Genomic DNA, 57,671 nt, shown 5'->3' with positions numbered 1-57,671 from the left:
TAAACTCAACAGCAATGAGGGGACGCTGGGCTTGCTGATGCGTGACGCTACTCTCTATAAGAATCTGACTACTACGGTGGCAGATGCGGACTCTCTGGTTAGAGACCTCAAGGCTCATCCGAAACGCTATGTTCACTTCTCAGTTTTCGGCAAAAAAGACAAATAATTATCTTTCTAATTTTTATTTTGTCTAAATAGTTATGAGGAGCGTGGAGTTTTTTCAACAAAGTATGGAACTCCCTGATATTAATCGCTTTCGGAGCTGAAACAAATAAAGAACCGCACACTGGATACCCCGTGTGCAGTTTTTGTTAAATCGCTGATAGACAGGGTTTTGAAATTTTACAAGATGAAGAATTGATAAATTCATCATAAGGAATTCTAACTCCCCATAATTAAGCAAGTTACGTGATGTTGTCAAAAAATCGTGTAAACTGGTCGATTTGCATATATCAAAAAAAAGTACGAACTTTGCAATCGAAAACGAAAACTATATTCTTTAACAAGGTTGGTTTTATTAATTAAATAAGTATAACGCCGCATGGAAAAAACTCCAAAGGCGCTTTGGGGCGACTGCCTTCATCTGATCAGGGAGAACGTCACGGAGCAGCAATATAAAACATGGTTTGCGTCCATCGTATTCGAGAAATACGATGAGGAGAAGCAGACTCTTCTCATACAGGTGCCCAGTCGCTACGTGTATGAGTATTTGGAGCAATACTATGTGACCTTATTAAGTAAGGTGTTATGCCGTTGCTTCGGTAAGAACGTCCAGCTCAACTATCGTATTGTGGTGGATAAGGCCCATAAGCTGACTGTAGAGGAAGAGGGCAGTGAGCCTGTCAATATCGAGCGTCCTCAGGAGACGACTCGTGGTAACAAGGCTCCTACGACACTGGATGCCGCTGTCCCACAGGACCTGAATCCCCAGTTGGATATCCATAAGACTTTCCAGACCTTCATCGAGGGTGATAGCAATAAGTTGCCCCGTACGGTAGGACTCACCATTGCGGAGCATCCGGGAAAGTCAACTTTCAACCCATTCTTCGTGTTCGGTCCTTCTGGTTGTGGTAAGACGCATCTTATCAACGCCATTGGTGTGAGGTGTAAGGAAATGTATCCGCAGAAGCGTGTGTTGTATGTCTCAGCACGTCTCTTCCAGGTACAGTTCGCTGATGCTACCCGCCAGAATACTGTCAATGACTTCATCCATTTCTATCAGACCATTGATGTCCTGATAGTAGATGATATTCAGGAATGGGCGACAGCACCGAGGACGCTGGACACCTTCTTCCATATCTTCAACCATCTGTTCCGTAATGGTAAACAGATCATCCTTGCCAGCGACCGTCCTCCTGTGGATCTGCAAGGTATGAAGGATCGTCTGTTGACACGCTTTGCCTGTGGACTGATCGCTGAGTTGGAGAAGCCTAACGTACAGTTGTGTGTGGATATCCTCCATGCCAAGTGCAGGCGTGACGGTCTGAAGATTCCAGAGGATGTCATCCAGTTTATCGCGGAGACTGCCAATGGTTCTGTCCGTGACCTGGAGGGCGTCGTCAACTCACTGATGGCATACTCTATTGTTTATAACAGCAATGTCGATATGCGTCTGGCTGAGCGTGTCATCAAGCGTGCCGTGAAAGTGGACAACAAACCGCTGACAGTGGATGATATCCTGGAGCGTGTCTGTGACCATTATAATGTATCCCAGCAGAATGTCTTCAGCAAGTCTCGCAAGCGTGACTATGTCATCGTCCGTCAGGTTTCGATGTATCTCGCTCAGAAGTACACGAAGATGCCAGCCTCCCGTATCGGACAACTGATAGGTGGTCGTGATCACTCGACAGTGATCCACAGCTGTTCCGCCATCGAGCAGCGACTGAAAGTCGACAAGTCGTTCTCCTCCGAGTTAAGTAGTATTGAGAATTCTTTTAAGATAAAGAAAAAGTGAATAATGAAATAAAAGGACAGCGTGAGGCTGTCCTTTTATTTTTCATTGCAGGATGATACCCCCGTTAGGTTGTATCACTACTTTAGCCTGTCCTTTCTTATCCACTGTCAGCGTCTTGAGTTCCGCATACCCCTCCGCATTGTCCGTGTAGTAGCTGATGGTCTGTCCCGTCAGCATCGGCAACTGAAGGGTCAGTTTCTTTGCTTCTTTCTCCGCATTCAGACCAGCGATATACCATTGGTTGCCATGACGACGGGCGAGAACAACAAATTTGCCAGGGTATCCGTCAATATAGCGTGTCTCATCCCATGTGGTGGGTAGCGACTTCATCAGATCCAGCTCTGCCTGAGGCAGTTCCTGCAGGTTGTTAGGTTGTATTGCCATACACTGGACAGAAGTCTGGACGGTAATCGCACAGGCAATCTCAAACATGTCCGTCGTCTTACGACTGTGACGACTCTTGTTGTCCTTACTCATAAAACGGTTCATGATAGTACCTCCCCAGTCCATTGAGCCAACGGTATTACGACAGAATGGATGTAATGTGAGGTCGAAGGGCTCACGGATAGCGGCATTCGGGTCGAAGAACACATTCTCAGAGGCGAGAACAGCCTCGCTTGCCACATAGTTGGGATACATCTTCTCCCATCCGCGAGGCAGCGTACAACCATGGAAGATACACTGCAGCCCGTAGTGGTTGGCATCGCTGAGGATATCCTCATAAAGTTGCATCGTCTGTTGCTTGTCACCTCCGAAGAAGTCAACCTTGATACCCTTCACGCCAATGCTCTTCATCCATGCCATCTCACGATGACGGTTGATGCTAGTGTTCATTCCATTGAAAGGACCTTGTGGCGCATCATTCTCATACCCATTGGAGTTATACCACAGCAGCAGACTCACTCCCTTCGACTGGGCGTATCTTGATAGTTCTGCAACTTTCTCTCGTCCGATGTTCGTATCCCACCAGGCATCCACGAGGCAATACTCATAGCCCATCTTTGCTGCCAAGTCGATGAAGGTCACCTGGTCATCGTAGTTACAACTCTGATCCTGCCAGATGAGCCAGCTCCACGTATAGCGACCTGGCTTGTAATCCTGTGAGGGTGCATAGAGTGGGGATAGGGGGTCGAAGGGAATGGTCGTCTCGACAATAGGTCCCAGGTCTTTACCAATGGTGATGGTGCGCCAAGGAGTACTGCCTGGCAGGGGGATACCTGCTGAGGTCGTTCCGATTCCATTGTTCTCACCCTTCATGGGATACTCGATGGTATAGCCGTCCTCTTTGTCATAATCACTCAGATGAGAGCCCACGAAAGCAGAGGTGACACCCGTCTCACTGATGAGAACCCAGCCTTTGTCACCTGCATGGAAGAGGGCAGGGAACACATAGCCATGACCATAGAACGACTTCTGAGCCATGGGTGCGTCATTCGAGTAGACCTCTTCATAGCTAGGCTTCGTACGAGCAAAGCCAATCATAGGGTGACTTTGTGGGGAGATGAAAGTCGTTGTACCCTCTGGCAGACGGAAGGAGGTCTTCTCCTCTTTGACGACCGCACTTCTGGTCTCATTGTCTTCCTGTCGCTGGATGGTGTACTGGAAGGCAATGTCATTGTTCTTGACGAGGAAGGTTATTATCATCTGATGCTTCTGGGTGTTAGCCACTGTGATGTCAAGACGGTTAGCCTTGAAGTCGACATGTGAGGTCTTGGAGCGTGAGAGATCGTACGATTGCTCTATCACTCCTTCTTTCGATCCCACGAAAGAAAGGTCTTTTGTGAAGTCGCCGACGTTAGTCTCGATTCCGAGTCGTGACTTTTGCAGCATCTCGACACCGTCATATTGAACAGTATATGTCGCTTTACCGTTCTCTACTTTCACCTCTACGACCATTTTGCCGTCTGGTGAGCTTACTTTCCTGCTTTCCGCCATCATCATCAGTGGACAGCATGCTAATAGTAATAATAGTCTTGTTCTCATCATTTTAACCTATTGATTTTGTAAAGAGGGCGCGCCTCTTGAGACACACCCTCTTTCTATTTCTACATAAGACGTTGCTTACAGCAAGTTATCCTTCTCGATATCCTTGAAGTACTTGTAGGTAGCAACCTTCAGTTCGTCAGTGGCAGGCTCGTCGGCGACGATGATGCCATGCTGGTGCATCTGGAGTGCGGAGATGGTCCACTCATGGGTGACGGCACCCTCGATGGCAGCCTTCAGGGCACGAGCCTTATGGTGTCCGTTGACGAGAATCATCACCTCCTTGGCGTCCATCACCGTACCTACACCAACGGTGAGGGCAAGCTTGGGCACCTTGTTCACGTCATTGTCGAAGAAACGAGAATTGGCGATGATGGTGTCTGTGGTCAGTGTCTTCACACGGGTGCGGCTGGTCAGACTTGAATACGGCTCGTTGAAGGCGATATGTCCGTCAGGACCGATACCTCCGATGAAGAGGTCGATGCCACCAGCCTCCTTGATCATCTCCTCATAATGTGCACACTCAGCAGCGAGGTCCTTGGCATTACCGTTGAGGATATGGATGTTCTCCTTAGGGCAGTTGATGTGGTCGAACAGGTTGCGAGCCATGAAAGAGTGGTAACTCTCAGGGTGGTCCTCAGGCAGATTGACATACTCGTCCATATTGAACGTCAGCACGTTCTTGAAGGACACACGACCCTCCTTGTTAGCCTTTACCAAACAAGCATACATGCCCTCAGGTGAAGAACCGGTAGGAAGGCCCAATACAAATGGTTTCTCCTTGGTGGGCTGGAAAGCGTTGATACGCTCAATAACGTGTTCTGCAGCCCATTGCGACATTTTCTGATAGTCAGCTTCAATAATTACTCTCATAAGATTATAAATTAAGTTGTGTCTATTTGTGGCGACAAAGATAATAAAAATCTGATAAAATAAGTATGTAATATGTAATTTTTTTGTACCTTTGCCACATATTTATATAAAGGTATGAAAGAATTCGTAATATCTGAGGTCAAAGCCGAGACGGCTGTGCTGGTGGGACTGATTACCCAGGAGCAGGACGAGGCGAAGACCAAGGAATATCTCGATGAGTTGGAGTTTCTTGCCGATACCGCTGGTGCTGTGACAGTCAAACGTTTCACGCAGAAGGTACAGGGTCCTAGTCAGGTGACTTATGTGGGTAAGGGAAAGCTCGAAGAGATCAAACAATATATCAAAGAATGCGAAGATGCTTACGAAGAGTGGCTTGATGCTGGCTCACCCCTTCCTTTGGAGGGGCAGGGGGAAACTCCTCAACCGGTAGGTATGGTCATCTTCGATGACGAGCTAAGTGCTAAGCAGATCCGTAATATCGAGGCTGAGTTGAAAGTAAAGATTCTCGACCGAACCTCGTTGATCCTCGATATCTTTGCCATGCGTGCCCAGACAGCCGAGGCAAAGACACAAGTCGAGTTGGCACAGTATCGTTATATGCTCCCCCGTCTGCAACGACTGTGGACCCACTTGGAGCGTCAGGGCGGTGGTTCTGGCTCTGGTGGCGGAAAAGGCTCGGTAGGTCTTCGCGGACCTGGTGAGACCCAGTTGGAGATGGACCGTCGTATCATCCTCCATCGTATCACCTTACTGAAAGAACGCCTTTTGGAGATTGACAAGCAGAAGACGACGCAGCGTAAGAACCGTGGTCGCTTGATTCGTGTCGCCCTCGTGGGATATACCAATGTGGGTAAGTCGACGATGATGAACCTGCTTGCCAAAAGTGATGTCTTTGCGGAGAACAAACTCTTCGCCACCCTTGACACTACCGTACGTAAGATGGTCATCGACAACTTGCCCTTCCTCCTTGCCGATACTGTTGGATTTATCCGCAAGCTGCCCTCTGACCTGGTGGAGTCGTTTAAGTCGACCCTTGATGAAGTGAGGGAGGCAGACCTGCTGGTGCATGTGGTAGATATCTCACATCCTGATTTCGAGGAACAGATCAAGGTGGTGGAGAAGACCCTTGCTGACCTCGGCTGTGCCGACAAACCCTCGATGTTGGTATTCAATAAGATAGATGCCTATAAGTGGACCCCACAGGACGAGGATGACCTCACGGCACCAACCAAGGAGAATATCTCTCTTGACGAGTTGAAGAAGACATGGATGGCGAAGATGAGAGGAGAGAGAAGTGAGGAGAGGGGAGAGTGGAGCGACTGTCTCTTTATCTCCGCTAAGAAGAAAGAGAATATCGACGAGTTGCGCGAGATACTTTATAACAGGGTACGTGAGCTCCACGTACAGAAATATCCGTATAACGACTTTCTGTATACAGTAGAAGAATAACTTACACAACACATATATACTTATGAGAGATTACAGACAACTGACACAAGAGGAAATTGAAGTGCTCGAGCGTAACAGCTGCTGGGCAGAGGACTGGGACCGAGTAATGGTGGCGGATACGTTTAAGCCCTATGGGTTCCATCGTGTAGTATTCTATGGCGATATCCGTTTGGGCTCCTTCGACAAACAGGTGGAGGTGACCAAAGGTTTCACCAAGCATGCGGGTATCAATGATGCTACCCTGCGTAACGTGACAGTGGGAAACGACTGTCTGATAGAGAAGATCGGTAACTTCATCAATAACTATACCATTGGTGATGACTGCTATATCTCCAATATCTGTACACTGGAGACGACGGAGGGTGCCACCTATGGAGAGGGACATGTCGTCTCTGTACTCAACGAGATGGGAGATGGTAACGTCATCCTTTTCCATGACCTCAACTCACAACTGGCTGCCTTGATGGTGAAGCATTTCAGGGACAAGAGTCTGCGCGACAACATCACTCGTTTGGTGAATGAGGAGATCCGTTTCACGTTGCCAGAGCGCGGCACCATCGGAAACGGGGTGAAGATCATCAATACCAAGGAGATTACCAATACCGTCATCAAGGACGACTGTGAGGTGAATGGGGCAGCTCGACTGAGCGACTGTACCATCATGTCGTCGAAGGATGCCTCTGTATATATCGGAACGGGTGTTATCTGTGAGAACTCTATTATCTCGAATGGTTGTTCTATCACAAACTCTGTGAAGATGCAGGACTGTTTCGTAGGGGAGGCTTGTCAGATCACCAATGGTTTCACGGCAGAGGCGAGTGTGTTCTTCGCCAACTCGTTCATGGCGAATGGTGAGGCTTGTGCTGCCTTCTGCGGACCATTCTCCGCCTCCCACCACAAGTCAAGTCTGCTGATAGGTGGCGAGTACTCGTTCTATAATGCTGGTTCGAACACCAACTTCTCGAATCATGCCTATAAGATGGGACCGATGCACTATGGTGTGCTGGAGCGTGGCTCTAAGACCGCAAGTGGCGCCTATGTGCTGATGCCTGCGAAGATCGGTGCTTTCTCTGTCTGCTTCGGCAAACTGATGAACCATCCCGATATGCGCTGTCTGCCCTTTGCCTATCTGATGGCATATGGGGAGACGATGTATATCGTCCCTGGTCGTAACATCACAACGGTAGGACTCTATCGTGACATCAAGAAATGGCCTAAACGTGACCGTCGTGCTCCTTCCAGCAGGAAGAGTATCATCAACTTCGACTGGCTCTCTCCCTTCACAGTGGGAGAGATCGTGCAGGGTAAGAAAATCCTGGAGGCTTTGCGTCTGGCTGGTGGTGATAACGTGTCATCTTATAATTACCATGAGTATATCATCAATGCGTCATCCTTGCGGAAAGGTATCAAATACTATGACATCGCCCTGCGTATCTATATGGGTGCTGTCTTGAAGCGTGCCGTCAAGGGTGGGTTCTTGGGTAAGCCTGCCTCTACCATTGGAGAGGGCGACTGGAACGACTTGTCTGGATTGTTACTGCCTGCCTCAGAGGAGCAGCGACTGATAGACGACATCAAGAGTGGCAATATCGAGAGTATCAAGGATATCCTGAACCGCTTCAGGGAGATTGACAGCCACTATCGGGAGTACCAGTGGACATGGACCTATCGGATGATTCTTGACTACTATGGTCTGGAGGAATTGACAGAACCTGCCATGCAGCGGATCCGTGAGGATTACGTCCGTGCCCGTCGTGCCTGGATTGCCGAGATCCGCAAGGATGCGGAAAAGGAGTTCGCTATGGGTGACGTGGAGCAGGATGTATTCGACGACTTCATCTCGAAGCTCGATCATGAAATAGACTATGAGGAATAGTTGAGATATAAAAAATGAAAGATTGAAATAATGATGAAACTGAAACTCATTCTAACAAGTTGTCTTATTGTGCTCGGGATGAATGCACAGGCAAGGGACTATCAGTATCAGACCGTCAATGGTGATCTGACTAAGACACGTATCTATACCTTGGACAATGGTCTGAAGGTATATCTGAGTGTTAACAAGGAGAAACCGCGCATCCAGACGTATATTGCCGTGCGTACTGGTTCAAAGAACGACCCAGCGGAGACGACGGGTCTTGCCCATTACCTGGAACATCTGATGTTCAAAGGTACCAAACAGTTTGGTACGAATAATCCTGTTGCTGAGGCTCCGTTGTTAGATGAGATTACCCAGCGCTATGAGGTATATCGCAAACTGACGGATCCTGAGCAGCGTAGGCAGGCGTATCATGAGATAGACAGTGTAAGCCAGCTCGCCGCCCAGTATTTCATTCCCAACGAGTATGACAAGCTGATGGCGGCGATTGGTGCCCAGGGTACGAATGCCTTCACGAGTAATGATGTGACATGTTATACAGAGGACATCCCCTCCAACGAGATAGAGAACTGGGCGAAGATACAGGCGGACCGCTTCCAGAACATGGTGATCCGTGGTTTCCATACAGAGCTGGAGGCTGTCTATGAGGAGTATAACATCTACTTGAGTGACGATGGTGACAAGGTATGGAAGGCAATGGGGGAGAAACTGACTCCCACGCATCCCTATGGTACCCAGACTACGATAGGTACGCAGGAACATCTGAAGAACCCCTCTATCGTCAATATTAAGAACTACTTCAATAAGTGGTATGTCCCTAATAATGTAGCCATCTGCATGGCAGGTGACTTCGACCCTGACAAGACGGTTGCTGTGATCGATCAGTATTTTGGCAACTGGAAACCAGCTTCTGATGTCAGCCAACCTGTCTTTCCAGAGCAAAAATCTTTGACGGCTTCTGTCGATACGACTGTTATCGGACAACAGGCAGAGGAGGTATGGGTAGGATGGCTAGGTAAGAAAGCCTCTGATTTGCAGTGTGACACTTTAGGGGTGATAGAGGAGATGCTGTCCAATGGCAAGGCGGGAATTTTCGACCTGGGACTGAATCAGTCGATGAAAGTACAGGTGGCACAGGCAGGTATGATGCCGATGCAGGATTACTCCTTGTTTTTCCTCGTGGGAATGCCGAAGCCGGGACAGTCTCTGGAGGAGGTGAGAAACCTCATGATTGAGGAGATTGACAAGATGAAGAAAGGAAACTTCTCGGATGACCTGATACCCTCTGTTATCAATAACAGGAAGCTGACGTGGCAGAAAGGACTTGACAATAACCTTTGGAGGGTCCGCCTGCAAATGGGAGCTTTCATTAATGGTATCTCCTGGGAACAGGAAGTGGGAGAACTCGACAGAGTCTCTAAGATGACCAAACAGCAGATGACGGACTTTGCCAACCGCTTCTTCACGGATGGCTATGTTACGATCTTCAAGGCACAGGGTGTCGACTCTACACAGAAGAAGATCGACAAACCCGCTATCACACCGATCCCTGCCAACCGTGATATGGTCAGTCAGTTCGTGAAGGATATCCAGAACTCAAAGGTGGAACCTATCCAACCAGTCTTTGTGGATTTCAAGAAGGATATCACTCTGACGGAGACGAAGAAGAAACTCCCTGTCATCTATAAGCAGAATAAGGATAATGATCTCTTCACCTTAGTGTTCCGCTATGAGTTCGGTCATCAGGATGACAACCGCTACAGTGTTGCCACGGATTATCTCGACTATGTGGGTACGGACCAGTTGAGTGCCGCTGATATCAAACAGCAGTTCTATCAACTTGCTTGTAACTATTCCATCCATTCTAATGCGGATTGTGTGAATGTCACACTGAGCGGTCTCTCGGAGAATATGCAGCCAGCCCTTCAGTTGTTGGAGAAGGTGTTACACCATGCCAAGGCAGACAAGACATCCTATGACCAGTTTATAGACCTGACACTGAAGGCTCGTGATGACAGGAAAAAAGACCAGCGTACCTGCTTCGACTATCTGTATCACTATGGAGTCTATGGGTCTCATAATATCCGTCGTGACGACATGACAGAGAAACAGTTACGTGAGACTGACCCGCAGCAGTTGCTCGACCTGTTGAAGAACCTCAGCACTTTGGAGCACCGCGTACTCTATTATGGTCCTCTCTCCGAAAAGGCACTCTCTGACATGATTACCAAGGAGCACCAAACTCCCAAGGCACTGTTGCCTGTTCCTAAGGGCAAACCCTTCACAGCCGAACAGACTCCGAAGGATGAGATATGGATTGCTCCCTATGACGCGAAGAATATCTATATGCGTATGTTCCATAATGAAGGACGTGCCTTCCGTCTGGACGAGGCAGCCACGATTACCATATTCAACGAGTATTATGGTGGTGGCATGAACGGTATCGTGTTCCAGGAGATGCGTGAGGCTCGCGGTCTCGCCTATAATGCCTCTGCCCGTTATTTCCGTCCTGAGAGGAAAGGACAGAGTGAGTTCTTCTTTACCCATATCATTACCCAGAATGACAAGATGATGGACTGCGTCAACCATTTCCATTGTATCTTGGATACCATTCCACAGAGTGAGGCAGCTTTCCAGATTGCCAAGGAGGCTGTCATCAAACAGATGGCAAGTCAGCGTACGACGAAGTTTAATACTATCAGTCGTTACCTCACGATGCAGAAACTGGGTTATGACTATGATATTAATGAGAAGATATTCCGTGACCTGAAGGACGTGACGTTACAGGATATTGTCCGTTTCGAACAGCAACAGATAGCACGCAAGCCCTATCGTTACCTCTTGTTGGGTGACGAGAAGGAACTGGATATGAAGTCGCTGGAGAGGATTGCTCCCGTAAAGCGGCTTACCTTAGAGGAAATTTTTGGATATTAATAACTAAATAAATACGATTATGGCACAACCAGTAGCATTCAAGTATGCCCCGATGTTTCAGGTGGGCAAAGACGACACGGAGTACAGACTCCTCTCAAAAGAGGGAGTGACAACCGCTGAGTTTGAGGGAAAGGAAATCGTGAAAGTCTCTAAGGAGGCTCTCACCTTATTGGCACAACAGGCTTTCCATGATGTGGAGTTCATGTTGCGCCGTGAGCATAACCTGCAGGTGGCTCAGATCCTCAAAGACCCTGAGGCTTCAGAGAATGATAAGTATGTCGCCCTGCAGTTCCTGCGTAATGCGGAGGTCGCCGCCAAGGGTATCCTGCCCTTCTGTCAGGATACGGGTACCGCTATCATTCATGGTGAGAAGGGTCAGCAGATATGGACCGGTTTTGAGGATGAGGAGGCACTGAGTCTTGGTGTGTTCAATACCTTTACCCAAGATAACCTGCGCTACTCACAGAACGCACCGCTGAACATGTATGACGAGGTGAACACCCGTTGCAACCTCCCTGCCCAGATTGACATCGAGGCAACAGAGGGTGCAGAGTACAAGTTTGTGATGGTGGCAAAAGGTGGCGGCTCTGCCAACAAGACCTATTTCTATCCGATGACGAAGGCAACTATCCAGAACGAGGGCACACTCATTCCTTTCCTCGTAGAGAAGATGAAGTCATTGGGTACGGCAGCATGTCCTCCGTATCACATCGCTTTCGTTATTGGCGGTACCTCTGCGGAGAAGAACCTGCTGACGGTGAAGCTCGCCTCTATCAAATACTATGACAACCTGCCGACGACAGGTGATGAGACAGGTCGTGCCTTCCGTGATATCGACTTGGAGGAGAAACTGATTGCTGAGGCTCATAAGATTGGACTGGGCGCTCAGTTCGGTGGTAAGTACCTGGCTCACGATATCCGTGTCATCCGCTTGCCTCGTCATGGTGCTTCTTGTCCTATCGGTATGGGCGTGTCCTGCTCTGCCGACAGAAATATCAAGGCAAAGATCAACCGTGAGGGTATCTGGCTCGAGAAGATGGACGCTAACCCCACAGAGTTGATTCCTGAGGAGTTGCGTCGTCCGGGTGAGGGTGGTAAAGGTATCGAGATCGATCTCAACGAGGGTATCGATGCTGTTCGCAAGGAACTGTCAAAGTATCCTGTCTCTACCCGTGTCAACCTGAAAGGTACCATCATTGTGGCTCGTGACATCGCTCATGCTAAACTGAAGGCCCGTCTGGATGCTGGTGAGGGTATGCCGGAGTACTTTAAGAAATATCCTGTACTCTATGCTGGACCTGCCAAGACACCAAAGGGTTATCCTTGCGGATCGATGGGACCAACCACGGCTAACCGTATGGATCCCTACGTAGACGAGTTCCAGTCTGTAGGCGCTTCTCTCGTGATGATTGCCAAGGGTAACCGTAGCGATGTGGTGACAGAGGCTTGTAAGAAACATGGTGGTTTCTACCTCGGTACTATCGGCGGTGTCGCTGCAGTACTCTCTCAGAGTTCTATCAAGAGTATTGAGTGTGTAGAGTATCCTGAGCTGGGTATGGAGGCTGTGTGGAAGATTGACGTAGAGGACTTCCCCGCCTTCATTCTTGTTGACGACAAGGGTAATGACTTCTTCAAGCAGTTGAAGCCTTGGTGCCCGAATGCCAAATAAATAAAAGATGAAAATTAGACTTATCGGAATATTATTATGGTTCTTCTTCCCTCTGTGCATGATGGCACAGGGGGATGAGTTCCAGATTATAAAAGGCGACTGTCTGCCTTCGGCTTCTGCTGAAGGAGTCTCTCATCGTGCCTCTCGACGCCTTCCCGCCTACCAGAATGACTGGGACCCGTCAAAGACTTATCACCAACTGGTTATCCTATTTTCTTTTGCTGATGCGGACTTCACGAGGGATGATCCGAAGGAGTATTATGAGAGGCTTTTCAACGAACCGGGTTATAATGAGGGACACGGACCAGGTTGTATGTCAGACTATTTCCGTACCCAGTCCAATGGTTTCCTCAATCTCCAGTGTGATGTCTATGGACCATATAAGGTGCCTATCAAGGCATGCCCTATAGAGAATCCTGATGAGAAGACAAGAAATTATGGGTCCCAAGCTATGATGGAAGCGACGAATCGTTTCCTGGAGGATCATCCGGAGATTGATTTCTCACCATATGACTGGAATGGTGACGGCAAGATCGAACAGGTCGTCTTTGTCTATGCGGGTACTCCCGGCAATGTCAGGTCGTCGCTTGGTCATATCTGGCCTAACACCTCGTCTTTCTCAGCCCTTACGACACCTGATGGGAAAAAGATCTCCAACTATTCGGCAAGTGCTGAATATTGGGGAATAAAGCAAGATCTAACCGTCGTCTATTGTGGCATCGGTACCATCTGTCATGAGTATTCTCATTGTTTAGGATTACCAGACATTTATCCTGTAGGTTCTCCATCTCTTAATCTTCCTTATGCTTCCGTTGACGAGTGGGACTTGATGGATGGTGGTAACTTCGTGGAGTGGGGGTGGTGCCCGCCCAGTTACTCTCCTTTGGAGAAAATGTTGTTAGGATGGCAGACACCTATAGAGCTGACGGAGGCGACGACGATCATTGATCTGAAACCTGTCTCAGAGGGGGGTGCCGCCTATCAGATTAAGCATACCGACAACGAGTATTTACTGCTGGAGAACCGCCAATGGACAGGATGGGACACTGGTATACCAGGAAAAGGACTAGTGATTTATCATGTGAACTATAATGAGAGTGCATGGCGTAATAACACCGTGAACTCGTTCAATTCCGAAGACGATTTTCGATATAAGCTATTCCATGCCGATAATAAGACTTTTGCGACATGGGAGGCAGAGCTGGGGACAAAATCCAATTATGTTAATCCGGACAGGATGAATAAGCTTCACTTGAGTACATCGTCCTATCCTTATGGGGATAACAAGGAACTGACCAATACGTCTACACCTGCTGCCCTGATGAAAACAAAGAATCCGGCTGGTGAGAACCTGTTGTCGAAGCCTATCACTAATATCCAGATGACGAACGAGGGATTGGTATCCTTTGATTTCATGGGAGGTACGACAGGGATTGAAGAATTGAAGAAAGGAAGAAAGGAAGAAAGGAAGATGGAGGGTGCCTGGTATGACCTCAGTGGTCAACGGCCTGTTTCCAACTCTCCACAGAAAAAAGGTGTGTATATCTTCCGTGAGAAAGATGGAACGACTTATAAAGTGATGATTAATGCGAAATAAAAAAAAGTATACTTCTTTTATTGCTATTGGTTGTTACTATGACAATCCCGGCAGTGGGACAGGAACGGTTGCATTGCTCTCAAGACCGTCACCCGAAACATGTGACGATGCGAAGTAGTCGTGCCAGTGAGCATACGATGTCTCGTCGTATGGAGTATTTAGGCGAGAAGCATCAACTGCTGTTTCTGGTAGATTTCAGCGATTTGTATTTCCAGGATGCTGATCCTGCGGCCTTATGGAAGAAGGTCTTCAACCAAAAGAACTTTCAGGAGCCTCCTTTCCATGGTTCTGTCCATGACTATTTCTATGAACAGAGTTTCGAACAGTTTGACTTGGTGTTCGATGTGTATTATGTGCACATGGACAAGAATCATGCGGAGTACCGTAGTGGAGATATCGATTTTTATGATGATACCCGTTCCGGGTTACTCCTGACAGAGATCCTGGATATCAAGAAAGAGGAGATCCCCGACTGGTCCATCTATGACTGGGACGATGATGGATATATCAACCAAATCGTAATCCTGTTTGCGGGAAAGGGACAGAATGACGGAGGTGACGAGACGACTATCTGGTCACATCAGTGGTGGCTCAGTGTCCAGTCAGAAGCTCCTTATTACAGAGAGTGGGGACATCCGTATCCTGTGTCCAGCGGAGGCAAGGAGTTCAAGGTAGACAGCTATGGTATCTTCCCGGAATTGACTAGAGAGGGCACCTATGGCACCTTCGGCTCGTTTTGCCATGAGTATAGTCATTGTCTGGGTCTGCCAGATTTTTATTATGGAACAAATATCGATATCGTTGGGAGGTGGGATATCATGGATCTTGGAAACTATAACGAAGGAGGGTTTTGTCCCCCGTGTTACAGTGCCCATGAGCGGATGCATCTGGGATGGCTTGACCCTATAGAGCTAACAGAGACGACGACAATCACGGATATGGAGTCGATCAGTCATGGTAAGAAAGAGGCGTATCTGATTCGTAACGACGGGTACTCCAACGAATATTACATCGTGGAGAACCGTCAGCAGACAGGATGGGATAGTTCGTTGCCTGGCAGCGGTATCGTCATCTTCCATATTGACTATGATGAGGATATATGGAAGTATGGTTCTCCCAACACTAAAGATCGGACGATGTACTCGATTATTCCTGCCAATACCCAAACGAGTGTGTCATATGCTTCTGGATGGGCTTATCCCTATCAGAATAACAATATGTTGACGAACGAAAGTACTCCTGCCGCCACGTTGTTCCATGAGAATACTGATGGCACGCTATTCATGAATAAGTCGTTGACCGATATGACAGTGACTAATGGACTTGCTTCGTTCCAGTTTAAGAATAACGTGACAGGCATTTGGGAACAGAAAGTTCTCAGCCAGCCGAAGATTCTCTATGACTACGGTCCTATATATATAATAAGGAACGCGCAAGGAGAAATCAAAAAGGTGATGAAACACTAAGTTTCATCACCTTTTTCATCTTTCATTTAATTCCTAAATACCAGTCCGTCTCCGAACTCATCAATGATAATCGGCTTTGAACGGTCTACCTCGTCGGCAAGAATCTTACGCGATAGGTCGTTGAGCACCAGGTGCTGGATGGCACGCTTCACAGGACGGGCACCGAAGTCGGGGTCGTAACCCTCTTGGGCAAGGAACTTGACGGCAGTATCTGTAATCTGCAACCGGATGCCCTGTTGCTCCAGCATGTCTGTCACCTTCTTCATCTGTAAGCGTACCACATCGGCTATCTGCTCCTGTGTCAGTTGCTGGAAGGTGATAATCTCGTCAATACGATTCAGGAACTCCGGACGCATCGTCATCCTCAGTTGCTCACGGGTGGCATTGGATGTCATGATGATGATGGTGTTCTTGAAATTCGCGGTCCGTCCCTTGTTGTCCGTCAGTCGTCCGTCATCCAGTACTTGCAACAGGATGTTGAAGACATCAGGATGTGCTTTCTCTATCTCATCGAAGAGGACGACGGAGTAGGGCTTACGGCGTACAGCCTCGGTCAGCTGACCTCCCTCGTCATAGCCTACGTATCCCGGAGGTGCACCAATCAACCGGCTGACGGTATGTTTCTCCTGATACTCGCTCATATCGATACGGGTCATCATCGTCTCGTCATTGAAGAGATACTCGGCAAGAGCCTTGGCAAGTTCTGTCTTACCGACACCTGTCGTGCCGAGGAAGATAAACGAGGCGATAGGACGCTTCGGGTCTTGCAGACCGGCACGGCTGCGTCGTACGGCATCACTGACTGCAACGATAGCCTCATCTTGTCCGATGACTCGTTTGTGCAGCTCTTCCTCCAGATGCAACAGCTTCTCACGCTCGCTCTGCATCATTCGGGTGACGGGGATGCCTGTCCAACGGCTGACGACCTCTGCGATATCATCGGCAGTGACTTCCTCACGCACCATAGCATTACCATCCTGTGCGTTGGCGAGTTGCTGTTGGATATTCTTGATATCATCCTCTAAAGCCTTGAGCTTGGAGTAGCGTATCTCAGCGACTTTACCATAGTCGCCTTCACGCTCAGCACGTTCTGCCTCATATTTCAGTTGCTCCATCTCCTGCTTGTCCTGCTGGATCTTATTGACCAACTGGCGTTCGCCTTCCCACTTGGCGCGGTACTGTTGCTCTTGCTCGCGCAGTTCTGCGATGTCCTTATCGAGTTGGGCGATCTTAGGCTCGTCGCCTTCACGTTTGATTGCCTCACGCTCAATTTCCAACTGGGCAAGCTTACGGGTAATCTCATCCAGTTCCTCTGGCACACTGTCACGCTCCATACGTAGCTTGGCGGCAGCCTCATCCATCAGGTCGATCGCCTTGTCAGGAAGGAAACGCTCGGAGATATAACGCTCGGAGAGCTGGACGGCGGCGATACAGGCATCATCCTGGATACGTACCTTATGGTGGTTCTCGTAACGCTCCTTCAGTCCACGCAGGATGGAGATGGCACTCAACTCGTCCGGCTCATCCACCATGACCGTCTGGAAACGACGCTCCAACGCCTTGTCTTTCTCGAAGTATTTCTGGTACTCGTTGAGGGTGGTGGCACCAATGGAGCGCAGCTCACCACGAGCCAGTGCCGGTTTCAGGATGTTGGCGGCATCCATCGCACCCTCCCCGCCACCGGCTCCTACCAGTGTGTGGATCTCATCGATGAAGAGGATGATGCGTCCCTCGCTCTTCGTCACCTCGTTGATGACAGACTTCAGACGCTCCTCAAACTCACCTTTGTATTTCGCACCAGCCACCAAGGCTCCCATGTCGAGGGAGAAGAGTTGCTTGTCTTTCAGGTTCTCTGGTACGTCACCACGAACGATACGCTGGGCGAGTCCCTCCACGATGGCAGTCTTACCCGTACCAGGCTCACCTATTAATATAGGATTGTTCTTCGTACGACGGGAGAGGATCTGCAGCACGCGACGGATCTCGTCATCTCGTCCGATGACAGGGTCCAGCTTACCCTGACGGGCAAGGTCCACGAGGTTCTTGGCGTATTTCTCCAACGACTGGTAGTTGTCGTCAGCCGACTGCGACTGCACTTTCTGTCCTTGTCGCAACTCATTGATGGCGGCACGCAGGTCTTTCTCCGTGATACCGGCATCTTTCATGATGCGTCCTGCGGTGGCACCATCCGTCAGCAAAGCGAGTAAGATAGGCTCCACGCTCACGAACTCGTCACCCATCTTCTGGGCGTAGTCCTGTGCTTTGAGCAATACCTTATTGCTGTCGCCCGACAAATAAGGCTCGCCACCCTGCACACGGGGCAGGTGTTGCAGCTCCTGTCCAACGAGCATCTCTATCTGCTGACCGTTGACGCCGAGTTTCTGAAACAGAAAGTTCACGACATCCTTTGCCTTTGCCGTCACACCAGCCAGCAAGTGTGTCGGCTCTATGGTCTGTTGACCATTACGCTGCGCGGTATTCACAGCCTCTTGCACTGCTTCCTGCGCCTTGATAGTGAATTTGTCAAATGTCATAATTTGGTCCTCCTATTCTTTTAATTGTTTCTGCCGACTAGCGGACAAACAGTGTGCCGAGCAGAGGGAAACCGACAAAATGGCGGTTTTAAATGCCATTCTGTCTTATTTGATGGGGATAACCGTCCTGACTTTTCTTTGTTAAGGAGTTTGAAGGAGACGGAACGGGATATCTGGAACAGGGGTTAACAGCCTTTGTTACAGGGGTAAAGTGGCAGGGAAACAGGGAGAAAGGTAGTTCCTTTCGTATTTTTAGCGGCCGCCAAAAATAATCATAGCGCCCGCCATGAATAATCATAGCGGGCGGCAAAAAGATGAGTAGCGAACGCTAAAACCTCTTTCTAACTTCCTAGAAGAACAGCATGCGCTCAAGCCAGTAGACGAGGATACCACAAAGGTAACCTACGAAGGCGATCCATGTGATATTCTTCAGATACCAGCCGAAGGTGATTTTCTCCAGACCCATGACGACGACACCAGCGGCAGAGCCGATGATGAGCATGGAACCTCCCACACCGGCACAGTAGGCAAGCAGCTGCCAGAAGATTCCATCGACAGCCATCGCTCCTTCTGCGGCAACAGGATACATTCCCATACATCCGGCAACTAGTGGCACGTTATCGACAATGGATGAGAGTACACCAATGATACCGTTGATGAGGTAGTAGTTACCAGAGAATGCCTCATTGAGTCCCTCACCCATCGCGGTCAGTACACCAATCTCCTGCAGGACGGCGACAGCCATCAGAATACCCAGGAAGAACATGATGGTGGAGAGGTCGATCTTCGACATGATGTCACTCACACGTTTTGCCATCGTATCGTCCTCATCGGTATTATAGTGGAAGATCTCTGTGGTGGTCCACAGGATACCCAATACCAGCAGGATACCCATAAACGGGGGCAGGTGGGTGATCGTTTTGAAGATGGGAACGAAGACGAGACCGCCGACACCCAGCCAGAAGATGATGTCACGCTGGATCTTCGTAAACTGACTTGTCGTTGCCTTTGGCAAGTTCTGCTCTTTATCAAACTTCCCTTTCAGGTGCAGGCTGATGATGAAAGCAGGAATAATCATCGATACCAGTGATGGGATGAAGATCTCGGTGATGACACCCTGGGTGGTGATGACTCCCTTGATCCATAGCATGATGGTCGTCACGTCGCCAATGGGCGAGAAGGCACCTCCGGAGTTGGCGGAGATAATGATAAGGGCGGCATAGAGCAGTCGCTCCCCTCGTGACTGTACGAGTTTGCGTAACACCATAATCATCACGATGGACGTGGTGAGGTTGTCGAGGATTGCCGACAGGAAGAATGTCATGAAAGCGACACGCCACATCAGTTTCCGTTTCGAGCGTGTCTTCAGGGCATCACGTACAAAGTTGAAACCACCATTGGAGTCTACAATCTCAACAATGGTCATGGCTCCCATCAGGAAGAACAAGGTACCTGCGGCATCACCCAGATGATGCTCAATGACTTCCGCGATGTGATGAATGACCTCTTCACCTGCGATGGCTGGGTAGAAAGATGTCGGGTTCATCATCAACAAGGTCCAGCAGACCACACACATCAGCAGGGCAATCGCAGCCTTGTTGACTCTCGTCAGGCTCTCGAGGGCGATGCAGGCATAGCCGATAACGAAAGCGACGACGATACAGATAGATAATGTTGTCATAGTATTATTATAAATAGTTTATTTGATTAAGTTACCAAGGATGTCACGGGTGAGCTCCCTCGTCGCAGAACGGGTAGCGGCACTGGTGGCATTCTTCACCACACGACCTGTTGCGGAAGTCCTGGACTTGGTCTTCTTACCTGTTATCTTGTCGCTGACATAGGTGCCCAGGATGGCGGCGAGGGTAGAGGTGATGGCTGTGATAATCGCCTTCAGCACCTTACTCATCATACCAGGCTTCTTCTTCTCTTCCTTGGCAGGCTTCTCGGAACTCTCTGAGATCTCGGTGTTCTCGGTGTTCTCGGAAGTTTCAGCAAGGGCTCTCTCCTCTGCCTCCTTCAGCAGTACCTCAAAGGCACTCTCACGATCAACAGGTGTATCGTATTTGCCATAGATACGACTCTGCTTGATGATATCGAGACGTTGTCCTTCCGTCACTGCTCCTATCTGGGAGAGTGGGAAGAGAATCTTGGCACGCTCTACGATAGAAGGAGCGCCCTTCTCATCAAGGAAGCTGACAAGAGCCTCACCTGTCTCCAGGTTCATAATCGCCTCGTCGGTCTTAAATGCCGGGTTGGCACGGAAAGTGTCCGCTGCCGTCTTCACCGCTTTCTGGTCTTTCGGGGTATAGGCACGCAGAGCATGCTGTACACGATTACCCAACTGTCCGAGGATGTTCTCAGGGATATCACTGGGACTCTGGGTGATGAAGTAAATACCCACACCCTTTGAGCGGATGAGTCGGATGACCTGTTCTATCTTGTCGAGCAACGCCTTAGAGGTATCGGTAAACAACATGTGTGCCTCGTCGAAGAAGAACACGAGTTTCGGCAGGGCGAGGTCTCCCACTTCGGGCAGGGTGGTGTAGAGCTCTGAGAGGAGCCACAACAGATAGGTGGAGTAGAGCTTGGGCTGCAGCATCAACTTGTCTGCGGCAAGCACGTTCATCACACCCTTGCCGCCCTCACACTGCATGAGGTCGTAGATGTCAAAAGAGGGCTCACCGAAGAACTTGTCGGCACCCTGATTCTCTAACTGCAGGAGGGAGCGCTGGATGGCTCCGATAGTGGCAGAGGAGATATTACCATATTTCGTCGTGTAGTCCTTGGCGTTCTTAGATACCCAGTCAAGCATCGAGCGCAGGTCTTTCACATCAATGAGTAACAATCCTCGCTCGTCAGCGATACGGAACACGATATTCAGGACACCGTCCTGTGTCTCGTTAAGTCCCATAAGGCGTGACAGCAACTGCGGTCCCATCTGTGAGATAGTGGCACGCATGGGGTGCCCCTGTTCACCGAATACGTCAAAGAAACGGACGGGACAAGCCTGAAACTCTGGGTTCTCGATGCCGAACTCTGGGAGTCGTTTCTCAATGAAACCACTCATCTTACCAACTTGAGAGATACCACTGAGGTCTCCTTTCATATCAGCCATGAAACAAGGTACGCCTGCCTGACAGAAAGTCTCTGCCATCACTTGCAGGGTGACCGTCTTACCAGTACCTGTAGCACCTGCGATGAGTCCATGGCGGTTAGCCATCTTACCAGTGATGCTAAGTGCGCCGTTAGCGCAATGGGCGATATACAGCCCGCGTTCTTTGTCGTACATAGTTTTATAGTTTTCGTTGTTTCGTTATATCGTGATTCCGAGATTTCGTGATTCCGTAATTCCGAAGATTAGGATAGGTCGGCAAGCTCTATCACTTTATCGACGGCAGCGCTGAGTCCGTCAACACTCTTACCGCCTGCCTGAGCGAAATGAGGCTGTCCGCCACCACCGCCCTGGATGAGTTTGGCTGCCTCACGAACCATCTGACCTGCATTCAGACCATGATCGCTGACCATATCGTCACTCATCATGATGGACAATTGAGGCTTGTTATTGTCGTGAGAGCCGATGACACAAAGCAGTGAGCCTTCGACATTGGCACGTACTTTGAAGGCAAGGTCCTTGGCGGCAGCAGGAGCCATGGGCAGTACGGTCGTGATGACCTTCACACCGTTCACCACACGAGCCTTCTCAACTAGTCGTTGAGCTGCACGTTCGACGGCTTGTGCCTGGAAACCTTCAATTTCCTTCTTCATAGAGTCGTGTTCCTCGATATATTTCCGGATAACCCCCTGCAGATCCTTCGCGTTATTAAAGAACGACTTGATATTCTTCAGGATGTCTTCCATCTGGTAGAACCGCTCCTCGCAGTCCTTACCTGTGGTGGCCTCAATACGACGGATACCAGCGGCAACACTACTCTCAGAGATAATCTTAAAGAAGCCGATACGACCTGTTGAGGAAGCATGGATACCACCACAGAACTCACAAGACGGTCCGAAGCGTACCACACGTACCTTGTCACCGTATTTCTCACCGAAGAGGGCGATGGCACCGAGCTTCTTCGCCTCGTCGAAAGGAATATCACGATGCTCGTCGATATGGATGTCCTGACGAATCATATCATTGACCATCCGTTCTACCTCGCGCAACTGTTCGTCGCTGACTTTCTCGAAATGGGAGAAATCGAAACGCAGTGTGTCAGAAGAGACAAAAGAACCCTTTTGCTCTACGTGGTCGCCCAATACCTGCTTCAACGCATAGTCGAGAAGGTGGGTAGCGGTATGGTTGGCAGCAGAGGCATTCCGTTTGTCAGTATCCACGCATGCCATAAACTCTGCCGTCGGATCCTTAGGCAGTTGCTTGACGATATGTACGCTCTGGTTGTTTTCACGTTTGGTATCGATGATATCGATGGTCTCGTTTTCGTTGACGAGGACACCAGCGTCACCAACCTGTCCACCCATCTCACCATAGAATGGTGTGGCGTCAAGGACGAGTTCGTAAAACTCATTTTTCTTCTGTGTCACCTTGCGATAGCGCAGGATATGACAGTTGTATTCGGTATAGTCGTAGCCGACGAACTGCTGCTCACCTGGTGTTAGTTCTGTCCAGTCGCTATTCTCGACGGCAGCGGCATTGCGGGCACGCTCTTTCTGTTTCTGCATCTCTACATTAAACTGCTCCTCATCAACGGTGAAGCCGTTCTCACGACAGATCAGCTCTGTAAGGTCGAGGGGGAATCCATAGGTGTCGAACAGACGGAAAGCCTGAACACCGTCTAATTGGTTCTTACCCTGTGCCTTAAGCTCTTCCATCGCCTTGTCGAGCAGGGCGATACCTTTGTCAAGGGTACGCAGGAAAGAGTCCTCTTCCTCCTTGATGACCTTGGTAATCAGTGTCTGCTGTGCCTTCAGCTCAGGGAAGGCATCACCCATCTCATGGACGAGGGTGGGAATCAATTTGTAGAGGAAGCCGTCCTTTTGTCCGAGGAAGGTATAAGCATAGCGTACGGCACGACGCAGGATACGTCGGATGACATAACCTGCCTTGGCGTTGCTGGGCAGTTGTCCGTCGGCAATCGAGAAAGCGACGGCACGAAGGTGGTCAGCACAAACACGCATGGCAACGTTGATGGCATCTTGCTCCTTGCTGATGGGACTCTCTGTTTCCTCTTCAAAGGTGAAATACTTCAGACCAGTGATGTCCTGTTCTGTTTTGATGATAGGCTGGAAGACATCAGTATCGTAGTTGGAGTGCTTACCCTGCATCATACGTACCAGACGCTCGAAGCCCATACCAGTGTCAATGACATTCATGGAGAGTTTCTCCAACGATCCGTCAGCCTTGCGGTTGAACTGCATGAACACAAGGTTCCAGATCTCAATGACCTGAGGGTCGTCCTGGTTGACAAGTTCACGTCCCGTCTTACCTGAGGCGGCCTTTTGTTCTGGGGTACGAGAGTCTACGTGAATCTCAGAACAAGGACCACAGGGACCTGTGTCGCCCATCTCCCAGAAGTTATCGTGCTTATTACCATTGATGATATGGTCAGCAGGAACATGCTTTGCCCAGTATTGTGCGGCCTCGTCATCACGAGGGATATTCTCTTCGGGTGAACCCTCGAATACGGTAACATAGAGATCTTCTGGATTCAGTTTCAGCACATCTACCAGATACTCCCATGCCATATCGATGGCACCTTCCTTGAAATAGTCACCAAACGACCAGTTGCCTAACATCTCGAACATGGTGTGGTGGTAGGTGTCATGACCTACTTCCTCCAAGTCGTTATGCTTACCGCTGACACGCAGACATTTTTGGGTATCGGCACGGCGGCGTGGCTCTGGGTCACGTGTTCCCAATATAATATCCTTCCACTGGTTCATACCTGCATTGGTGAACATCAGGGTAGGGTCATCTTTAATTACCATCGGGGCAGAGGGTACAATAGCGTGTTGCTTCTGCTCGAAAAACTTCTTAAACGATTCGCGAATCTCGTTAGCTGTCATCATATTTTATCTAAGTATTTTGTATTTTGACTGCAAAATTACAAAAAAGCCAGAGAAATACAAAGTATTTCCCCGACTTTTATGCGTATCGCTTTCTTTTCTGCTTTATGGAACAGACTGGATATTGATACTACCGTCTTTCAATCCGTCAGCAAGGCACTTCAACTGGATATTCCCTGCATCACGATTACTTTGTATCAGTACTTGGGCATAGCCGTTGAAAGCAGGGATACTGAACTCCTTACAGTCTTTGTTCTTCGGATGGTCGGCACCAAGATAGGAAGGATCGCCATTGCCTGCGCCGATGATGCGTCCATTACCCTCCAGACGGAAGGTGAGCATAGGACAGGCATCAGGAACGAAACGTCCCTTAGCATCCTTCAGTTCTATGTTCACGACGGCAACATCCAGTCCGTCGGCTGTGATCGTCTGTTTGTCGCTTGTCATGATAATCTTATCGGCAGGTTTGGTGGTCTCTAATGTCTCAGTGAGGATACGCTTGCCATTCTTATAGCCGATGGCTATCACCTTGCCGGGTTGATAGGTCGCTTTCCATTTCAAGTGCCCGTTCTTTGGCATTGCTTGTCGTCCAAGTTTCTTTCCATTGACGATCAATTCTACCTCGTCGCAGTTGCTGTATGCCCATAGCTCTATCTCCTCACCTTCATGACCTTGCAGGTTCCAGTGAGGGAAGAGATGGAGAGTAGGCTCGTCGGTCCACCATGACTTCAGATACCATGCCTCGTCTTTCCAGAACCCACAATAGTCAAGGATGCCGAATTCCGAGTCGTGAGCAGGATATGACAAGGGGTTGGGCTCTCCACGGTAGTCGAAACCTGTCCAATAGAATAGTCCTGCCGCCCATGGACGGTCGGCATAGAACTGCCAGCCACGCTCGATAACGTTCTCGATATGATGGTGAGTCGTGTCGCGATTCATGGCTACCATGTGTCCTGGTTGGTCGGGACTATTGAAATAGACACCACGTGTCCCACAACCTGTTGTCTCCTCGGTACCTACGATCTTCCATGTGGGATGATCCTTCTTACGGTTGTCCACATCATTCTGCATAATATAGTTAAAGCCCACGACATCAAGTCCTTTGATCATTTCTCCACCTCCTGCATTGGCGATGGTCGAATGGCGGGTAGGGTCGAGCAACCTGGTATATTCCCTCATAGCTGCCGCAATCCGAGTACCTTGGATGGTATTCTCGATGCCCCATTCCTCGTTACCATCGCTCCAAAGAATGACAGATGGATGATTGCGGTCACGCTTGATCATATTCTCCAACAGGCGCAGATGTTCTGTGTTGATACCTGTCAGACGGTTTTCGTCAATGACGAGGATACCCTCACGGTCGCAGATGTCAAGGAGTGCTGGTGTCATCGGGTTATGGGAGGCACGATAGGCATTACAACCGAATTGCTTCAATTGTTGGATGCGCCATGCTTGTAACGCATCAGGGATGGCGGCGCCCACACCGGCATGGTCTTGGTGCAGATTGACACCCTTCAATTCCATAGGTTTGCCATTCAGTAGGAACCCCTTATCGGCATCAAAAGCGACCTCACGGAAACCTGTCGTCGTGATATAGACATCGGTCACCAGACCATTCACCTTAATGGTGGTCTCTACCTGATAGAGGTAAGGGTCTGTCGTGCTCCACAGATGAGGATTGTTGAATGTCAGCTGCTGCTTGCAACCACTCGTCTGCTTACCTTGCAAATCAAGGGTGGCAGCGGTGGCTTTTCCCACCTCTTTGCCATCAGCGTCCAACAAACGTTGTTCAATCTGACAGGATTGTCCGTCCAACGTGCTGTTATGAATCTCTGTATCGATATGTACGACGGTTTTGTCATATGGTGATTTCAAGTCAGCATAGACAAAAGTACCAAAGGGTGCCACACTGATAGTGCCTGTCTTGATGAGCCACGCATCACGGTAGATTCCTGCTCCCTCATAGAACCAGCCTTCCTCCAGGGTGGCATCGGCACGGACGCAGATGAGGTTGTCACCCCCATAGTTCACATATTCTGTCACGTCATAGACCTGGGTGGCATAACCGCTGGGCTCTGTACCCAGATAAAAACCGTTGAACCACACCCGTGCATTGCGGAAAATACCATCGAACTGCAAACTGATCTGTTTGCCAAGGTCTTCTTTCTCGATATGGATGCTCTTACGATACCATCCCACACTGGTCTCCGGATACTTATATCCGACGGTCTTATAACCATGGGAATGACTTGCTTTCTGTGCATAGGGCAGAGTCGTTACCCAGTCGTGAGGAATCCGTACCTCCTCCCATTTTGAGTCGTCAAATTTAGCGGAATAAGGACCCTCGTTGTGAATCGAGTTCGCTTTGGTCAGATAGTTAAAGTATTCCGTTCCGCATCCGAAATCCTTGGCAGGGTCAGAAGCATTACCAAAGGCGAATTTCCATCCATCATCCAATCGGATAGTCTCTCTGGCGTTTTGTGCATTCAAGGTAGCGATGCCCATCCAGACGGCCACTACCATTATCAGTTTTCTTGGGTTCATATTTGGTGGTTTAACTATTTTGTGTGATACATGATTTTGCCTCCTCTGATATATAATCCTTTACGTGGTATTTCTGAGAGCTGACGCCCTTGGAGATCATAGATTGCCTGACTATTCTGACGCTCAACCTTACGTATCTTGATATCCGTATAGGCATCCCACCCAGCAGACAAGTCCTCAAGGGTGACGACACGTTCGTCATTCATACATTTTGTCCATTCCTCTTTGCTGGTCTGGTTGACATATCCTCCACCCCAAGTGTGATACCAAGGCATCCACCACGACCATACAGCTTCCTCATCAAACTCTTTGTCAATATCAGGGATGGGACCGTTCTCAGATAAAGCGAGAATCTTCTTGCCCCCTGTGAGTACTTTGAGTTTATCAAATAAGACGTAATTGCTGGAGTAGTCGTAAGCTTTATTATAGATATCAGCCGATACAACATCATAATAGGTTTCTCCAGGATTCCAGTCCTGGTCATACTCCCCAGCATTCCATACCCAGATGACATTATGTACACCCTTGACATTCACCATCTCATCGTAAAGCAGATGGTAGAGCTTCTTGAAAGGTTCAGCTCCCTCTCGTCCCCACCAGAACCAACCGCCACTCGATTCATGGAGTGGACGGAAAATGCAGGCAACACCTGCATTCTGCAGTGTCAGGAAATGGTCGGCAATCGCATCGATATCCTTGATGATATTCTGATAAAGAGTAGAGGATGTGTTCCAACTACCGTCAGTCTTGAGGGCATTGGTAATCTTCATGTTACATTTGTCAGAATAGAATTCTCCAGTATTGCGGCTAGGGTCACGCCAATGCCACGTGAAGACAGGAATACCTCCACGCTGCCAGGTGTCTTTTGCTAATTCAATGACATCATTGGTATATGATTTAGCCCAATCCTCGTTCTCATAAGCACCTGTCGTGTTCATAAAGTCAAAACCGACGAGGGCAGGGTATTTGCCAGATGCCTGATAGACAGCCTTCACGTCGTCATGCTGTATTACATTCCCGTTGGCTGATGACATGTCACCAGTCATCATACCAGAAATGGTCTTCTTTCCAAAATTGTTATAGAGGAAGGAGTATACTTTCTTAGCAATGGCTGTTGCCTGAGGATCCACAGGTGATGACGAGATATTAAACGGGAAAGAAACACTATTATCCTTCTCAATGCGAATGTAGTCGATGCGGAACCATGTCCAACTGGGAGTGATAACGATGGTGTTGTTACCTTTATTCATGAAAAAGATACCAACAGTTGTCTCTCCCTGACCTTTAATCTGGAAAGAGCTGCCATTGCCATTGACGGCAAGGTTTGCCATCTTATCGCCATATAGTCCGTCGTAGCCAACATAGACGGCAAATTTCCCTTTTTCCGAATTATTATAGGTAAAGGTGATCTTTGCATTCTCTTCTGTTATTTCAAGTGCTTTTCCCCCCGAATACTTGTTATCGGAAATCAGCGTACAGTTCACATAAGTGGCTTTCTCTGCCTCTAACTTTGTACTGGCTTGGGCAAAGCCACAGATGGTCGTGCAAAAAAGGAAGATAAGGGATAGTGTTGTTCTTTTCATGATTATGGTTTTATGATTAAACGATAAGAGACAACGTCACGGGCTTTAACCATCAGTTTACGTTCTGTCTTGTTTTTGATATTAGTCTTTCCTTCCATCTTATGTGTCCACAGATTGTATACCTGATAGACTTTTGTGTCAAATGAGGTGCTTAGACCGCTGACCTCTTTGTCTGTCAGATTAAAATCTTGCCAGTTGAGTGCATAGGTGATATCCTGTTTGGTCGGATTGAGAATGGTAAATGCCCAGTCACCTCCGGCAAGAGGCTTGAACCAGAATTGCAGTCCGTCTTTATCACAGTAATGCAGTCCCTGTATACCTAGTGTGTCCTGGTCAATGGCTATCATCTCCTTGTTCATAATGATGTTTTTGGTAGCCTCACTCATGGAACGGAGGTCGTTACCCAGAATGAGTGGACTAGCCATCATACACCACATAGTGAAATGAGCACGGTCCTCATTGTCCGTCATACCATTACCCACCTCCAGCATGTCAGGATCGTTCCAGTAACCTTTTCCAGCATACTGACGAAGGGAGTCGTTGAACTGGATGCACTGCATCACACCAAACTGGGTGTAGCCAGCCTCAAAGACACGCAAAGAATCAAAGTCACACCAGATATCAGGAGTCGTGCGCCAGGAATGACCAATCTCCTTTGCCCATTTCCAAGGATGACTATTGCCCCATTCACACATGCTGAGGAAGATGGGACGACCAGCAGCACGTAACGCATCGCTGATTAACTGATAGGCTCCTTGGGGATTCACATTGGTCGTGTTGCACCAGTCGTATTTCAGATAGTCTACTCCCCAACGGGCGTACTGGATGGCGTCTTGGTATTCATGTCCCAACGAACCGGGCATACCAGCACAGGTTCCTGTTCCGGCATCACTATAGATGCCTAGTTTCAGTCCTTTACTGTGGACATAATCGGCAACAGCCTTCATACCATTGGGGAATTTCACTGGGTCAGCCTGGATGAACCCGTCTGCATCACGTTTTCCGTGCCAGCAGTCATCAATATTAATATAGGTATAACCAGCGTCACGCAAACCATTCTCTACCATGGCGTCGGCAATACCTTTAATCACTTCCTCAGAGATATTTCCCTGAAATTTGTTCCATGTGCTCCATCCCATCTGCGGGGTGTCAGCGAGATGTTCCCATTTCTGAGCCTTTCCTGACATTACCATGAGGGCGAGGAAAGCGCCCATCATCATTCTTAGCTTTAGATTCTTCATAATTAGTAGTGTTAATGATTTTGCTGCAAAGATAATTCTAAAAATTGAAAGATGCAATAGCATTCGGTTGTTATGATACATTTTTGCAACATTTGTGACATATACTCTTGTGGAACTTGATGAAATAATTCGAAAAAAAGCACTATCTTTGCATCTGAAATAAGAACTTAAAACTTATGCGGAAATATTATGTGTTGATCATCTTATTTGTAAGTGTTCTGTCAATTTATGCACAGAAGAACTTACAATTCCATCATATAAACACAAAAGGTTATAGTGTACGTGCCGTTTATCGTGACATAAATGGTATAGTATGGTTAGGAACATCCTCTGGAATATTAAGTTTACCACAATTGGAGAGCCGGAATCCTGGAGGCTACCAACGATGGTCTTCCAATATTAATATGAGTGTTAATAAAGTAACAGGTGACTCTGAGGGTGGATTATGGATTAAAACGATAGATAATGATGTCTATTATTATCATCCACAACGTAATGAGTTTGTAGAAGACGTCCCTGCTATGTTGGCAAAAAGAGACATCAAAATATGGAAAGAATTTGATGTGATTGCTGATAAGGAAGGACATACACTTGCCACCAAAGACAATAACCTTTATTGGTTGGATCAAAAGACGGGAAAAGTGACTACACTTTCTATAGGAACAGAAGAGCACATCATTGCTGTCTGCCATAATGAATCCTATTATGCCCTTATTTCCAATAAGAGCCTGTATGTACTTTCCATCAAAGAAAAGCGGATGAATCGTCAGGTGCCACTTCCAGAAGAGTACCATGCTCATAAACTTATCAATATGGATGAGGCAGGCAATGTCTGGGTGTGGTCAGATAATAAGGTGTGGAAATATCATCATGTTCTACATCAATGGACAATGGTTGCTCAGATTCCTTCTGATATCGTGGGATTTCAATTGGACGGAGAACAACAGCTATGGATGGCAACGGATTCCGATGGTATTTACCTTTGTGATATTGATGGGCACATTCTTGCTCATTTATTGCATTCCACGTGGGATGTCAATAGTCTTCAAAGTAATAAAATAGACATGCTGTACTATGACAAAGAGAGACAGGCAATGTGGGTGTCCTATGCCAAAGGCGGTTTGTCAATTTGTACAAGTCATCAGGATAACTATTCCCTCAACAATATTGTAGATGTTACGACGCAAGAGTCCACTTCCGATGTTCTTACTTTTTCGCCTTCACCTCATGGAGAGGGCATGTGGATAGGAATGGAGAATCGTGGTGTATACCTGCATGATGGGAATACAGAAAAGAATATGGTGAGAAATGGCTCGGCTACAGCTCTTCGTACAGGTAAGGATGGCTCGCTTTGGATGGGACTCTATCAACAAGGGTTGTGGCACAGACAGCAGAATGGAAATGTCACTCACTATTTCAAGGGTAGTTCTCCCTATGATGTCGTTGAGAATGATAAAGGCGATCTCTTTGTTGCTTTATTAGGGGAGGGAGTATGGTGGCTTAACCCTGTTACAGGTGATACCGTAAGCACTCATTTGATACCTCTTTATGCATTAGATATAGCGTATCATAAACATCATCTGTTTGCGGCAACGACAGAGGGGCTCTTTACGATGGATAAGGACTTCGTTTGGAAGAAAATGTGTGACGGTCGCTTCCGCTACTTATGTATTGATAAAGACGATTATATCTGGGTACTGGGTAATGAAGGCTGTGAGGGTCTGACTTTGTTGAATGCCAATTGTAGGGAAGTGGATGTGTTAGCCGATTTAAAGAATGCTCCATTGAAGAATATTTCTGTGGATAAGGATGGGAATATTTGGATCGTCACTCCCACGGAATTACTGATGTTACGTCATCAGGCAGAGGATAGGAGTATGTTTGACCGCTACTCTTTCAATATCAATCCTGATGGCAAGCAACTATATTATAATTTCCGTGCCAGTGAGATAGATGCGAATGGTATTCTTTGGCTGGGTACGACAACGGGATACCAGCAGGTGGATACCCGTAAACTCTTGTCAAAGGTCAACCACCAAAGCAAGACGTGTCAGTTGTTGTTGAGTGCCGTTAGTGTTAATGACAAGCAATTAACTCCTCAGACACTTGGAAAAGATATTATTTTCATCCATGAGCTCTCTTTGAGTTATAATGAGAATAATCTGGTGATAGAGTGTTCCAACCCGAATGATGATGGATTTTCCGCAGATGCATATTATTATCAGTTGGAAGGCTTCTCAGACGATTGGCATCCTATAGAGGGACGGACTATCGTCTTCTCAAACCTGCCGTCAGGTGATTATCAGTTACTTACCCGTACGCAATTCTCACAACCGAGTCTGTTGCTGGCAATACATATCGCTCCACCGTTCTGGTTGTCTTGGTGGGCATTTCTTCTATATCTGGTTGTTACGGCCTTGGTGATTTGGGGTGTCGTCCGTTATTATCATCATCGGCGAGTGTACAAACAGCGGATCCATGAGCTACAACTGCAACAGGAGCAGCAGGAGCAGATGAATGAGATGAAACTCCGTTTCTTTACCAATATCAGTCATGACTTGCGGACACCGTTGTCCTTGATTATCAGTCCTGTGGAGGAATTGTCTAAGCAAGTAAAAGACCCTCAGCAGTTGTCTACCCTTCAAATGATTCATCGCAGTGCGGACCATCTGCTTTCTTTAGTAAACCAGATTCTTGATTTCCGTCGTCTGGAGTCTGGACGGGAGAAGCTGGTTTCTTCCTATGGTGACATCATTACTTTGCTGAGGGATATCTGTAACGCTTTCCAGCTGAAAGCAGATAAAGAGCATATTAAGTTCTCCTTCCAGTCGTACGTGGAGCATGTGGATACTTTCTTCGACAAAGACAAGATGACAAAGATCATGATGAATCTCTTGTCGAATGCTTTTAAGTTCACTGATGCAGGAGGAAGTGTAACTGTAGGTGTGGATATCGCCGACCGTCAGGTGGTTGTGACAGTTGCTGATACAGGTGTGGGTATTCCAGATGCAGACAAAAACCGAATCTTCGACCGTTTCTTCCAGTCTGCGTCCGGCAACCGTATGTCTATGGGAAGCGGCATCGGTCTGCATATCGTACGTGAATATGTGCGTCTCCAAGGTGGAGACATCACCGTGTCTGACCAACCAGAGGGACAAGGCTCTGTGTTCCGGTTCACCATTCCTTTGAGGAAGAATGACGATCAGTCAAAGTTTATAGAAGAAGTCTCCTCCATGGATAGTCGGCAGGAAAGTGCCAGTCGTCGGGCTTCAGAATCGGAAGGTTTGCCAACACTATTGCTTGTTGAGGATAATCAGGATTTCCTTACCTATATGAAACAATCATTAGAAGGGGATTACAATATCTTGACCGCTGTCAATGGTGTTGAGGCTCTTGATGTGTTGAGAAAGAGGGACGTTGATATGATTACCAGTGATGTGATGATGCCGGAGATGGATGGGTTAGAACTTTGCCATCGGGTAAAGACAGATATCAACACTTCGCATATCCCCGTGATACTTCTGACTGCTAAGAGCATGGCTGGTGACGAACTGGAGGGGTTGGAGGCTGGTGCTGATGATTATATAACGAAACCTTTTAGTATGGAAATTCTCCGACAACGCATCCATAAGTTAGTGGAGAGAAATCAAAAGCAGCATGAGCGTTTTGCTAAGGAGGTGGATATCGAGCCTTCCGAGATTACTGTGACATCCCTTGATGAGCAATTTATCGCACAGGCAATCAGTATCGTGGAGGCTCATATCAGCGAGTCTGATTTTGGTGTTGAGGAGTTAAGTAATGAGATGGGAGTCCATCGTTCTCAGTTATATAAGAAGCTCTACCATCTGACAGGTAAGACTCCTGTGCTGTTTGTCCGCTTGTTGCGTCTCAAGAGAGGTAAGCAATTATTGGAGCAAAGTGGCATGTATGTCTCTGAGGTCGCCTATCAGGTGGGCTTCAATTCCCCACGCCTATTCTCCAAGTATTTCAAGGAAGAGTTTGGGGTGACTCCTAAGGAAATGACTAAATAATGAACACAAAGGTCTAGAATGAACATTAATCATACATCCCACATCAGCCTTCAGCCTTCATACATCATACATCAGGTACCAGTCCCTTGGCATCTCATAGGTAAAAGGTTACTGGTAACGGGGTGTTAGTGCCTACCTTCGAGGGAGTTAGGTACGCCCTTCGAGGGAGTTAGGTACGCCCTTTCAACCGTTCGGCTATAGCCAAACGACTGAACGGCTCCAGCCAATCAACTGAACGGCTATAGCCGAAAGCAAACCGCTCAAAAAACAATCGCTGTCTAGGTGTAGGATTGTAGCACCATTGTAGCAGGATAAATCCCAATCGTGCTACAGGCTCCGCCCTTTATTTATCGGCATTTCACTCACATTGTAGCATGGATAGCAGGATTTTTACTTTCGAACGAGAGTATCTTCAAGGCTTCAGAGAAGACTAAAAGATACAAATAAATGAGTAAAGTCCCAAATTATTGTTCGAGAAACTTACGTGGGTGTAAAAAAGGCTGGTGGAAATTTGCAAATATCAAGAATAGTTCATATCTTTGCATCATCAGTATATAAAGAAAGATGATTATGGCATTGAATCTGAACAAGAATTTGAAACTGTACTATTCCATCAAGGAGGTGGCGGAGATGTTTGGTGTCAACGAGAGCACGCTGCGCTATTGGGAGACGGAGTTTCCTTATTTGAAACCTAAGACATCTGGTCCCGCTAAGATCCGTCAGTACCAGCAGAAGGATATCGATCAGATCAAGTTGATTCATAATCTCGTGAAAGTCCGTGGTTTCAAACTTGCTGCCGCCAAGCGTATCATCAATGCTAACCGTGACGGTGCCGACAAAAGAGCTCAGGTGCTCACTAAACTGATTGATGTTCGTGAGCAATTGCAAGCGTTGAAGAAACAGATGGACTATCTGCAATAGCCGTTAGTTAGTTTTTTGTTCAGGATATATTTGCGACTCATGGGGTGATAAAAGCCTGAGCAATGTCACCATAGCAATATCTTTTTGTGTGTCGGGTTGCAATGATATCTGTATGGAAATTCTTCTGATGCCGCAGATGGCAGGCTTGCTTCCAAGTCATCGAAAAAGAGCGATTGTAGATGGTGGCTAAGAAACCTGCCTGTTCTTTCAGTGGCAATTGCTGAAGTTGTGGATGGCGTAAGAATTGTAGTCGTATGAAAATAGCTAAATAACGGCATTGCCCCTCCATCGTGTTAAGCCGTCGGATGCGAGAGCGTCGTGCCTCTGTTCCATCCTGGAGATTGAATACGAAACCATAATCTTTGGAGAGTGCGGTTTGGTTCCAGACTGCTTCCACCTCTTCAGCGAAAGAGGGTTTCATCTGAAAGCGACCTATTGAGAAATTGGCTCCTTTCACTCCTTTTAAAATATAGAGCCCGTTGACGGTTGCGGTCTCTATCTCATCCTTCCATTTAGAATAACGGATCAGTTCAGGAAAGACAATAGCTTCTGCTAAACGAGCATCAACACCAAACTCCTCAAATAGAGGTTTCCATGTCGCATGATGCTCATTCACAAACTGCTCCGCTGATGTCCAGTCATCACCGAACACTTTGTGGTAGTTGGTAGAAAATGCTGTGGCACTGCCCATGATGAGCAATAGCCACAGCATAATGTATTGTCTTGCGTTTGTCATTTCAGAGTTTATAGATGCACTTCACGATTTTGTTATCATCTATCATCACCCACTCTAAATGGTCACCCTTGTTCTCAAATGAAATCGGTGAACAGCTAGTCATACCGTTGATGATGAGCTCACCCGTCTGACTGAATTCCACCTGTCGCTTACCGCTGCGACTCTTATAGACACCATAGGGTGGTTTGTTGGCACTCTGACTCGTCTGTTTCATACGTTGATCCACCTTTTTGTTGAGGCTTTCGAGCTCCGACTCGCTGATGATGCGGAACTTGCCACATTCCACCACACCATATTCCACCTCATCACCTTTCTCACGCATAGCCAAATATGGCCAATCGCACGAGCCAAAGTCATGGAAACCTCTACACTCAAAAATTGCAAAACGCCAGCCTCCGCTAGGCAGTTCATAAATAGTCTCCGGACATACACCTCCTAATGGGAAGATCTCCGGCATTTCTTTATAGGCATCATCGAGCAAGCATCCTGTCATGATAACAGCGTTCAGGTCTGTCCTGCCAACGGCACACTGAGGAAGTTCTCCCAGATCAACCAGACGCTGCGACAGTCTGTTGAACTCTTCAGCATAGTGCTTGACATTCGCAATCTGTCGCTGTAGCGATGCACGATACTCTTTTGCCGCTTCCAGACGGTAATTATAGAGCAACTGGTCAGCATCAGCATAAAGGGCATCTATTATTTGAGGATCTTCCTCATCACAGATTTGATCGTAGATCTTCTTTAATTTACTCTCATACTTTTTGGCGATGGCACTATAGTCATGGTTGGCTTCCTCCCTCATCTGCTGCTGATAGTTGTTGGTCAGTCTGCCCACCTGAGCCTCGTAACTACTGAACGCCTTGGTCATGTCCTGAGTCTGGTTGGAAAAGTTGCGGGCATTCATAGCCATCTGCTGCATCTGCTGCACGAACTCAGGATGTGCTTTGATATAAGCCTCCTGCTCCTCCTCGCTCATCTTTTCAAACTTCTCCAGGTCCATCGTGTTGACGTTACCTCCCAAAACCTTCGCCATCACTTTATCCTGAATGGGCTTTTTCTTCGATTCTGGGGCATTCTCATCGTTGAGGATAGCCAACTCTTCCTTGGTCAGACCAAACTGGTTCTGTATCTTACCTTCCCATTTCTGACGCAGGGCTTCCATCTCTTCATCTGAACAACCAGACTGCTCGCGCTGTAACTGGTCAGCACGGACCACTACTGCAGCAATCTTCTGGGCATAAGCATCACGCTCCTCCATCGTGCTTTTTGCCATCTTCTCAGCAGAAGGCAATGGTGGCAGCTCGTTCATCAGAGCCTCGGCTGTAGTGGCTGTACTGGGTGTCAACAGACCATCCCACGTAACAGTTGAAGTCCTACGCTTGGGGATAATATCGCTTCCTTGTGCGATGGCAAGATTCGAGGCATCACAAGACTCCTCCTGTGGCATCGTCTGGGTTTCTTTCTCTGCTTTCTTACTATTACCCATCGCATTCTGCAGGGCTTTTTGCTTCAAATTCTTAAGAAACCCCTGAGCATTCGTTTCTGATGGGGTGAGCAGCATCAAGGCTGCTATCATCATTAAAATCTTTTTCATACGCTATTATCGTTTGATGAATACAACACGACGATTCTGAGCACGACCGGCCTCGGTCTTGTTATCGGCAATGGGTTCGTGGGAGCCTTTACCTACAGCCTTCAGGTTGAAGCCGTCAACGCCTAAGCCCTCCAGTGCCTTTACAATAGCCTCGGCACGCTGTTGTGACAGTGGGTCGTTGATCTTGTCAGAGCCTTGGTTGTCGGTATGGCCCTGCACTTCAAAGCGAGCACTTGGATTCTTCTTCATATAGTCAGCGACCTTCATGATCTCAATCATCGACTCCTGCTTCAGCGTTGCCTTGCCAGTATCGAAGAGGATGTTGTTGGTCACAAACTTACCCGTCTCCTGGATGGCTTTCTCGACAGCAGAAACATCCTGTGCATTGCGATCGTAGAGCGCAACGGCACCTTTGGCAATCACCACATTGCGGATGAAGGTGAGGTTATGATAGTCGAAAGGAACCTGGAAGCACATCCATGTGGGCTGGTTGACACGTGGGAGGTTCACCACCCGCTTGTCGTTGAAATAAACCTTCAGCGCACGCTTATTGAAAGACAGGGCCACATGGTTCCAACCCTTCTTGAAGCTGTATTCGAAACTACCATCGTGGTTTCCATTGAACATATAACTATGCTCTTCGGTATCACAAACACCATGTCTCAGGACGAATGCAGTCAGGTCTCCTTCATCATGTCCTTCACCTGGGTACTCAGAACGGTCTTTGGTAACGGCAAGAATCAGTTTTATGTCATTCAAGCCGACATCGTCCTTGCTGGGCCAATAATAGAAATCGTATTCAATGGTGAACTCCTCTGGCAGATAGGCACCCTGCTCCTTGATGAGCGGCTGTATCTGGGCATTGTCAGTAGGATTGATGGCTTTTACACCAGCAACAGTCTTGACCTCTGTCGTACCTGAGAACATATCCCACTTAGAGGGGAACTCGCCTACCTGCTCTGCTGTTACATCATCTTGGAACATGATGACAGAGCCGCGCTTGAAGTCGGATGAGGTGGCAACCTGCGGATTCTCGTCAGCAGTCTCAACTTCCTCGTTGTTGTCCTTGCTCTTCTTATCCTTCTTGCCTTTCACGGCGTCTGTCGCCTCATCCTGCGCTTTGTCCATTCCTTTGTCCATCGCATTATCAACAGTGCCGTCGATTCTGTTTTCAATCTTAGTCTTTGCCTTGTCTTTCAGACGGTTTAACCAACTTTGCGCATCGGCATTCATAACCAGGGCAAAAGCCACGACTAGTAAAATAATCAGTCTTTTCATAAACGTTATTTTTTAATGTTTTAAGTTATTGGTTATTGATAGGTTTTTATTGATTTGAGGGAACCCACTGGTCTTGGGTGTTGAAGACCTGTTGGATGGTGATGCCCTGAGCCTCCTTCTTGGAGAGTTGGCGACTCCAACTGACACGCTGACTGGTTGACGCTCCTTCACCATAATTGTTATACTCCAGATATCGGGCAGTCTTCTCACGTTCTTTCTGCCAGTGGTGCCAACCCTCTGGACGAATCTGACGAGGTAACTCACAATTCATGAAGAGTGTATAGCCGTAGTCACGCCAAGGGCGCCCTAAGTATACCTTGCTGACATTCTCCGCAGCAGTAACCTTGCAGTTGTTGAATATATAACCATAAGGTATGTCCTGTGGGGTAGAGGCGGCAGTGATATAGGAGTCTGCCTTGCAGAAGATGTCACAGTGTTCAAACCATACCGTGGAGGGGCCGAAGATAAAGTCAGTGGTACCTTCGATATAGCAGTCTTTGAAATATTGACGTGAATGGGCATTACCTGTATATACAGTGTCCTGATGACCCAGGAATCGACAGTTTAGGAAGGTAAGCTTGTCGCCTACAGTAAACAGTGCCACTGCCTGTCCTAGTCGTGCCGCATTATTCTCGACGGTGATATTCTTAAGAGTGATATAGCTACCGTCAATCCTCAAGGTAAAGGTGCGGAAAGTACCCATGGGCTTACCCGTGGGAGGGTAAATGATGTTGGCATGATCATCCCATGTGATGATGGTGTTCTCTCGGTCTTCTCCGCAGATCTCGATGTGAGTAAGCCATTGTGGGATGATGAGTTTCTCCTTGTAGGTACCTTTCTTCACAAAGATGACTTTATGATATTCCATGAAGGCACGGCAAACCTCAATGGCTTCCGCGATGTTGCGGAACTGACCTGTACCGTCGCGAGCTACCACGAGGGTGTCAGGATTGTCGTAAGTATTTGCTGCCTGTACACTGACCATTGTCAGCAAGGCATAGATTAGTGTTAGTAGTTTTTTCATATCGTTACATGATTTGTGTTGCTTCTTGTAAGTCATTGATGGTCTTGAGTTGATCGATAATGGTCTTCACGTCTTCACGATCATGGACACGGATCTCGATATCTCCGTTAAACACACCCTCCTCACTTGTGATAGTGAACTTATGGATGTTGACGTTCATCTGGGAAGAGATAACACTTGAGATGTCCATCACCATTCCCATACGATCAATACCTTCGATATGAATGGTGGCATCGAAGAAGAGACGTTTGTGCATGTCCCATTTGGCATCAAGGATGCGGTTTCCGTAACTGGTCTTTAGCTTGTTGGCAACAGGACAGTCACGCTTATGGATCTCTATACGGTGCTTGTTGTCGATAAATCCAAGGATATCATCCCCTGGAATAGGGTGACAGCAATGACGGAACTTATACTGTCCGATATTGTCGTCGTTGATGAAGATAGGCTTCTTGCGATTGAATTTCTCTGGGACAACAAAGAATTCTTGTGTGGTGTCTTCTTTCTTGGCTTTCTTTCCCAAGAAAGGTACCAGCCGTCGCCATCCTTTCTTGTTCTCATCGGTATTCTTGCCTTGTAACTCATCGATATCCTTTTCGCCCAGCAGAATAGTCTTCTCACCCAGAGCCTGGAAGAAAGACTCGCGGCTGCGCTCTTCATGGAAAGCGGCTAGTTTATCTGCAACAGTTGGGGTGTTCTCTAATTCATTCTTCTTAAGGAAGTCATTGAGGATATCCTCACCGCGTTTCTGTATCTCACGTCCATTGCGACGCAGGATTGCCTGTATCTTTGCTCTCGCCTTCGCTGTGGAAACGAAATTGATCCACGAGGCTTGTACGTGTTGTGCCTTGGAAGTCAGGATCTCCACTTGGTCACCACTATTCAGTTTGTGACTCAGTGGTACGAGCTTGTGATTGACCTTGGCACCAATACAATGGGAGCCGAGGAAGGTGTGGATGCTGAAAGCGAAGTCGAGTGCCGTACATCCGGTAGGCATGGTCTTGATCTCTCCTTTTGGCGTGAAGACGAAGATTTCAGAGGCAAAAAGGTTGAGCTTGATAGCATCAAGGAAATCCATGGCGTCAGGCTGTGGGTCGTCGAGAATCTCTTTGATAGTGCGCAACCACTCGTTTAGCTCTGACTCATCCTCCGTAAACTCCTTCTCCATACCGTCTTTGTATTTCCAATGGGCGGCAAAACCCTGCTCGGCAATCTCGTCCATGCGGTCGGAGCGAATCTGTACTTCTATCCAACGTCCTTGTTTGGACATCAGGGTTACGTGTAGAGCTTGGTAACCGTTAGCCTTTGGATGACTCAGCCAGTCGCGCAGACGGTCAGGATGTGACTTGTAGATTTTAGAGATGGCAACGTAGATGTTAAAACACTCATTGATCTCTTCCTCACGTTTATCTGGTGTGAAGATGATACGGACAGCAAGGATGTCGTAGACCTCATCAAAGGTAACGTGCTTGTTCTGCATCTTGTTCCAGATGGAGAAGGGTGTCTTCACACGCTCTTTGATCTCGTACTTGACTCCCATCTGACGAAGTGACTCCTCGATAGGAGCAGTAAACTGATCGAAGAGTTCCCGACGTGATGCTTCTGTGGAGGCAAGCTTTTTCTTGATGCTGTTATACTCGTCAGGATGCTCATATTGGAAACTCAGGTTCTCCAGTTCAGACTTGATCTTATAAAGTCCCAGGCGGTTGGAGAGTGGAGCATAGATATATAAAGTCTCTCCAGCAATCTTGTACTGTTTGTTGGCTGGTTGCGACTCTAAAGTACGCATGTTATGCAGACGGTCACAAATCTTGATGAGGATGACACGGATGTCATCACTCATTGTCAACAGTAATTTCTTGAAGATCTCCGCCTGTGCTGATGCTTGCTCTCCAAAGATACCACCACTGATCTTTGTCAGTCCGTCAACAATCTGGGCAATCTTGGGACCAAAGATGTTTTCGATGTCTTCCGTGGTATAGTCTGTATCCTCAACCACATCATGGAGTAAGGCAGCGCAAATACTTGTAGATCCCAGTCCTACCTCCTCGCAAGCAATTTGAGCAACGGCAATGGGGTGCAGGATATAAGGCTCACCAGACAGACGACGTACTCCTTTGTGTGCCTGTCGGGCAAAATTGAATGCCTTGGTAATGATATCGACTTTCTTACGATGTCGTGAGGCAAGATAACTATCCAACAAGTGCTGAAAAGCACCATTAATCAGTTTTTCGTCAGCATCTTCGCGTAATTTCTGCTCTTCGTCCATATACCTTATTATATAATATAGTGACTATAGGAACTATAGGGACTATAGTGAAATATTATCTGCGTCTTCTCCTGGATGATTTACGACCTTTGGCCTTGTTTTTGCCTTTGCTGGCACGTGCTTTGCCTCGGGTCGCCGCTTTCTTACCACCACGACGAGCCTTGGAATGACGTCCTATGCGTCCTTTACGTCCTTTCTTGTAAGAGCGTTTGCTCTTATGATAGTAGGTAGGGGTATAGTCATTGACTTCCACAATGGTGCGGTTCGTCAGTAACTCATTAGCTTTGTAATTGCAGATAGCGTCTTCGTTCTCAATGTATCTGTTAACATCAGATAGGGGCAGGCGGAGTGCATAAGGTTCTGTGTTACCTGGGATAATGTCGTGACGATACATTGGATTGAGGGCACGCAACATCTCAATATCTACATTCAGAACCTTGGCAATCTGTTCTAAGTGAATCTTCTTGGTGACCATGACAGTGTCCGTCTGGGCTGGCAGACGACTGCTCATCGGACAGATGTTGTGCAAAGAGTAGTACGTCATCATGTAGTTGGCAGCAATGAAAGCTGGCACATAACCACGAGTCTCTCTAGGCAGGTAAGGGTAAATTTGCCAATAGTCCTTAGAACCGCCAGAACGCTGGATCGCCTTGCTGACATTACCTGGTCCGCAGTTGTAGGCGGCAATCACCAGGTTCCAGTCGCCAAATACTTTATAGAGGTCGCTCAACAAATGAGCTGCGGCATAGGATGCCTTGATAGGGTCGCGGCGTTCGTCTACCAGCGAGTTCATCTGAAGATTATATTGTCTGCCGGTAGCGGGCATGAATTGCCAAAGTCCTGCGGCTCCCACGCGGGAAACAGCCTTTGGGTTCAGCGCAGACTCAATGACAGGCAGGTATTTCAATTCCAGTGGTATCTGGTATGTCTCCAAAGCCTCCTCGAAGATAGGCATATAGAAATTACCTGCTCCAAGACAATAGGCGATGGTGCCACGCAGGCGGCTGGCATAGCGGTCAATAAACTGTTGCACCACATTATTATGAGCCATCTCCATCACTGTTGGCATGCGTGACAGACGTTCAATGTAGACTTCCTCTGGATAGTGGGGATTCTCATTCCTCATATTACAGTCTCCGGAGGTGAGATAGGTCTTTGCCATATACTCATTCAGCAGACTGTCGAGGTCGTAAGTCATTGCCTCAGGAAATTCTATAATCTCCTCGTTACCGCTTTGGTCTATGACGACAATCTCGTCTTCCTCATCCACTTCATCCTCGGGCTCCGTCTCAATTTGAGCCTGTACGGTGATTGACATGCCAAAAAGTATGGCGAGCAGCATAAGAATTTTCTTGCTTATCATTCCTTATTTGGTTTTAAAAATTTAACTTGCAGTTGACTCCCAACGACTGGGCTTGTAATGGGTTACCGCCACCATGGTTGGGAATTACGGTAGGCTCAACCTTCAGACTCAGGTCCTTTGAGATATCAAAGGCAGACAGTTCTGCGTCCACATAAGCGTCAATCACGGAGAGCGCATAGACACCTATCATCACAAAGATACTTAAATCACGCCAGCGACGGTATTTATCTTTACGATTCTTGAAGATCTCCTTATAACGTTCTTCATTAGTGCTGTTGATTTCCACACCTAAATGCAGGAACTTGTTATAACTTGCCGTACCAGGGTCGTTGTCCATGAGGTCGAGATAGGCTTGTGAGTAATCTTTGTACATCATGTTATTCCAGGTGAGCGCATAGATACACCCGATGAACCCTCCGTAGATGATGGGGAGCTTCCAGTATTTTCGATTGTAAATCTGACCAGCTCCGGGCAATACCAGTGCCAGCCATAAAGCACGCTTAGGGTCAGGTCGCCAAGTGTTCCAGTCACGCTTAGGCTTGACAATGCGTGTAGAGTCTATCAATACAGAAGACACAGGCTCTTCTTCGATGGTCATCACAGAGTCAGCGCGGGTGAGAGAGTCGATGCGTGCCATCAGCACATCGATGCTGTCAACGGGTGTCGCCTTACTATCTGTCTGCGCCATGGCACACGTCCCCGTCACCATCATCAAGAAGATGAATAGTGAGCGATGCATATATATGGCATGATGGTGTTTCAAAGTTTTATTCCTTATTTATTGTTAACACTGTCGAGGGTATTCATGATACGCTCTAATTCCTCCTCGTTATCGAAAGAGATACTGATTTTCCCCTTTCCCTTTGGAGAGCAAGTCATCTGTACTTTGGTCTGGAAGAATTGGGCGAGACGGTCTTTTAGTACACTAAATTCTTCAGGAAGTAGTGTCTTTCCCGTCATTTTTCCTGTTGCTGTCTTGATATTCTCCCCGTTCTTCAAAGCTTGAACCATCTCCTCCACTTTACGGACAGAATACTGGTGCTTCTGTATCTCCTTGAAAAGTTTAATCTGGGTAGAAGGACTGTCAATGGCAAGCAGGGCACGTGCGTGTCCCATGTCTATCTCGTGGTTCTTAAGTGCCATCTGTACCTGAGCAGGGAGTTTTAAGAGACGGAGAAAGTTGGTTACTGCTGTACGACTTTTTCCCACACGTTTGGAAATTTTGTCTTGGGTCATTCCCGTTGTCTCTGCGAGATGCTGGTAGGCAAGTGCCACCTCAATAGCATTCAGGTCTTCACGTTGGATATTCTCTACAAGAGCCATCTCCATCACCCCTTCGTCCTCAACGGTACGGATGTAGGCAGGAATTGACGTCAGACCAGCCAGTTGTGAGGCACGCCAACGGCGTTCCCCAGCAATAATCTGGTATTTGCCGTTGTCCATTTGACGGAGGGTGATAGGTTGTATGATACCTACCTCATGAATACTATTTGCCAGCTCTTGTAGGGCTTCTTGGTCAAATTCTCTACGAGGTTGGTTAGGATTAGGCTCTATCTGTGATATGGCAATTTCATTGAGGTTAGAGCTGCCTTGTGTCCTAACCTCACTGCCAGTGTCAATCAGTGCATCCAGTCCACGACCTCCACCAATATCGTCAAGTCCGCGTCCTAGTACACTCCTGTCGTATTTCTTTCTTACCGCCATTTCCTTAGCTGTTTTTATTGATAATCTCCTTTGCCAATGCAAGGTGGTTTTTCGAACCCGTAGAGTCTGCATCATACAGGATAACGGGCAGTCCATGGCTGGGACTTTCTGATAGTTTGACATTACGTTGGATGACCGTCTTGAAGACCAGCTCCTGGAAATGACGCTTTACCTCATCATAAATCTGGTTGGCGAGGCGCAGACGGGAGTCGTACATGGTCAGCAGGAAGCCCTCAATCTCCAATTTAGGATTCAACTTGCTCTTAATGATGCGGATGGTGTTGAGTAGTTTACTGATTCCTTCCAATGCGAAGTATTCACACTGGACAGGGATGATAACGGAGTTTGCTGCAGTGAGGGCATTCACTGTGATGAGTCCCAGAGAAGGGGAACAGTCGATGAGGATATAGTCATAGTCGTCACGGATAGGAGCCAGCAGTTGTCCTATCACATTTTCCCTGTTCTTCAAGTTCAGCATCTCTATCTCGGCACCTACTAAATCGATATGGCTCGGAATGATGTCGAGTCCTTCAATATCTGTTGTGTAAATGGCATCGCGAACATCAGCCTTGTCAATGATACATTCATATAATGAGCATTCTACTTCTTGGATGTTCACACCCAAGCCACTAGAGGCATTCGCCTGTGGATCTGCGTCAACCACAAGGACCGTCTTCTCCAGAGTAGCAAGAGAGGCAGCCAAGTTGATTGCTGTCGTTGTCTTGCCAACACCGCCTTTTTGGTTTGCTAAAGCTATTATCTTTCCCATATTCAATCTTACACCTTAATGTGTATAATAGGATGCAAAGTTACGAATTTTATATGAGAATCTGTCAAATCTCAACCTTTTTTAGTAAATTTGCAGGCAAATAATAATTTTTTCATGGAAAATAAGAACCCTTTTATATTAATTTCTAATGATGACGGCTATCAGGCAAAAGGTATCAACTGTCTGGTGGATATGATACGTGACATGGCGGATATCCTGGTATGTGCCCCTGATGCGGGCAAAAGCGGGTCAGCATGCGCCTTTACGGCAAATGATCCTCTGACGCTAACACCATGGGTACAGGAAGAGGGATTAGAGATATGGTCGTGTAATGGGACTCCTGTGGATAGTGTGAAGCTGGCGCTGGATGAACTATGTCATGGCAGGCGCCCTCAGATGGTTATTGGTGGTATTAACCACGGAGACAATGCATCTGTGAATGTCCATTACAGTGGTACGATGGGTGTTACTTTAGAGGGTTGCATGAAATATATCCCCTCTGTGGCATTCTCCCTTTGTACTCATGATTACTTTGCTGATTTTGAGCCATTGCGTCCTTATATCCGAAAGATTGTAAGAAAAGTGTTGGATGAAGGACTGCCAAAGGGTGTCTGTCTGAATGTAAACTTCCCTGTCGTCGACCATTTTGAGGGTGTCAAAATTTGTCGTATGGCACCTGGTACCTGGGGAAGTGAGACTGTGAAATGCCATCACCCCCGTGGCTATGACTATTGGTGGATGGTGGGAAAATATACCAATGATGAGCCGGAGGCAGAGGATACGGACAACTGGGCATTGACACATGGTTATGTGGCAATTACGCCGACAAGGATTGACGTGACATCCTATGAGATGATAGATCAGATGAAAAACTGGGATTTATGAGGTATTATCTGATAGTAGGGGAGGCGAGTGGTGATCTGCATGCGTCACATCTGATGCAATCACTGAAAAAACAAGATACGGAGGCGCAGTTCCGTTTTTTTGGTGGAGACCTGATGACGGCAGTAGGGGGCACTCGTGTTAAACATTACAAGGAACTTGCCTATATGGGTTTTATTCCTGTATTGCTGCACCTTCCTACTATCCTTCGTCATATGAAAATGTGCCAGCAGGATATCCTGCAATGGCAACCTGATGTGGTTATCTTGGTCGACTATCCCGGCTTTAACTTGAAGATCGCGAAGTATGTCAAGGAACATTCCAATATCCCCGTTTATTACTACATCTCTCCCAAGATATGGGCTTGGAAAGAATACCGTATCAAGAATATCAAGCGGGATGTGGATGAACTTTTCTCAATCCTGCCTTTTGAGGTAGATTTCTTTGAGAAAAGACATCATTACCCCATTCATTATGTCGGGAATCCGACAGCACAGGAAGTGCGGGAGTTCTTAGAAAGAAGAGAGATGGAGAGAAAAGAGGGGAAACCAGTCATCGCTCTATTGGCTGGTTCAAGAAAGCAGGAAATCAAGGATAACCTTCCTGCCATGATAGCTGCCACTCGTCATTTGTCAACAACATACGATATCGTTTTGGCAGGGGCACCGAGTATCACCCCCTCTTACTATGAGCAGTTTCTGCAAAATAGTGCCGTCCGTCTTGTTGTCAACGAGACCTATTCCTTATTGTCGGAAGCGACAGCTGCTTTGGTGACCAGTGGCACGGCGACATTGGAGACGGCGATGTTCCGTGTTCCACAGGTGGTGTGCTACGAGACACCTATTCCTAAGATAATCGCCTTCTTAAAGAAACATCTTTTGAAGGTGAAGTATATCTCGCTGGTGAATCTGATAGCCGACAACGAGGTCGTGCCAGAGCTGGTGGCAGATACGTTTAGTGTGGAGAATATTCGCAAGCACCTGGAGGCGATACTTCCTGGTGGTGCAGCGCGTCAGGAGATGTTAGAAGGGTATGAGGAAGTGTATCGTCGCTTGGGCGACAGTCATGCACCAGATGTGGCAGCTCAGTTGATGTGTAAACTAATAATTCAAAATAATTAATACATATGAACACATTTTTATCTTGGCTGGGTTTTGATGCTCAGAAACATTCCGTCAAAGTTGAAATGATGGCGGGATTAACAACCTTCCTTACCATGTCGTACATCCTTGCCGTCAACCCGATTATTCTCAGTGAAACGGGCATGGATAAGGGTGCGGTGTTCTCAGCAACAGTGATTGCTGCCATGGTGGCAACACTCGTAATGGCTTTCTATGCCAAGATGCCTTTCGCGCTTGCCTCAGGTATGGGACTGAATGCTTTCTTTGCCTATACACTGGTCCTGGTGATGGGGTTTTCATGGCAAGAGGCTTTGGCTGCCGTATTTATAGAGGGTATTTTCTTCATTCTTCTCACTATATTTAAAGTTCGCGAGGCTATCGTTTCCTCGATTCCTATGAATCTCCGTTATTCTATCTCTGTGGGCATCGGTTTGTTTATTGCTTTTATCGGACTGAAGAATGGTGGTATTATTGTTGTGAATGAGTCAACTGCAACAGGTTTGGGACCTTGGACAACGAATTCCATACTTGCTGCCTGTGGTATTTTGCTAGGTGCAATCTTGTTGGTGATGAAGGTTCGTGGAGCTTTGTTCTATACCATTCTTATCATGACAGTCATCGGTATTCCGTTCGGCATTACAAAGATTCCTGAGAATTTTTCGATATTGAGCCTTCCTGCCTCTTTGGGTCCTGTTGCCTTTAAGATGGATTTCTCTCGTTTCCTCTCGTTGGATATAGACTATTATATTGTAATAGTAACCCTGTTGTTTATGGATTTGTTTGACACTATTGGTACCCTGATAGGTACCTCCACGGCTGCTGGTATGGTAGACAAGAAGACGGGAAAGGTACAGAATCTGAGTAAGTCATTAATGGCTGACGCCGTGGGTACTACTGTAGGTGCCATTTGTGGTACTTCTATCGTAACGACATATTTGGAGAGCACGACAGGAATTGCTGCAGGTGGACGTACGGGACTGACAGCATTCACTGTGGCAGTATTGTTCTTCCTGTCATTGTTCTTCTCTCCCATTTTCCTGATGATTCCCTCAGCAGCTACTACTAGTGCATTGTTCCTGGTAGGTGTGATGATGCTCCGCCAGATCATATATATCGATTTTATCGATTTCTCGGAATCGATGCCCTGTTTTGCTACCATACTGATGATACCTTTTACAGCAAGTATCTCAGAGGGTATTATCCTAGGTATGCTCTCGTATGTCATCGTGAAGATGTGCACGGGTCGTCATCGTGAATTGACAGCGATGATGTATATCCTTGCAACTTTCTTTATCTTGAAATATATAGCACCATTGTTTTAAATTAATTATTGACAATTAAAATATAAGAATTATGAAAAAACAGTTATTTACGTTATCGCTTCTCGCATTATGTATGACGGTAGGAGCACAGAACATCCAGCTTCATTATGATTTTGGACGTAACATCTACACTGGTGAAGAGTCAGGTCGTCAGAAAGTGACTATTACCCTTGAGCAGTTCAAGGCAGATAAGTGGGGCTCTTGGTTCTATTTCGTGGATGTCGACCTGGGTCGTCACTTCACTGAGAGTGCCTATACGGAGATTGCCCGTGAGTTCAACTTGGGCAAGCAGTCACCTTTCGCAGCACATGTTGAGTACAATGGAGGACTGAGTCGTAATGGCAGTTTCCAGCAGGCAGCTTTGGTGGGTGCTGCCTATAACGGTCATACAGCTGATTTCTCGAAGACTTGGTCTGTTCAGTTGATGTATAAGCAGTATTTCAAGAGTTATGATAACACCCGCTCATATGCCAGTGCTCAGTTGACGGGTGTGTGGGGCTTGAATTTCTGCAATAACAAACTGCGTTTTGCCGGTTTCATTGACTTCTGGCGTGGTGAGAAGGCAAATAATCATGGTTGTCTGGTCATCCTTTCCGAGCCACAGCTGTGGTATAACTTCACAGAGCATTTCAGCGTAGGTACTGAATGGGAGTTCTCTAATAATTTCGTGTATAACAGTGACCCGGAGAGCACCAAGACGTTCTTCTGGAATCCGACACTTGCTGTGAAGTGGAATTTCTAAATATGGATTTACAAATATTCCCAGAATGAATATCCGCATAATAATTTTCATCGTTGGTGCTTTGTTGATGAATTGTATGAGTAGTCTTGCACAAGACAATGAGGCTCCCAAGGGAAAGTTAATCTATTGCAGTTACGCCTGTGACCGTCATGCTGGTCTGGGTAAGAGCTATTGTGAGTTGATAGCAGATATAGGTAAACGTCCTCAGGTGGTGGTCAGTCTGTATAACAAATGCCACTATAGGGATGCTGTCAATAAGACATTCGATGTCAAAGAACAGGATGTTGAGCGTATGCAGCAACTGCTTGCCGACCTGAAAGTCTATCAGCTTGATGGGTATCAGCATGATGAGCAGTTGGAAGGTGGAGCCGCCTATCGCATCTATATGGAATATGCCTCTGGTACACATATCAATGCTGTCTGGTCTGGACATGAGATCAAACCAGAGGCTGAGGCTGCCTATGCTGCCATCGAACGGTTCTTCGCTCCATGGCGGGAACAGGTGGATGTGAAAGAGTGAAAGGGAAAAATGAAGAGGAAGCATGAGCTTCCTCTTTGTTTTTCTAGTTGGTGAGTTTCTTCTTGAGTTTCTTAATACTCTTGTTGATAGCTTTCTGTTTCTTACGGGCTTCTTTCTTTTTCCGCTTCTCTTCCTTGCGAGCCTCTTTCTCACGTTTGCGCTCTTCCTTCTTTAACTGCTTCTCCATCTTTCGAGCTTCTTTTGCAGCTTCTTTGGCGGCTTTGCGCTCACTCTTTTTCTCAGCCTTTTCCTTGGTGGAGGCTTCTAAGGCTTCTCGCAGCATCTGTTTGTCAAAGGTAAAGACATGACCGAGGATTCCAAAAGACAGGACCTTTGTCTCATCACCCATTTTCACATGTGTGGTGTTGCAGATGAGGTAGTTGTCCACCTCCAGTTTCGAGTTCAGGGCCACCTCAACGGTTTTGTTGACAATACCTTTTCCCAAGTCTGTCAGTACATTGTCACCCATCCGGTTAGTAGCTTCCTCATCGACATACTCCTTCACAGCCTCCATCATCGCCTTCTTATGCGCTTTCTTGTCCGGGACGGTTTTTGCCATCGCTACCACGGCAACGATGACGATGACAATTATCAGAAACTTCTTCATCTTTTTACTTATTGTATTTCCTCAGTAAATTCTTGACGAGTTTGCCGTACACCTTGATGACATCGTCAGGCCAGGGACCTGTGGCAGTGGCACGGGGCAGGAGCATCGAGCAACTCTCGTTCTTGTCGCTGATAGACCAGCAGATCCAGCTTACTCCTAAGCGCTCACACAGTTGTATCCATTTTTCTTCACTCTCAGGGTCGATCTTACCGTCGCCAGACGCTTCTGTGGCACCACTCTCGGAAATGAATACGGGGATGCCCTTCTTGACAGCGTCCTCCATGCGGTCACGCAGATAGTCACCATGGGTGGCAGCATAGAAATGAACGGTGTACATGATATTCTTAAAACCAGTCAATGGACTCTCTGCCACGAGGTGGATATCCTGATCCCAGTGGGGACAGCCTACCAGTACGATATTGTCCGGGTCGTACTTGCGGATCTCGCCAATCACCTCTGCAGCGTATTTCTTCAGGTCAGCCCAGGTGTCCTCCACAGGCTCGTTGTATATCTCATAGATGATATGGGGATACTTGCCGTATTTCTGTGCCATCTCGCCAAAGAACTTCTTCGCCTCAGCGGTCTGCATGTGGTGGCTATGCCAGTCGATGATGACATACACGTTATTCTTGATGGCGGCCTCGATGACATTGGTCATACATTGCTTGGCAAAGGTGGGATTCTCCAAGTAGTTGTCCTCAATCATAATACCCATTGCCGCACGGACAACACTGGCGTTCCAGTCTTCTTTCAGCGTTTTGACAGCCTTTTTGTTATAGAAACGAGGCCAGATGTTATGCCATCCGAAACTGACACCACGGAGGATAACGGGTCTCCCATTCTGGTCACACAGTTGTGAACCCTTTACTTGTAACTGTCCCCATTTCTTGACAGGGTCTTGGGCATGTGCGCTGATGGCACATAGCATCAGGATAATAGTTAATAGCTTCTTCATATCAGTTAAAATAAGGATATCGTGTATAAGTATATGACGGCGGCAGGGATGGCAAGCAGGGAAGAGTCAAAACGGTCGAGCATACCCCCATGACCTGGCAGGATACTGCCAGAGTCCTTGATGCCGAGGGTGCGCTTGAAGATACTCTCCACCAAGTCGCCCCATGTGCCGAAGACAACAACGACCAAGCCCAGTCCTAGCCATTGCTCTAGGGTGAGCATGCCACTACTCCTGAATCCTGCGTCAGCGAGGTAAGAGAGCTGTCCGCTGTCGAAGACATACAGGAGGTAGGCGACAGCGAGGACTACGACAGCCCCGCCGATACTGCCTTCCCATGATTTCCCTGGGGAGATACGGGGGAAGAGCTTATGTCTGCCCAGCAGAGAGCCAATGCAGTAGGCTCCTGTGTCGTTCATCCATAGGAAGATGAATACCGACAGGGGCAGGATGGGGTTGAATAAGACCAGTCCCTCTGGTGATGCCGTAAACGCCAGCACGTTCAGTAACGAGAAGGGGAGGGCGATATACATCTGTGAGAGCATGGTGTAAGCCCAGTCGTTGATAGGGTCCTCCTGTTTCATATACAGCTCTGCTACCAGCAGATAGATCACCGTCACGAGATAGGGGATAAACACCACTGATTTCGCAGCCCCGCCATAGATGTCACTACAATAGTAAGTCATGGCGAAGAAGAAATAGACACCTGCCACTGTGCAGATGAAACGGTTGACAGTCACTCCAGGACGCTCGTTGACGAGTCCGGTAAATTCCCAGACAGTAAGTCCTGTGACAATGGCAAACAACAGTACCATCGCCTCTGGTCGAAGGAAGCTTGCTACGATGGCTGCCACGAAGATGATGCCAGTAATAGTTCTGACGATGAAGTTATTCATAAGCTTATTTTTGATTTTCCGAGTTCTCCGAGTTCTCTGAGTTCTCTGAGTTCTCCGAGATTAATCCTAGTTCCTTGGCTCTTTCCTCAGCCATACGCTCTGCCTCAGCACGCTGCTGAGCCTCTAACAGTTCCTCGGCACGACTGGTCCAGGGACGCTTGCCGAAGATTTCCTCGACATCATCGGCGAAGATAACCTCACGATCAATCAACAATTGGGCAAGACGGGCATGCCCCTCTTTGTGCTCTGTCAGGATCTTCTTGGCACGCTCATATTGTTCGTTGATCATCTTCAGCACTTCGTCGTCCATCACCTTCGCCGTCGTCTCAGAATAGGGCTTCTGGAATGAGTACTCGCTATTATTGTAATAGCAGATATTAGGTAACTTGTCACTCATACCAGCATAAGCGATCATACCGTATGCCTGTTTGGTGGTACGCTCTAAGTCGTTCATGGCACCAGTGGAGATCTGTCCCACAAACAGCTCCTCAGCGGCACGACCACCTAAGAGAGAACACATCTCGTCGAGCATGGCCTCTTTTGTCTGCAGTACACGCTCCTCTGGCAGATACCAGGCGGCACCTAGTGCCTGTCCGCGAGGTACGATGCTGACTTTCACGAGGGGGTTGGCAAACTCCGTAAACCACGAGATGGTGGCATGACCGGCCTCATGGATCGCTATCGAGCGTTTCTCAGCCTCCGTCATCACCTTCGTCTTCTTCTCCAGACCTCCAATGATACGGTCTACAGCATCAAGGAAGTCTTGCTTACCTACTTTGGGACGGTTATGGCGAGCCGCAATCAGTGCTGCCTCATTACATACGTTAGCGATATCCGCACCAGAGAAACCAGGGGTCTGACGAGCCAGGAAGTCAATATCCAGATTCTCATCGAGTTTCAGGGGCTTCAGGTGTACTTGGAAAATCTCCTTACGCTCGTTGAGATCGGGCATGTCAACATGTATCTGGCGGTCGAAACGACCAGCACGCATCAGGGCGGAGTCCAGCATGTCGGCACGGTTGGTGGCGGCAAGGGTGATGATACCACTGTTCGTACCAAAACCGTCCATCTCCGTCAATAGGGCGTTCAGGGTGTTCTCACGCTCGTCATTACCTCCCATGGCGGGATTCTTCGAACGGGCACGTCCTACTGCGTCAATCTCATCGATGAAGATGATGCAGGGGGCTTTCGACTTCGCCTGCTGGAACAGGTCGCGGACACGACTGGCTCCCACACCCACGAACATCTCCACGAAGTCGGAACCACTCATCGAGAAGAAGGGAACACCAGCCTCACCGGCAACAGCCTTGGCAAGAAGGGTCTTACCTGTTCCCGGAGGACCGACCAGCAAGGCTCCCTTGGGAATCTTACCTCCTAGTTCGGTGTATTTCTGGGGGTTCTTCAGGAAGTCCACGATTTCCTGCATCTCCTGCTTGGCACCAGCCTGACCGGCTACGTCCTTGAAGGTGATTCCCAAGGAACCGCCTTTCTCATACATCTGTGCCTTTGACTTGCCGACGCTGAAGATACCTCCGCGACCTCCAATGCCTCCGCCTCCCATACGGCGCATGATGAACATCCAGACAAAGATGATACCTGCGAAGAACAGCACGTTCATGACGATGGAGTTGAAGAACTCACTCTCCCGTTGGTTGTCAAACGACAGCTCGCCACTGAATTTCTTCAGGTCGCGTGCCTGGTTGACAAACTGCTCCACCTGGTCTACGGAGCCAAACTCCACAGATACCGTAGGTTCTTTGCCTGTCGCCTTCACTCCTTGGTGGAACACATCACGGATATGCTCTGGCTTGACATACATCTGCAGGGTATTCGTGTTCTTGTTGACCACAATCTTCGAGGCATAGCCTTTCATGACCCATGTCTTGAAGTTACTATACGATGTGGTGGTCTGCACACTTGAGTTCTCGTTGCCATTGGTGAAATAAAGTACGACGATGGCAATGATAGCCACCATGTATATCCAGTTCATATTGAACTTGGGCATATTCATCTTAGGCTCGTTATTCGACTGCTTATCCATTCAATCTCTATTTTTCTTTAATCTAAATCGGGAATATTGGTCAGTGACGCGTCTTCCCATAAATGTTCTAAATCGTAGTATGCTCGTACGTCAGGGAGGAAAATATGTACCATCACGTCGGTATAGTCCATCGCCACCCACTGGGCGTTCTCTAGTCCGGCAACTGCCGTCGGTTTCTCCTGGAGCTCCTTGCGGGCAAACTCGCCGATCGACTCTGTGATCGCCTCTACCTGGGAGGGGGAGTTCCCCTGACATATAATAAAATAGTGGCAGATAGCCCCCTCGATACCCTTCAGGTCAACGGTGACAATCTGCGATCCTTTCTTTTCTTGTATTCCTTTTATGATGGTGTCAACCAGCTGTGTTGATGTTTCCATTAATTATATATAATGTGTTATTGAGTTGCAAAGGTAGTGTAAATCGGACGAAAAACCAAAGGAAAACAAATTTTTTCTTTATCTTTGCAGACGAAAACAATGAAGATGATGAGAAAAACTGCTATGACAACATTCCGGGGATGCCTGCTGTCCCTCGTGTTATTAATGACTTCTCCTGTCTTTGCACAGGAGCGTGCCGAGGTCTTGTTGGAGACCACGGAGGGGAATATCCGTATCGCCTTGTATAATGAGACTCCCTTACATCGTGATAATTTCCTGAAGGTGGTGGGCATGCAACTCTATGACTCGTTGCTGTTCCATCGGGTGATCAAGGATTTCATGGTGCAGAGCGGCGACTTGAACAGCAAGTATGCGAAACCGGGTGCACTGCTAGGGACGGGTGAGCTCGACTATACCACAGAGGCGGAGTTCCGTCTGCCGCAGTTGTTCCACAGACGTGGCGCCGTGGCTGCCGCCCGTGAGGGGGATAAGGTCAACCCCGGGCGCCGTTCTGGTGCTTGCCAGTTCTATATCGTGTGGGGAAAACAATGGGACGATGCCCGTCTTGCCAAGGTGCAGGAACGTCTCGATACGTTGACACAGGGCACCGTTAAGATAACACCGGAGATGGCTGAGGTGTATAAGAGGATGGGAGGTACCCCTCACCTGGATGGACAATATACTGTCTTTGGGGAGGTCATTGAGGGCTTGGATATCGTCGAACGCATCCAGCAGGTGGCTACGGATAAGAATGACCGCCCCTTGACGGATATCCGTATCTTACGTGCCACCATCACGAAAAACCCGTTTGCTCCGGCTCCAAAACCAGAGAAAAAGAAACAAATTTCACGTCGGAAGCAAAAAAAGTAGCCAAAATTTTTGCGCATTCCGAAAAAAGCAGTACCTTTGCACCCGCAATCGAAAAAGATTGGGGTATGGTGTAATGGTAACACTACAGATTCTGGTCCTGTCATTCTTGGTTCGAGTCCGAGTACCCCAACTCATAAATTCGCAAGTTGTTGAATAAACACTTGCGTTTTTTTATGCCCGGGTCTCTGTGGATTGTTAATTATTAACATATATAAAGTGTAAGGATATAGATTATTTTTATATCTTTGCAACATCAATAACTAAATGATTTCTTATGATGAAAAAATTAATCCCAGTTTTAGGATTGGCAGTACTTGTCATTGGCTGTACTTCCGCCGATAAGACAACGAAGAACACCATCAACCAGGAGGAAGTGATGACGAAGATGTCACTCGAGGACAAGGCTCATTTTGTGATCGGTACAGGTATGCAAGGTTTCTCTGGTGACGAGGCAGTGATCGGTGCAACTAAGAATCTCGTACCTGGTGCCGCAGGTACCACCTATCCGCTCGACTCTCTCGGTATCCCGGCTATCGTGCTTGCTGACGGTCCTGCGGGACTCCGTATCGACCCCACCCGTGAGGGTGACTCCGCAACCTATTATTGTACCCATTTCCCTATCGGTACGCTGTTGGCATGTACGTGGAACACGCAACTCGTGGAAGAGGTAGGTGTCGCCATGGGACAGGAGGTGAAGGAGTATGGTGCCGACGTGCTGCTGGCTCCTGCCCTCAATATCATGCGTAACCCGCTCTGTGGACGAAACTTCGAATACTACTCAGAGGATCCTGTCGTGGCTGGTAAGACGGCTGCCGCCTATATCATTGGTATTCAGAAGAATGATGTCGGCACGAGTATCAAGCACTTTGCCGCCAACAACCAGGAGACGAACCGTATGGGTAATGACGCCCGGATGTCCCAACGTGCCCTTCGTGAGATTTACTTGAAAGGTTTCGAGATTGCTATCAAGGAGAGCAAGCCCTGGACGGTGATGACTTCCTATAACTTCATCAATGGGGTCTATACCTCTGAGAGCAAAGACCTCGTACAGACAATCCTCCGAGAAGAGTGGGGCTATGAAGGCACGGTGATGACCGATTGGTTCGGTGGTAAGGACGGGGCCGTACAGATGTGGGCGGGCAATGACATGCTACAGCCGGGTAAGGTCGCCCAGTACGACTCTATCGTGGCAGGTGTGAAGAGTGGCAAACTCGCAGAGGCTGACCTCGACCGTAATGTGGGACGTATCCTCAACCTTATCGAGAAGACTCCTCGCTATCAGGGGTATCAGTACTCTAATAAACCTGACCTGAAGGCTCATGCTGCAGTAACACGGCAGTCGGCTGTCGAGGGTATGGTATTAATGAAGAATGAGAAAGCCCTGCCTTTTGCCGAGAAGGTCAAGACGGTGGCACTCTATGGAAACACCTCCTATGAGTTCATCGCCGGTGGTACCGGCTCGGGTAACGTGAACCATGCCTATGTGGTGTCGCTGCTCGACGGTATGAAGAATGGCGGCTATGCTGTATCTGACGATTTGAGGAAGGCTTACGAGCAGTTCTGGAAAGACTATCGTCAAGCACGTGATGCTGAGATTGCTGAGATAGAGAAGACGGACAAGCAGAAGGCGATGATGATGCGCTTCCTGCCCAGTGGACTGCCTGCCGAGAAGCAGTTTACGACTGCTGAGCTCGAGGCACAGGCTGCCAAGGCTGACATCGCCGTCCTGACCATTGGCAGGATATCTGGTGAGTTCTTTGACCGTAAGTCGGCTGACTTTAACCTGAACGACTCTGAGCGCAAACTCTTGGAACAGGTCTGTGAGACTTATCATAAGGCTGGCAAGCAGGTGGTGGTACTGCTGAATATCGGTGGTGTCATCGAGACTGATTCGTGGAAACAGCTACCTGATGCAATCCTCTGTG

Annotated in this window: 40 protein-coding genes and 1 tRNA gene (2 of these 41 cut by a window edge); 18 read left to right on the top strand and 23 right to left on the bottom strand. The window is 47.8% G+C overall.

Annotated features, from left to right (window positions below):
* Together BM257_RS09190 and dnaA are read left to right on the top strand one after the other, a co-directional pair.
* A protein-coding gene (locus BM257_RS09190) for an MlaD family protein (protein ID WP_092071437.1) crosses the window boundary here: on the top strand, positions 1-166 show its 3' end. It extends 737 nt beyond the left edge of the window; only the last 166 of its 903 coding nucleotides appear in the window; its start codon lies beyond the left edge, outside the window; the stop codon is at positions 164-166.
* A 375-nt stretch (positions 167-541) separates the two neighbouring features.
* Positions 542-1,954 carry a chromosomal replication initiator protein DnaA gene (gene dnaA / locus BM257_RS09185; protein ID WP_092071434.1) on the top strand — a complete coding sequence of 471 codons (1,413 nt, stop codon included), beginning with the start codon at positions 542-544 and terminating at the stop codon, positions 1,952-1,954.
* 42 nt (positions 1,955-1,996) lie between these two features.
* Here dnaA and BM257_RS09180 read toward each other — a convergent pair whose 3' ends face one another.
* Complete coding sequence (locus tag BM257_RS09180) at positions 1,997-3,940, bottom strand: glycoside hydrolase family 97 protein (RefSeq protein ID WP_092071432.1); 1,944 nt, start codon at positions 3,938-3,940, stop codon at positions 1,997-1,999.
* A gap of 75 nt (positions 3,941-4,015) precedes the next feature.
* Positions 4,016-4,810 (bottom strand): glucosamine-6-phosphate deaminase, encoded by a 795-nt coding sequence (gene nagB / locus BM257_RS09175; protein WP_092071429.1) that lies wholly within the window; start codon positions 4,808-4,810, stop codon positions 4,016-4,018.
* 114 nt (positions 4,811-4,924) lie between these two features.
* Here nagB and hflX point away from each other — a divergent pair, with 114 nt between their 5' ends.
* From hflX to BM257_RS09145, 6 genes are read left to right on the top strand one after another with little or no spacing between them, the layout of a single operon-like run.
* A complete protein-coding gene (gene hflX / locus BM257_RS09170; protein WP_092071427.1) occupies positions 4,925-6,259 on the top strand; it encodes a GTPase HflX in 1,335 nt (444 codons plus the stop codon).
* A gap of 22 nt (positions 6,260-6,281) precedes the next feature.
* On the top strand, positions 6,282-8,135 hold the full coding sequence (locus tag BM257_RS09165; protein ID WP_092071424.1) for a DUF4954 family protein: 1,854 nt from the start codon (positions 6,282-6,284) through the stop codon (positions 8,133-8,135).
* Between the two features lie 33 nt (positions 8,136-8,168).
* Positions 8,169-11,072: a M16 family metallopeptidase gene (locus BM257_RS09160; protein WP_092071490.1), complete on the top strand. Its 2,904-nt coding sequence runs from the start codon at positions 8,169-8,171 to the stop codon at positions 11,070-11,072.
* Positions 11,073-11,091: 19 nt separating this feature from the next.
* Positions 11,092-12,741, top strand: a complete 1,650-nt coding sequence (locus BM257_RS09155; RefSeq protein WP_092071421.1) for a fumarate hydratase — start codon at positions 11,092-11,094, stop codon at positions 12,739-12,741.
* A gap of 7 nt (positions 12,742-12,748) precedes the next feature.
* A complete protein-coding gene (locus BM257_RS09150) occupies positions 12,749-14,338 on the top strand; it encodes a M6 family metalloprotease domain-containing protein (protein ID WP_092071418.1) in 1,590 nt (529 codons plus the stop codon).
* Positions 14,339-14,376: 38 nt separating this feature from the next.
* Entirely contained in the window at positions 14,377-15,804 is a 1,428-nt protein-coding gene (locus tag BM257_RS09145; protein ID WP_092071415.1) for a M6 family metalloprotease domain-containing protein, read from the top strand.
* A 26-nt stretch (positions 15,805-15,830) separates the two neighbouring features.
* On the opposite strand, the gene clpB is transcribed toward BM257_RS09145, so the two are convergent.
* From clpB to BM257_RS09110, 7 genes are all read right to left on the bottom strand, one after another.
* Positions 15,831-18,338 (bottom strand): ATP-dependent chaperone ClpB, encoded by a 2,508-nt coding sequence (clpB, locus tag BM257_RS09140; RefSeq protein WP_092071412.1) that lies wholly within the window; start codon positions 18,336-18,338, stop codon positions 15,831-15,833.
* 349 nt (positions 18,339-18,687) lie between these two features.
* Positions 18,688-20,019: a sodium:proton antiporter NhaD gene (gene nhaD / locus BM257_RS09135; protein WP_092071409.1), complete on the bottom strand. Its 1,332-nt coding sequence runs from the start codon at positions 20,017-20,019 to the stop codon at positions 18,688-18,690.
* Between the two features lie 18 nt (positions 20,020-20,037).
* Positions 20,038-21,630, bottom strand: a complete 1,593-nt coding sequence (locus tag BM257_RS09130; protein ID WP_092071407.1) for a helicase HerA-like domain-containing protein — start codon at positions 21,628-21,630, stop codon at positions 20,038-20,040.
* Between the two features lie 68 nt (positions 21,631-21,698).
* Positions 21,699-24,365 carry an alanine--tRNA ligase gene (gene alaS / locus BM257_RS09125; RefSeq protein WP_092071404.1) on the bottom strand — a complete coding sequence of 889 codons (2,667 nt, stop codon included), beginning with the start codon at positions 24,363-24,365 and terminating at the stop codon, positions 21,699-21,701.
* A 102-nt stretch (positions 24,366-24,467) separates the two neighbouring features.
* Positions 24,468-26,906, bottom strand: a complete 2,439-nt coding sequence (galA, locus tag BM257_RS09120) for a beta-galactosidase GalA (protein WP_092071401.1) — start codon at positions 26,904-26,906, stop codon at positions 24,468-24,470.
* A 14-nt stretch (positions 26,907-26,920) separates the two neighbouring features.
* The gene (locus BM257_RS09115; protein ID WP_092071399.1) at positions 26,921-28,489 is read right to left on the bottom strand and encodes a glycosyl hydrolase; all 1,569 of its coding nucleotides are present in this window, start codon (positions 28,487-28,489) and stop codon (positions 26,921-26,923) included.
* 2 nt (positions 28,490-28,491) lie between these two features.
* Positions 28,492-29,730 (bottom strand): glycoside hydrolase family 27 protein, encoded by a 1,239-nt coding sequence (locus BM257_RS09110; protein WP_369821319.1) that lies wholly within the window; start codon positions 29,728-29,730, stop codon positions 28,492-28,494.
* A gap of 404 nt (positions 29,731-30,134) precedes the next feature.
* Between BM257_RS09110 and BM257_RS09105 the strand changes: the two genes are divergently transcribed.
* Both BM257_RS09105 and BM257_RS09100 read left to right on the top strand, forming a co-directional pair.
* The gene (locus tag BM257_RS09105) at positions 30,135-33,761 is read left to right on the top strand and encodes a hybrid sensor histidine kinase/response regulator transcription factor (protein WP_177216070.1); all 3,627 of its coding nucleotides are present in this window, start codon (positions 30,135-30,137) and stop codon (positions 33,759-33,761) included.
* A 570-nt stretch (positions 33,762-34,331) separates the two neighbouring features.
* Positions 34,332-34,682 carry a MerR family transcriptional regulator gene (locus tag BM257_RS09100; RefSeq protein ID WP_092071487.1) on the top strand — a complete coding sequence of 117 codons (351 nt, stop codon included), beginning with the start codon at positions 34,332-34,334 and terminating at the stop codon, positions 34,680-34,682.
* A 37-nt stretch (positions 34,683-34,719) separates the two neighbouring features.
* Here BM257_RS09100 and BM257_RS09095 read toward each other — a convergent pair whose 3' ends face one another.
* From BM257_RS09095 to BM257_RS09055, 9 genes are read right to left on the bottom strand one after another with little or no spacing between them, the layout of a single operon-like run.
* On the bottom strand, positions 34,720-35,418 hold the full coding sequence (locus BM257_RS09095) for a hypothetical protein (protein ID WP_143096816.1): 699 nt from the start codon (positions 35,416-35,418) through the stop codon (positions 34,720-34,722).
* A 1-nt stretch (position 35,419) separates the two neighbouring features.
* Positions 35,420-37,012, bottom strand: a complete 1,593-nt coding sequence (locus BM257_RS09090) for a hypothetical protein (RefSeq protein ID WP_143096815.1) — start codon at positions 37,010-37,012, stop codon at positions 35,420-35,422.
* Positions 37,013-37,018: 6 nt separating this feature from the next.
* Entirely contained in the window at positions 37,019-38,290 is a 1,272-nt protein-coding gene (locus BM257_RS15175) for an OmpA family protein (protein WP_092071387.1), read from the bottom strand.
* Between the two features lie 46 nt (positions 38,291-38,336).
* Positions 38,337-39,314, bottom strand: a complete 978-nt coding sequence (locus BM257_RS09080) for a pectinesterase family protein (RefSeq protein ID WP_092071484.1) — start codon at positions 39,312-39,314, stop codon at positions 38,337-38,339.
* A 4-nt stretch (positions 39,315-39,318) separates the two neighbouring features.
* On the bottom strand, positions 39,319-41,580 hold the full coding sequence (locus BM257_RS09075) for a RelA/SpoT family protein (protein ID WP_092071384.1): 2,262 nt from the start codon (positions 41,578-41,580) through the stop codon (positions 39,319-39,321).
* Positions 41,581-41,635: 55 nt separating this feature from the next.
* Positions 41,636-42,943, bottom strand: coding sequence for a lytic transglycosylase domain-containing protein (locus BM257_RS09070; protein WP_092071381.1), 1,308 nt, complete (start codon positions 42,941-42,943; stop codon positions 41,636-41,638).
* Between the two features lie 13 nt (positions 42,944-42,956).
* Positions 42,957-43,682, bottom strand: a complete 726-nt coding sequence (locus BM257_RS09065) for a DUF5683 domain-containing protein (RefSeq protein WP_092071378.1) — start codon at positions 43,680-43,682, stop codon at positions 42,957-42,959.
* A gap of 35 nt (positions 43,683-43,717) precedes the next feature.
* Positions 43,718-44,647, bottom strand: coding sequence for a ParB/RepB/Spo0J family partition protein (locus BM257_RS09060; RefSeq protein WP_092071375.1), 930 nt, complete (start codon positions 44,645-44,647; stop codon positions 43,718-43,720).
* Between the two features lie 4 nt (positions 44,648-44,651).
* Positions 44,652-45,416, bottom strand: a complete 765-nt coding sequence (locus BM257_RS09055; protein ID WP_092071372.1) for a ParA family protein — start codon at positions 45,414-45,416, stop codon at positions 44,652-44,654.
* A gap of 114 nt (positions 45,417-45,530) precedes the next feature.
* Here BM257_RS09055 and surE point away from each other — a divergent pair, with 114 nt between their 5' ends.
* From surE to BM257_RS09030, 5 genes are all read left to right on the top strand, one after another.
* Positions 45,531-46,301 (top strand): 5'/3'-nucleotidase SurE, encoded by a 771-nt coding sequence (gene surE / locus BM257_RS09050; RefSeq protein ID WP_092071369.1) that lies wholly within the window; start codon positions 45,531-45,533, stop codon positions 46,299-46,301.
* Entirely contained in the window at positions 46,298-47,419 is a 1,122-nt protein-coding gene (lpxB, locus tag BM257_RS09045; RefSeq protein WP_092071366.1) for a lipid-A-disaccharide synthase, read from the top strand. The genes surE and lpxB overlap by 4 nt, the downstream gene beginning before the upstream one ends.
* A 5-nt stretch (positions 47,420-47,424) precedes the next feature.
* Entirely contained in the window at positions 47,425-48,741 is a 1,317-nt protein-coding gene (locus BM257_RS09040; RefSeq protein WP_092071363.1) for an NCS2 family permease, read from the top strand.
* A 31-nt stretch (positions 48,742-48,772) separates the two neighbouring features.
* A complete protein-coding gene (locus BM257_RS09035) occupies positions 48,773-49,483 on the top strand; it encodes a DUF5020 family protein (protein WP_092071360.1) in 711 nt (236 codons plus the stop codon).
* Positions 49,484-49,559: 76 nt separating this feature from the next.
* Complete coding sequence (locus BM257_RS09030; protein ID WP_218154503.1) at positions 49,560-50,003, top strand: hypothetical protein; 444 nt, start codon at positions 49,560-49,562, stop codon at positions 50,001-50,003.
* A gap of 43 nt (positions 50,004-50,046) precedes the next feature.
* Here the strand turns inward: BM257_RS09030 and BM257_RS09025 are convergent, their stop codons facing one another.
* The 5 genes from BM257_RS09025 to rsfS are packed head-to-tail and all read right to left on the bottom strand — an operon-like array spanning position 50,047 to position 54,876.
* Positions 50,047-50,610, bottom strand: a complete 564-nt coding sequence (locus BM257_RS09025; protein WP_092071354.1) for a DUF4359 domain-containing protein — start codon at positions 50,608-50,610, stop codon at positions 50,047-50,049.
* 4 nt (positions 50,611-50,614) lie between these two features.
* Positions 50,615-51,565, bottom strand: a complete 951-nt coding sequence (locus BM257_RS09020) for a glycoside hydrolase family 5 protein (RefSeq protein WP_092071351.1) — start codon at positions 51,563-51,565, stop codon at positions 50,615-50,617.
* Positions 51,566-51,570: 5 nt separating this feature from the next.
* Complete coding sequence (locus BM257_RS09015) at positions 51,571-52,458, bottom strand: phosphatidate cytidylyltransferase (RefSeq protein WP_092071348.1); 888 nt, start codon at positions 52,456-52,458, stop codon at positions 51,571-51,573.
* Between the two features lie 4 nt (positions 52,459-52,462).
* Entirely contained in the window at positions 52,463-54,499 is a 2,037-nt protein-coding gene (gene ftsH / locus BM257_RS09010) for an ATP-dependent zinc metalloprotease FtsH (RefSeq protein WP_092071345.1), read from the bottom strand.
* A 17-nt stretch (positions 54,500-54,516) separates the two neighbouring features.
* Entirely contained in the window at positions 54,517-54,876 is a 360-nt protein-coding gene (gene rsfS / locus BM257_RS09005; protein WP_092071342.1) for a ribosome silencing factor, read from the bottom strand.
* Between the two features lie 108 nt (positions 54,877-54,984).
* On the opposite strand from rsfS, the gene BM257_RS09000 reads away from it, so the two are divergent.
* From BM257_RS09000 to BM257_RS08990, 3 genes are all read left to right on the top strand, one after another.
* A complete protein-coding gene (locus BM257_RS09000) occupies positions 54,985-55,746 on the top strand; it encodes a peptidylprolyl isomerase (protein WP_092071481.1) in 762 nt (253 codons plus the stop codon).
* Between the two features lie 59 nt (positions 55,747-55,805).
* A tRNA-Gln gene (locus BM257_RS08995) sits at positions 55,806-55,876 on the top strand.
* 147 nt (positions 55,877-56,023) lie between these two features.
* On the top strand, positions 56,024-57,671 hold the 5' portion of the coding sequence (locus BM257_RS08990; protein ID WP_092071478.1) for a beta-glucosidase. The gene runs 710 nt beyond the window's last position; 1,648 of the gene's 2,358 nt are visible here — the first part of the coding sequence; it begins with the start codon at positions 56,024-56,026; the stop codon falls past the right edge of the window.

Origin of the sequence: Prevotella sp. tf2-5 (genome assembly GCF_900115435.1) — a bacterium.
GTDB lineage: Bacteria > Bacteroidota > Bacteroidia > Bacteroidales > Bacteroidaceae > Prevotella.
Note: the sequence above shows the minus strand (reverse complement) of the source record. Positions and strands in the feature narration are given on the sequence as shown.

What these genes read in the sequence shown, in the direction of transcription:
- dnaA (WP_092071434.1), top strand. Translation starts at nt 542, where the DNA reads ATGGAAAAAACTCCAAAGGCGCTTTGGGGCGACTGCCTTCATCTGATC.
- BM257_RS09180 (WP_092071432.1), bottom strand. Translation starts at nt 3,940, where the DNA reads ATGATGAGAACAAGACTATTATTACTATTAGCATGCTGTCCACTGATG.
- nagB (WP_092071429.1), bottom strand. Translation starts at nt 4,810, where the DNA reads ATGAGAGTAATTATTGAAGCTGACTATCAGAAAATGTCGCAATGGGCT.
- hflX (WP_092071427.1), top strand. Translation starts at nt 4,925, where the DNA reads ATGAAAGAATTCGTAATATCTGAGGTCAAAGCCGAGACGGCTGTGCTG.
- BM257_RS09165 (WP_092071424.1), top strand. Translation starts at nt 6,282, where the DNA reads ATGAGAGATTACAGACAACTGACACAAGAGGAAATTGAAGTGCTCGAG.
- BM257_RS09160 (WP_092071490.1), top strand. Translation starts at nt 8,169, where the DNA reads ATGAAACTGAAACTCATTCTAACAAGTTGTCTTATTGTGCTCGGGATG.
- BM257_RS09155 (WP_092071421.1), top strand. Translation starts at nt 11,092, where the DNA reads ATGGCACAACCAGTAGCATTCAAGTATGCCCCGATGTTTCAGGTGGGC.
- BM257_RS09150 (WP_092071418.1), top strand. Translation starts at nt 12,749, where the DNA reads ATGAAAATTAGACTTATCGGAATATTATTATGGTTCTTCTTCCCTCTG.
- BM257_RS09145 (WP_092071415.1), top strand. Translation starts at nt 14,377, where the DNA reads ATGACAATCCCGGCAGTGGGACAGGAACGGTTGCATTGCTCTCAAGAC.
- clpB (WP_092071412.1), bottom strand. Translation starts at nt 18,338, where the DNA reads ATGACATTTGACAAATTCACTATCAAGGCGCAGGAAGCAGTGCAAGAG.
- nhaD (WP_092071409.1), bottom strand. Translation starts at nt 20,019, where the DNA reads ATGACAACATTATCTATCTGTATCGTCGTCGCTTTCGTTATCGGCTAT.
- BM257_RS09130 (WP_092071407.1), bottom strand. Translation starts at nt 21,630, where the DNA reads ATGTACGACAAAGAACGCGGGCTGTATATCGCCCATTGCGCTAACGGC.
- alaS (WP_092071404.1), bottom strand. Translation starts at nt 24,365, where the DNA reads ATGATGACAGCTAACGAGATTCGCGAATCGTTTAAGAAGTTTTTCGAG.
- galA (WP_092071401.1), bottom strand. Translation starts at nt 26,906, where the DNA reads ATGAACCCAAGAAAACTGATAATGGTAGTGGCCGTCTGGATGGGCATC.
- BM257_RS09115 (WP_092071399.1), bottom strand. Translation starts at nt 28,489, where the DNA reads ATGAAAAGAACAACACTATCCCTTATCTTCCTTTTTTGCACGACCATC.
- BM257_RS09110 (WP_369821319.1), bottom strand. Translation starts at nt 29,730, where the DNA reads ATGAAGAATCTAAAGCTAAGAATGATGATGGGCGCTTTCCTCGCCCTC.
- BM257_RS09105 (WP_177216070.1), top strand. Translation starts at nt 30,135, where the DNA reads ATGAGTGTTAATAAAGTAACAGGTGACTCTGAGGGTGGATTATGGATT.
- BM257_RS09100 (WP_092071487.1), top strand. Translation starts at nt 34,332, where the DNA reads ATGGCATTGAATCTGAACAAGAATTTGAAACTGTACTATTCCATCAAG.
- BM257_RS09095 (WP_143096816.1), bottom strand. Translation starts at nt 35,418, where the DNA reads ATGACAAACGCAAGACAATACATTATGCTGTGGCTATTGCTCATCATG.
- BM257_RS09090 (WP_143096815.1), bottom strand. Translation starts at nt 37,012, where the DNA reads ATGAAAAAGATTTTAATGATGATAGCAGCCTTGATGCTGCTCACCCCA.
- BM257_RS15175 (WP_092071387.1), bottom strand. Translation starts at nt 38,290, where the DNA reads ATGAAAAGACTGATTATTTTACTAGTCGTGGCTTTTGCCCTGGTTATG.
- BM257_RS09080 (WP_092071484.1), bottom strand. Translation starts at nt 39,314, where the DNA reads ATGAAAAAACTACTAACACTAATCTATGCCTTGCTGACAATGGTCAGT.
- BM257_RS09075 (WP_092071384.1), bottom strand. Translation starts at nt 41,580, where the DNA reads ATGGACGAAGAGCAGAAATTACGCGAAGATGCTGACGAAAAACTGATT.
- BM257_RS09070 (WP_092071381.1), bottom strand. Translation starts at nt 42,943, where the DNA reads ATGATAAGCAAGAAAATTCTTATGCTGCTCGCCATACTTTTTGGCATG.
- BM257_RS09065 (WP_092071378.1), bottom strand. Translation starts at nt 43,682, where the DNA reads ATGCATCGCTCACTATTCATCTTCTTGATGATGGTGACGGGGACGTGT.
- BM257_RS09060 (WP_092071375.1), bottom strand. Translation starts at nt 44,647, where the DNA reads ATGGCGGTAAGAAAGAAATACGACAGGAGTGTACTAGGACGCGGACTT.
- BM257_RS09055 (WP_092071372.1), bottom strand. Translation starts at nt 45,416, where the DNA reads ATGGGAAAGATAATAGCTTTAGCAAACCAAAAAGGCGGTGTTGGCAAG.
- surE (WP_092071369.1), top strand. Translation starts at nt 45,531, where the DNA reads ATGGAAAATAAGAACCCTTTTATATTAATTTCTAATGATGACGGCTAT.
- lpxB (WP_092071366.1), top strand. Translation starts at nt 46,298, where the DNA reads ATGAGGTATTATCTGATAGTAGGGGAGGCGAGTGGTGATCTGCATGCG.
- BM257_RS09040 (WP_092071363.1), top strand. Translation starts at nt 47,425, where the DNA reads ATGAACACATTTTTATCTTGGCTGGGTTTTGATGCTCAGAAACATTCC.
- BM257_RS09035 (WP_092071360.1), top strand. Translation starts at nt 48,773, where the DNA reads ATGAAAAAACAGTTATTTACGTTATCGCTTCTCGCATTATGTATGACG.
- BM257_RS09030 (WP_218154503.1), top strand. Translation starts at nt 49,560, where the DNA reads ATGAGTAGTCTTGCACAAGACAATGAGGCTCCCAAGGGAAAGTTAATC.
- BM257_RS09025 (WP_092071354.1), bottom strand. Translation starts at nt 50,610, where the DNA reads ATGAAGAAGTTTCTGATAATTGTCATCGTCATCGTTGCCGTGGTAGCG.
- BM257_RS09020 (WP_092071351.1), bottom strand. Translation starts at nt 51,565, where the DNA reads ATGAAGAAGCTATTAACTATTATCCTGATGCTATGTGCCATCAGCGCA.
- BM257_RS09015 (WP_092071348.1), bottom strand. Translation starts at nt 52,458, where the DNA reads ATGAATAACTTCATCGTCAGAACTATTACTGGCATCATCTTCGTGGCA.
- ftsH (WP_092071345.1), bottom strand. Translation starts at nt 54,499, where the DNA reads ATGGATAAGCAGTCGAATAACGAGCCTAAGATGAATATGCCCAAGTTC.
- rsfS (WP_092071342.1), bottom strand. Translation starts at nt 54,876, where the DNA reads ATGGAAACATCAACACAGCTGGTTGACACCATCATAAAAGGAATACAA.
- BM257_RS09000 (WP_092071481.1), top strand. Translation starts at nt 54,985, where the DNA reads ATGAGAAAAACTGCTATGACAACATTCCGGGGATGCCTGCTGTCCCTC.